The following is a 54,320-nucleotide window of genomic DNA, read 5'->3' as shown; positions in this document are numbered from 1 at the left end:
TGCGCGACCCCCGCCTGGGCAAGGCCCTGGATGCCGCGCCCGACGCCCGGCTGCAGCCGCACGCCCGCACGCGCGAGGCGATCCGCGCCGCCGCGCATGGTGCGGTGCAGCCCGCGTGGCGCCGGTGGTGGACGCGTGCGGCCACGAACCCGCTGCCCTGGACGGCCGCGCTTGCGTCGGTGGTGCTCGCGACCGTCGTCACCGTGACCTGGCAGGGCAAGGAGCCACCCGGCGCGCGGCCAGAGGTGACTGCGTCCGTGCAGCCGGCGCCGGCGCCGTCCACGGCCACCGCGCCCGCACCGGTTCCGGGGGCGCCCGCGACGACTGCGCCCGCTCCCGCCACGCGACCCGCCGCGCCCCCCGCTGCGGTTCCGGGCCGGCCGGCAGCCGACGCGCTCGCGAAGGCCGCGCCCGTGCCCGAGTCCAGTCGCGATCGTGCCGAAGCGCGGGCGCCTAGCGTCGTGGCGCAAGCGCCGTCGGCACCGGCTCCTGCCGCCGCGCCCGCGCCGGGTGTGCCCGTGTCGCCCGCGCCGGGTCCTGCGCCGGCCGCAGCCGCACCACCCGCGATCGCCGTCGCGCCCGCAGCGCCGCCCGTGCCCCAGCCCATCCCGGCCGCGCCGGCAACGCGCGGACTCGACCGGAAAGCGACGGCGTCCTTGCGCGCTGCGCCGCTGGCGCTGCCGTGGACGCAGGTGCGCATCGAGGCGCAAGGCAAGTCGGTGGTGGTGCCGCGGACGCGGGCCGGGGAACTGCCGGCTCTCGTCACCAGCGTGCTGGCCAGCGCGGCGGACGACGCCGGTTCGGCTGCGCCCTTCAGCCTGCGGCTGGAGCTCGCACAAGGCGACGAGGCGCTGGGGACGCTGGACCTCGTCGGCGAAACCTGGCGCTGGACCTCCATGCGCGAGCCGGGCCCGCCCCGGCGGCTGCACGCCGACCCCGATGTGGACGGGGCGCTGCGCGGCGAGGCGCAGCGGCTGCTGGGCCGGTGAGGGCGTCCCGGCCTAGAGCCGGGATCCATGGTGCGCTTGACCCGGCGCCCGTGGATTGCGGCTCGCCGCCGCAACGCCCTACCGGTGCTTGAACGCCGCCTTGCGCTTGTTCACGAACGCGTCCATGCCTTCCTTCTGGTCCTGGGTGGCGAACAGGGCGTGGAACATGCGGCGCTCGAACATGATGCCGTCGGCCAGGCCGCCTTCGAAGGCGCGGTTCACCGACTCCTTGGCGGCCAGCACGGCGATCTGCGAGTAGTCGCAGATCTGCAGCGCGGCGCCGAGCGTCTCTTCCATCAGCTTGTCCAGCGGAACGATCCGGCTCACCAGGCCCGCGCGCTCCGCTTCGGTCGCATCCATCATGCGGCCGGTGAGCGCCAGGTCCATGGCCTTGGCCTTGCCCACCGCGCGCGGCAAGCGCTGCGTGCCGCCCGCCCCGGGGATGATGCCCAGCTTGATCTCGGGCTGGCCGAACTTCGCGTTGTCCGCGGCGATGATGAAGTCGCACATCATCGCGAGCTCGCAGCCGCCGCCGAGCGCGAAACCGCTCACCGCCGCGATCACCGGCTTGCGCACGCTGCGGATCGTCTCCCAGTTGCGCGTGATGTAGTCGCCCTTGTAGACGTCGGCAAACGTGTAGCTGGCCATCGCGCCGATGTCGGCGCCGGCCGCGAACGCCTTCTCGCTGCCGGTGAGGATCATGCAGCCGATGGCTTCGTCCGCGTCGAAGGCCTTCATCGCCTGGCCAAGCTCGTCCATGAGCTGGTTGTTCAGCGCATTGAGCTGCTTGGGCCGGTTGAGGGTGATGACCCCCACCTTGCCTGCTTCGGTACGCACCTCGATCAATTCGTAGGTCATGGCGGGCCTCCTGTGTGCGGGCAACTATAACCAAGGGAAACCATGCTGCGGACGCGCGCGGGCGCGGTGCCAGAATGGCGCGAAAGGAGACCCCATGAGCGAAGCCACCGTCCTGTACGAGGCGCGCGGCAGCGTCGCCCTCGTCACGTTGAACCGGCCGCAGGCCCTCAACAGCTTCACGCGCCGGATGCACCAGGATCTCAGGTCCGTCCTGGACCGCATCAACGGCGACAAGGCGATCCGCGCCGCGGTGCTCACCGGCGCGGGCCGCGGCTTCTGCGCCGGGGCCGACCTGGCGGAGTTCGACTTCGAGCCGGGCCCCGACCTCGTCAAGCGCGCCGACCCCGGCCCGGTGATCGAGCAGGCCTTCAATCCTTCGATCCGCAAGCTGATGGACCTGCGCGTGCCCACGGTCGCTGCCGTGAACGGCGTCGCGGCCGGCGCCGGCGCCTCCTTCGCGATGGCCTGTGACCTCGCGGTGGCGGCGCAGGGCGCGAGCTTCATCCAGGCCTTCAGCAAGATCGGCCTCATCCCCGACGCCGGCGGCTCCTGGTTCCTGATCAAGAAGCTTGGGCTCGCCCGTGCCATGGGCTGCGCCATGCTGGGCGACAAGGTCAGCGCCAAGGACGCCAAGGAGTGGGGGATGATCTGGGACGTCGCGCCCGAGGGCGAGGACTGCATGGCCGCCGCGATGAAGCTCGCGCAGCGCCTGGCCACCATGCCCACGACCGCACTGGTGCAGACGCGCAAGCTGCTGCGCGCCGCCGCCTCCAACGACCTGGACAAGCAGCTGGACCTCGAACGCGACACGCAGTCGGCGCTGGGACGCACGCACGACTACATCGAAGGCGTGATGGCCTTCCGCGAGAAGCGTCCCGCGAACTTCACCGGCGAATGAGCGCGCGTTCGCCTGCACAGCTCGCCGCCGCCGTGGGCGAGGCGATGTACGCCGACGATCCGGCGGTGCGCGACTTCATGCAGATCGAGCTGCTCGCCTGCGAGCCGGGCCGCGCGCTGATGCGCATGAAGGTGCGCGCGCCCATGCTCAACGGGCACAAGATCTGCCACGGCGGCTTGATCTTCACGCTCGCGGATTCGACCTTCGCCTACGCGTGCAACAGCCGCAACAAGGTGACGGTGGCGGCCGGCGCCAGCATCGAGTTCCTCAAGCCCGCGCACCTGGACGACGTGCTCACCTGCGAAGGCGTGGAGCAGGTGCTGCAGGGCCGCCACGGCATCTACGACATGCGGGTCACCAACCAGCGCGGCGAGGTGGTGGCGGTGTTCCGCGGCAAGAGCGCCAGCATCCAGGGCACGGTGATCCCGGAGGAATGATGAAGACGTTTGCGCTGGAACCCATCGAGAAGGCGAGCGTCGACGAACTGCGCGCGCTGCAGCTCAAGCGCCTGCGGCAGACCCTGCGCCACGCCTATTTCAACTCGCCCGTGTACCGGCGCAAGTTCGACGCGGCCGGCGTGCATCCGGACGACTGCCGCAGCCTCGCGGACCTGCCGAAGTTTCCCTTCACGGGCAAATCCGACCTGCGCGACGCCTACCCCTTCGGCATGCTGGCGGTGCCGCGCGAGCAGTGCGTGCGCCTGCATGCTTCCAGCGGCACCACCGGCAAGCCCACGGTGGTGGGCTACACCAAGAACGACATCGAGACCTGGTCGGCGGTGATGGCGCGCAGCATCCGCGCGGCCGGCGCGCGGCCCGGCGACATGGTGCACGTGAGCTACGGCTACGGCCTGTTCACGGGCGGCCTGGGTGCGCACTACGGCGCCGAGAAGCTGGGGCTCACGGTCGTGCCCTTCGGCGGCGGCCAGACCGAGCGCCAGGTGCAGCTGATCGCCGACTTCAAGCCCGACATCATCATGGTCACGCCCAGCTACATGCTGGCCATCGCCGACGAGTTCGAGCGCCAGGGGCTGGACCCGCGCGAAAGCAGCCTGCGCCTGGGCATCTTCGGCGCGGAGCCCTGGACCAACGACATGCGCGCCAAGATCGAGCAGCGCATGGGGATCGATGCGGTGGACATCTATGGCTTGTCGGAAGTGATGGGCCCCGGGGTCGCCAACGAGTGCGTGGAGACCAAGGACGGCCCGACGATCTGGGAAGACCACTTCTATCCCGAGATCATCGACCCCGAGACGGGCCAGCCCGTGCCCGAGGGCGAACTCGGCGAGCTGGTCTTCACCAGCCTCACCAAGGAGGCGCTGCCCATCATCCGCTACCGCACGCGCGACCTCACGCGCCTGCTGCCCGGCACCGCGCGAACCATGCGGCGCATGGAGAAGATCACCGGCCGCAGCGACGACATGATGATCGTGCGCGGCGTGAACGTGTTTCCCACGCAGATCGAGGAGCTGATCCTCAAGCAGGCCGTGCTGGCGCCGCACTACCAGTGCATCCTCACGCGCGAAGGCGCGCTGGACGAACTGGTGGTGGCGGTGGAAGCAGGGCAGGGGCTGGACCCCGAGCAGGAGGACGTGCGCAGCGCCGCGGAGCGCCTGGCGCACGAGATCAAGGCTTACATCGGGACCAGCGCGCGCATCGACCTGCGGCCGGCGGGGGGCGTCGAGCGCAGCCTGGGCAAGGCGAAGCGCGTGGTGGACCAGCGCCGGCTCTGACGGCCCCGCGCGATCCTCAGCGCTGCTCGATGTGGTCGACCATCAGGTCGAGATACGCGTCCTCGCCCATCACGATCCGGATGCGGGCCGGCAGGTACTGCAGGCTGGGTGCGAACCACATCTCCACGTTGATGTTGCCGCGCGGATTGGTGAGCTGGCGCGGCTTGAGGTGGAAGGCTTCCACCGTGCCGAACTTGCCGGTATGCAACTGGTCCTTGCCCACGATCTCGTAGACCCATTCGTCGACGCCGCCCGGCCGCGCGAGCCAGACCTTCACGCTGCGCCCCACCTCCAGCACCTCGCGCCCGCTGGCGAAGCGCTGGCTCAGTTCGACGAACTGGCTGGCGGTGTCCTGGACCCCCGGCGGGCGCGGCACCGTGCGGCCGTTCTCGAGGATCACCACTTCGTCGCCCATCTGCGCGGTGCGCCGCTTGCCCGGGCGCAGCTCCTCGTAGGCGCGCGGGATCAGGCCGTCGGGCGTGACCTCGCCCTGGCTGGTGAGCACCTGCGTGCCGAAGACCTGGATGTTCGCGTCCAGGCGCACCTGGTACTTGCTGCCTTCGCGCTGCCACTGCACGCGCGCGTCGCCGTAGAGCGGTCCGCGGAAGCGGCCGGTGAGCACGTAGTTGAGGCGGGTGTCCACGGGCCACCCGTCCAGGGCCGCGGTGTCACTGGACGTGGACGGCGCGCTGGCCGCGGCGCTTGCCGGCGCTGACGCGGCGCTCGCCGGGGCCGTCGCGGCGGACGCCGCCACCTGCGGCTCGGAAGCCGCCGGCACTGCCGCCTGCGCCAGCTGTTGCTGCCGCGCGCGTTCCTCCGCCTCCACCCGCGCCTGCGCCTCCTCGCGCTCGCGTTCCTCGGCTTCGCGCTGCGCGCGCGCCTGCTCCTGCGCTTCCTTCTTGCGGCGCAGTTCCTCCGCCGAAGATGCAGGAGGCCGGGGCTGGGGCGCCGCGCGCGCCTTGGGCTTGGCAACCGTCGCGGTCGCCACCGGCACCGGCGGCGGCGCGGCGGGCTTGAGCATGCGCGTGTACATGGGCGGCGCCATCAGGGGCAGGCCGGAGATCTGGTCGGCCTGGCGCGAGATCCACTCCAGTCCCAGCACGTGGCCCACCACCACCGCGGCGCTGAGCAGCGCGAGCGTCAGCTTTGCGGGCCGAACCACGTTTGCGCCCTCGCCGGGTCGCGCAGCACCAGCCGCCAGGTGGTGACGGCCGCCGGAACGGCCAGGTCCAGCCGCAGCAGGCGGCGGTCACGCGCCACCATCGCGGTGACCCGGCGGTGCGACCCCGCGTACAGCATCAGGTCGTCCAGCTTGCCCAGGCGCCAGGCGCTGCCCGCGACTTCGACGCCCACCCATTCGTCGTTGGCGGCAAAGCCTGCCTGCTCCGCGGCGCCGCCGCGCAGCACGTTCTTCAGGACCACGCCCGCGTTCTCCGTGACGCGCACGCCCAGGCGCTGCTGCAGCTGCGCGGGCTCCTCCATGACGGAGATGCCGTGCGCCTCCAGCAGGTCCTTGAGCGGCAGCTCCCGCGTGCCGTGCACCCAGGCGGCCAGCTCGCGGGTGTAGGCGCGGCCGCCCAGCTCCTTGAGCACGGAGGCGAAATCGGCTTCGGCCATCGGGCCGGCCTTGCAGCGCTGCCACAGGGCGCGCATCACCTCGTCCAGGCTCGCATGCCCTTCCTGGCGCAGCGTGAGGTCGAAGCACAGGGCCACCAGCGCGCCCTTGGTGTAGTAGCTGACGGTGGCGTTGGCCGTGTTCTCGTCCTGCCGGTAGTACTTCACCCAGGCGTCGAAGCTCGCCTGCGCGACCGACTGCACTTCGCGGCCCGGCGTCTGCAGCACCTGGTTGCAGGTCTTGGTCAGCAGCTTGAGGTAGGTCGCATCGTCGATGAGGCCCGCGCGGCGCAGCAGCAGGTCGTCGTAGTAGCTGGTGAAACCCTCGAAGAACCACAGCAGCTGGGTGTAGTTCTCCTGCTTGTAGTCGTAGTGCGCGAACTCCGCCGGGCGCAGCCGCTTGACGTTCCAGGTGTGGAAGTACTCGTGGCTGATGAGGCCCAGCAGCGTGACGTAGCCCTCGCCCATGCGGGCGTCGCCCACGCGCGGCAGGTCGCGCCGCGAGCAGATCAGCGCGGTCGAATTGCGGTGCTCCAGCCCGCCGTAGCCGTCGTCGATGGCGTTGAGCAGGAACAGGTAGCTCTTGAACGGGGGCTTGCGCCGGTCGTGCCAGAAGCGGATCTGCGCCTCGCAGATCTTCTGCATGTCCGCGATCAGGCGATCCGCGTCGAAGGATTCGGTCGCGCCCGCCACCACCAGCCGGTGCGGCACGCCGCAGGCGCGGAACTCGGCGCTGAAGAAGGGGCCCAGTTCCACCGGGCAGTCGACCAGTTCGTCGTAGTCCTGCGCCAGGTAGGTGCCGAAGCCGCGCTTGCCGGTCTTCAGCGGCTCCAGGCCGGTCGCCGCCTCCCAGTGCGGGTAGGCGCGCGGCGGCACCAGTTCCAGCTCGTGCGGCTCCTGCGCCATGCCGTGCACCCGCAGGCACAGGCTGGTGCCGTTGAAGAAGCCGCGTTGCGAATCGAGCCAGGCCGTGCGCACCGAGTTGTCGAAGGCGTAGACCTCGTAGGAGAGCACCAGCGGGTTGGAGGGCACGCAGTCCACCTGCCAGGTCGACTTGTCCAGCTGCTGGATCGCCACCGGCTTGCCGTCCTGGCGCGCGCTCAGCTTCTGCAGGTGCCGGGCGAACTCGCGCAGCAGGTAGCTGCCCGGGATCCACGCGGGCAGCGACACGCGTTGCCCCGCCTGCGGCTGCGGCACCGTGAGCGTGACGTGGAAGAGGTGGGCGGCGGGATCCGCCGCCTCGACCCGGTAGTGCGGGCCGGCCGGACGCGCGATCACTTCCCGCCGTTCGCCAGCATCTTCTCGACTTCCGCCGCGCCGATGGCGCCGGGGACGCGCGATCCGTCGGCGAAGATCAGGGTCGGCGTGCCGGTGATCTTGTACTTGCGCCCGAACTCCGTGTTGCGCGCGAGCACGCCAACGTCGCAGGAGCCGTCCGCCTTGGCCGGCGCCTCGCTGCGCACCATCCAGTCCAGCCAGGCGCGGCCGCGGTCCTTGGCGCACCACACGGCCTTGCTCTTCTCGACCGAGTCCGGGCCGAGGATCGGGTACAGGTACATGTAGATGGTGACGTTGTCGATCTTCTGCAGGTCGCGCTCGAAGCGCTTGCAGTAGCCGCAGTTCGGGTCCTCGAACACCGCCAGCTTGCGCTTGCCGTTGCCGCGCACGATGGTGAAGGCGTCCTTGACCGGCAGCTGGCTGAAGTCGATCGCCAGCAGCTTGTCCATGCGCTGCTCGGTCAGGTTCACGCGGTTGCGCGTGTCCATCATCTCGCCGCTGAGGATGTAGTTGCCTTCGGCGTCCGTGTAGAACAGCTCGGTGCCGATGCGCACCTCGTAGATGCCGGCCATGGGCGTGCGGTTGATCTCGTCGATGCGCGGGAAGTTGGGCATGCGCTCGGGCAGGTTCCTGCGCAAGGCGCTTTCCACCGCGGGCGGCACCGAGCGTGCCGCATTGGCGGCCGTCGGGGCCATGTCTTTTTCGGCGGCGCCCGCCACCAGCCCGGCTCCCAGCAGCGCCGCAGCCAGCGCGATCCGCATCGCATTCGCGTTCATGTTCTTTCCGTTCTCAAAAGCGAGCGGCCCTGGCCCATTGCCTGCCGCACCACCCAGCGTTTCACCGGCCCGCTGCGGTCGAAGCCGCGCATGCCCCAGTTGCGCAGCCAGGACCAGGGCTCGGCCGACTGCGCGAACAACTGCTGCAGCCCGTCCGTCGTCCAGGCCATGGCCAGCACGTCCATCTTGCGCGCCCGCTCGTAGCGGCGCAGCAGCTTCTCGTCGCCCAGGCTGCGCCAGTACTCGCGGTCGTGCAGCACGCGCGCCAGCGTCTCGGCGTCGCCCAGTCCCAGGTTCAGGCCCTGGCCGGCCAGCGGGTGCACGTTGTGCGCAGCATCGCCCGCGAGCGCCCAGCCCGGGCCGACCCAGCGCTGCGCATTCGCGCGCTGCAGCGGCCAGGCCATGCGTTCGCTGGCCAGCGTCATGCGTCCCAGTTCCGCGCCGGTGCACGCCATCAGCCTGGCTTCGAAGTCGCCCGCCGGCAGGGCCAGCAACTCGTCGGCGCGGGGCTCCTTCACGGACCAGACCAGCGCCACCGAGTTCCCTTGCGCGCCGCCCAGCGGCAGCAGGGCGAGCACGTTGCCTTCCTCGAACCACTGGTGGGCCACGCCGCCATGCGGTTTTTCACACTCCAGCCGCGCCGCGATGGCGCGCTGCGGATAGGACGTGACCTCGAACGGCACGCCGAACTCCGCCCGCGTGCTGCTCGCGCGGCCTTCGCAGACCACGGTCAGCGCGGCGGGCGCGGGCGCGGCCAGCAGCTCGATGCGCGGCTGGAAGCGCACCGCTTCGGCCAGGCGCGCGAGCAGAGGCTGGACGTCGACGATCCAGGCCAGCGCCGGCACCTGTTCGTCCTGGGCCGAGAAGCGGACGTGGCCGCCGTCGTCGCCGCGCACCTGCATGGCGGCCACGGCGGTCGCGTGCTGGTCGTCGGGCCAGGCGCGCAGGCCCAGCAGCAGCTCGCGCGAGGCGGCATTGAGCGCATAGGCGCGCACGTCCCCATGGCCGGAAGCGGGCGCGGGCTGTGCGTCGACCAGGCCGACGCGCAGCCGGTCGCGCGCAAGCAGCAGGGCCAGGGTGCGGCCCACGATGCCGGCGCCGCGGATACACACGTCATAGGGGGCGGCCATGGAGGGATTGTAGGAGCCGGGCACAATCCCTGCCCATGAGCCAAGCCCCCGACGTGACCGCCCGCCTTGCCCGCCTGTTCGTCTATCCGGTCAAGTCCTGCGCCGGGGTGGAAGTGCGCGAGGCCCTGCTGACGGAAACCGGCCTGGACCTGGACCGCGCCTGGATGGTGGTGGACGAAACCGGCGCCGGCGTCACCCAGCGCGAGCTGCCCCGCATGGCGCTGGTGAAACCCCAGCTCAAGGTGCACGAGGTGGTGCTGCGCGCACCGGGCATGCTGGCGCTGCACCTGTCCATGGACACGGTCGAGGAACCCATGCGCGTGCGCCTCTGGGACGACGAGGTGCCGGCGTTCGACATGGGCGACGTGGCCGCCCAGTGGTTCACGGATTTCCTGGGGCGCAAGCTGCGGCTGGTGCGCTTCGACCCCGAGCACCGGCGCCTGTCCAGCCTGCAGTGGACCGGCGGTGCCGAGGCGCTGAACCAGTTCAGCGACGGCTATCCGCTGCTGGTGGCGAGCACGGCCTCGCTGGAGCAGCTCAATGCCAAGCTGGCCGCGGGCGGCCACGCTCCCGTGGGCATCGAGCGCTTCCGGCCCAACCTCTTGCTGGAAGGCGTGGAGGCGCACGACGAGGACAGGCTGGACCTCATCCGCATTGCCACCGAAGGCGGCGAGGTGCAGCTGCGGCCCGTGAAGCCCTGCGCCCGCTGCCCCATCCCCAACATCGACCCGGCCACGGCCGAGAGCGATCCGATCGTCACCGACACGCTGCAGGGCTACCGCCGCAACGCCGCGGTCGGCGGCGGGATCAGCTTCGGCATGAACGCGATCGTCGTGGACGGGCTGGACCAGACCCTGCGGGTGGGCCAGGCCGCCAGCGCGAACTTCAAGTTCGACTAGACGCTGCGCTCACGGCGCGGTCGCGAACTGCGAGTCGCCGGCAGCGGACGCGGCGGCACCGGCCTCGGTGAACAGCGCGGAATCGCCGGGCTCGGACGCTTCGGCCTGCTCCGGCTGGATGAAGCGGATCGGCCGGCGCGTGCGCGGCGACATGCGCGCGAGCTGGCCGGCGAGCGCGCCCTGGATCTCCTCCGCTTCCATGGGCCGCTCGGCCAGGAGCAGGGCGGCGATGTGGAACTGCAGCGTCACGTCCGGCTTGAGGCCGGGCAAGGGCATGAGGCCGGCGGCGATCAGCCGCGTGGCGCGCTCCGTGACCGAGCTGCGCGCGCCGGCGCCTTCCAGGATGACGCCGAAGCGTGCCTCGCCCACCCGGCTGACCGTGTCCACGTCGCGCAGCAGGCGGCGCAGCTTGATCACGCTGCGCAGCAGGCTCTGCTCGGCCACCGCGCTGCCGAAGTACTCGCGGATGCGCGCGTGGTTCACCAGGTCGATGTACATGATCGCCGCGTTCTCCTCGTCGCGGCGGAAGCGGGCGACGACCTGGCGCAGCCGGTCGGTGAAGAGATGCGGCGCGAGCAGGCCGGTGAGCGCGTCGTGCGTGGACAGCGCCTGCTCGCGGACCTCGGCGCCGTGGCGGTCGCGCGAGCGGATGAACAGGGCCACCAGCATCAGCGGCACCTCGGCCGCGATCCCCGCCACCACCACGTACTGCGAGACGAAGGGCACGGCTCCCCATCCCAGCGCGCTCGACACGCTCGCGACGAGCGCGGCCACCAGCGGGAACTGCGCGGCGAGCACCCAGCGCGCGACCCCGTCGCCGCGCCACCAGGCGAGCACGGAAACGAGCAGTGCCGAGACGCTGGCCAGGCACAGGTACACGCCCACCAGCGGGATGTGGATGGACTTGGGGACCAGCACGGGCACGAGGGCCAGCAGCAGGCCGGCGGCACCGAGCACCAGCGTCCACCGGTCCAGCCAGGGCAGGCGCCTGCGCAGGCCCAGGGTCTTGCGCACGAACAGCATGGCCGTGCCGACGGCGGCGCAGGCCAGCATGGTCGTGGGCGCGTCCTGCAGCAGGCCGGACCCGGGCCAGAGGAACTGGCCGGCCATGCCGGTGTACGAGGCCACCGCCAGCGTGGTGAGGGCCGCATAGCCCGCGTACCAGGCAAAGCCGGCGTCGCGGTACGCCCAGGCCAGGGCGAGGCAGCCGGCAATGAGCAGCAGCAGCGCGCCGAAGGCCAGCCCCAGGCCCAGGTACTCCGCCTGCACGCGCTCGGTGTGGTGCGCCTCCGTGGCCAGCTCCAGCGGGAAATTCGCCGGCGTGGCGTGCTGGATGCGCACGAACACGTCGCGCGCCTCGCCGGGCGGCAGCTCGAGCCGGAAGAAGGGGGAGCGGCCGCGCTCGGGCCAGCTGGCGACCGCGAGCGTGTCGCCGGCGCTTTCCGCGCGCCACTGGGCGCCATCGGTCTGGTACACGGTCACCTGGTCCAGCAGCGGCATCGGGAACTTGAGCAGCCAGTCCTGCCGCTCCCTGGCCCCGCGCTGCAGGCGCAGGTGCAGCCACAGCGCGCCCTGCGCGGGCAGGTGGTGGATCGCGCCGGGCTGCCCCGGTGCGAAGCGGGCCGGCGGCGCGTGCAGCACCTGCGCCAGCGTTGCGTCGCCGTCCGCGTCCACCCAGCTGCGGGCCAGGACCTGGGCATCGACGGCACCCATGGCGTCGCGCAGCACGGTCGCCGGCGGGGCCTCCGCCGCGGCGGCGTGCAGGCACCACAGCACCGCGCAGAAAGCCCCCAGCAGCCGGGCCATCCCCCATGGCATACACTTTCGGGCTTCGCTAACGGGTGCTGACATGAGTTTGAAGTGCGGGATCGTGGGCTTGCCGAACGTGGGCAAGTCCACCTTGTTCAACGCCCTGACGAAGGCGGGTATCGCCGCCGAGAATTACCCTTTCTGCACGATCGAACCCAACGTCGGCGTGGTGGAACTGCCCGATCCGCGGCTGGGACAGCTGGCCGCGATCGTCAAGCCCGAGCGCATCGTGCCAGCCATTGTCGAGTTTGTCGATATCGCCGGGCTGGTCGCGGGCGCCAGCAAGGGGGAAGGGCTGGGCAACCAGTTCCTGGCGCACATCCGCGAGACGGATGCGGTGGTCAACGTCGTGCGCTGCTTCGACGACGCCAACGTGATCCACGTCGCGGGCCGCGTCGATCCGGTGTCGGACATCGAAGTGATCCAGACCGAGTTGTGCCTGGCCGACCTGGGCACGGTGGACAAGACGCTGGCGCGCTACACCAAGGCCGCCAAGTCGGGCAACGACAAGGAGGCCGCCAAGATGGTGCAGCTGCTGCCCAGGGTGCAGGCGGCACTGGACCAGGGCCAGCCGGTGCGCACGCTGAAGCTGACCGACGAGGAGAAGGCGCTGCTCAAGCCCCTGTTCCTCATCACCGCCAAGCCGGCGATGTTCGTCGGCAACGTCGACGAGAACGGCTTCGAGAACAATCCCTATCTCGACAAGCTGCGCGAATACGCCGCGACGCAGAACGCGCCGGTGGTGGCCATCTGCGCCAAGATCGAGTCCGAGATCGCCGACATGCCGGACGAGGACAAGAAGATGTTCCTCGCCGAGATCGGCCAGGAGGAGCCCGGCCTGAACCGCCTGATCCGCGCGGCCTTCACGCTGCTGGGCCTGCAGACCTACTTCACCGCCGGCGTGAAGGAAGTGCGCGCCTGGACCGTGCCCATCGGCGCCACCGCGCCCCAGGCCGCGGGCGTGATCCACACCGACTTCGAACGCGGCTTCATCCGCGCGCAGACGATCGCCTTCGAGGACTACGTCGCGCTCAAGGGCGAGCAGGGCGCGAAGGACGCGGGGAAGATGCGCAGCGAAGGCAAGGAATACGTCGTCAAGGATGGCGACGTGATGAACTTCCTGTTCAATGTTTGAGGCCCCGGCGAACGCGTGACCTGCCGCGACGGGCGGCCTTCCTGTCGCCGTCTCGCCACGAAAACTCCTTCCCCTTCTTGCCAGCCGCGTGCGCGGCCCGGTAGATTGCGCCCACCTGCCGCAGAGCAGGAGAAGAACAACAAGCAACGAGGAGGGGTCCCGTGTCCATCCCGAACGCGTGCCGCGCCGCGGCACTGCTCGCGCTTGCGCTGCTCGCCGGCTGCGCGGCCGAGGTGAAGGTGGTGCCAGCGCAGCTGGCACCGCTCACGCACGCCGCGCCGGAGATCGTCGCGGCAAGTGACCTGCCCGTGCGGCTGTCCACCGGCTATACGCGCACGGTGCCCCGACAGAGCCGCTGGAAGGCGGTCGGCTCGCTGGCGCAAGGCACCGTCTACCAGCCGCTGAACACCGTCTTCGCGATCGAGGGCCGGCACATGCACGAGGCCTGGCTGGTGCTGCGCGGCGGTGCCCTGCAAGGTTTCTGGCTCCCGGGGGAGGACCACTACGCCGGCCTGGAGCAACCCATTCCATTCCCGCTCGAAGGAGGAGCATTCCGATGAAACGTCACTTCCTGAAACTCGCCCTGCTGGGCACCGTCGTGGCCCTGGCCGGCTGCGCCGCCAGCGGCGTCAAGCACGACCAGATGGCCGCCAGCATGCCCAGCCTGAAGGCGGGCCAGGGCCGCATCTACTTCTATCGCACGTCCTCCATGGTGGGCGCGGCGATCCAGCCGGACATCCGCCTCAATGGCCAGGTGGTCGGCGCGTCCAAGCCGGGCGGCTTTTTCTACGTCGACCGGCCCGCCGGCAGCTACGTGGCCAGCAGCAGCACGGAAACGGAGAAGACGCTGTCGTTCACGCTGCAGGCCGGCGAGACCAAGTACATCCGCTCGTCGGTCGGCCTGGGCATCGTCGCCGGCCGCGTCGTGCTGGAGCCGGAGAACCGCGCCAAGGCGCTGGACGAACTCAACTCCCTGAGCTACACCGGCTCGGTCGCCGCGCGCTGAAGCCCTTCGCCGCGCGCGCGTGCAGATCTCACTGCAATCGCGCGCGGCCGCTTCCATCATGGGCGGACCGGAGCCGCCCATGACCCCCAGCCACCGCTTCCTTCTGCGCCTGCGCCAGCGGGCGGTGTACTGCTACGAGCTGCTGCTGTATGCGCTGCTGCTCGCGCTGGTGTTCGCCGTCGTGCTGGCGGCTTCGCCGGCGACCGGCGACGACGTTCAGTGCGGGAACATCCAGAGCAGCGCCATCGTCATCACCATGTAGCGCAGGAACTTGCCCACCAGCATGTAGGCCGTGCAGGGCCAGAAGGGCAGCCGCAGCCAGCCGGCCACGGCGCACAGCGGGTCGCCGACGATGGGCAGCCAGGCGAGCAGGCAGGCCTTGGGGCCGAGCTTTTCCAGGAAATCCAGCGCCTTCAGGTGGGTCCTGGAATGGCGGTACTTGTCCACCGCCTGGTGCGTGCCGTAACCCATCCACCAATCGAGCATGCCGCCCAGGGTGTTGCCGATCGTCGCCACGACGATGGCGCTCCAGAACAGGTCGGGGTTGAGCTTCAGCAGGCCGAACAGCGCCGGCTCCGAACCAATGGGCAGCAGCGTCGCCGAGATGAAGGCGGCGACGAAGAGCGTGCTCAGGCCGTATTGCGGCAGCGCGAGCAGCGCGAACAGTGTTTCCATCCAGGCAGGCATTGCGCGCGCATGATATCGGGCCGGCGAGGGCCATTGGCTTGATCTGTCGCAAGGAGCGATTTCAGACACTGAAACGTCCCGGGCCTACAATCGTGCCTCTTTTTTCGGCAGCCCTCCCATCCCTCCCATGCGCATCGGCCCTTACACCCTCGCGAACAACGTGTTCGTGGCGCCGATGGCGGGAGTGACGGACCGGCCCTTCCGCCAGCTGTGCCGCGCCTTCGGCGCCGGCTACGCGGTCAGCGAGATGGTGACCTCGCGCAAGGAGCTCTGGAACAGCCTGAAGACGTCGCGCCGCGCCAACCACGACGGCGAGCCCGGCCCCGTGGCCGTGCAGATCGCCGGCACGGACGCGCAGATGATGGCCGAGGCGGCCGCCTACAACGTCGAGCGCGGCGCCCGGATCATCGACATCAACATGGGCTGCCCGGCCAAGAAGGTGTGCAACAAGTGGGCCGGCTCCGCGCTGATGCAGGACGAGCCGCTCGCCGTGGCGATCGCGCAAGCCGTGGTGGACGCGTGCGCGCCGCATGGGGTGCCGGTCACGCTGAAGATGCGCACGGGCTGGTCGGCGGACCACCGCAATGCGGTGGCGCTCGCGCGCGCCTTCCAGGACTGCGGCGTGCAGATGCTCACGGTGCACGGCCGCACGCGCGAGCAGGGCTACAAGGGCCAGGCGGAGTACGCCACGATCGCGGCCGTGAAGGCGGCAGTGGGCATCCCGGTGGTGGCCAACGGCGACGTCGTGTCGCCACGCAAGGCGCGCGAGGTGCTCGCGGCCACCGGCGCCGACGCGGTGATGGTCGGCCGCGCGGCCCAGGGGCGACCCTGGATCTTCCGCGAGATCGTGCACTTCCTGGCCACGGGTAAGGAGCTCGCGCCGCCGCTGGTGGCCGAGGTGCAGCGCGCGCTCGCCGCCCACCTGCAGGACCATTACGCGCTGTATGGGAAATTCACCGGTGTGCGCAGCGCGCGCAAGCACATCGGGTGGTACGTGCGAGCGCTTCCTGGAGGGGAGGCGTTCCGCGCGGAGATGAACGCGATCGAGGACAGCACGACGCAGCTGTCCGCGGTCGACCGCTTCTTCGAGGGCCTCGCGGCCCGGATGGACCGCATGCCGGTCGCGTCCGCCGCGGGGGTGGAGGAGCTTGCCGAGAACGAAACATGAGCAAGAAGCACATCGAGGAGTGCGTCCGTGCGAGCCTGGAAGGCTATTTCCGCGACCTGCGCGGAACCGAGCCCGACGGCATGTACGAGATGCTGGTGAAGGTGGTGGAGAAGCCGCTGCTGGAGGTGGTCATGGCCAAGGCCGACAACAACCAGTCACGCGCGGCGGAATGGCTGGGCCTGAACCGCAACACGCTGCGGAAAAAGCTGATCGAACACAAGTTATTGAAATGAACGCCCTCATCTCCGTTTCCGACAAGACCGGCATCGCCGAACTGGCGCAGGCCCTGCACGCGCTGGGCGTGCGGCTGATCTCCACCGGCGGCACCGCGAAGCTGCTGGCCGACAAGGGACTGCCCGTCACCGAGGTAGCGGAGCTCACGGGCTTCCCGGAAATGCTCGATGGCCGGGTGAAGACCCTGCATCCCAAGATCCACGGCGGCCTGCTCGCGCGGCGCGACCTGCCCGAACACATGGCGGCGCTGCACCGGCACGCCATCACCACGATCGACATCCTGGTGGTGAACCTCTACCCCTTCGAGCAGACCGTGGCCAAGGCCGGCTGCACGCTGGAAGAGGCGATCGAGAACATCGACATCGGCGGGCCGGCCATGGTGCGCAGCGGCGCCAAGAACTGGAAGGACGTCGCGGTGCTCACCGATGCGTCCCAGTACGAGAAGGTGATCGGCGAGCTGAAGGCCTCCGGTGCCGTGTCGCTGCAGACGAAATTCGCGCTGTCCGTCGCTGCGTTCAACCGCATCAGCAACTACGACGCGGCGATCAGCGACTACCTGTCGTCGTTGCAGCCGGATGGCTCGCGCTCGCTGTTCGCGGCGCAGGCCAACGGCCGCTTCGTCAAGATCCAGGACCTGCGCTACGGCGAGAACCCGCACCAGCAGGCCGCGTTCTACCGCGACCTGTATCCGGCGCCGGGCTCGCTGGCCGTCGCGCAACAGCTGCAGGGCAAGGAGCTTTCGTACAACAACATCGCCGACGCCGATGCGGCCTGGGAATGCGTCAAGAGCTTCGACACGCCCGCCTGCGTGATCGTCAAGCACGCCAATCCCTGCGGCGTGGCCCTCGGCAAGGACCCGCTGGAGGCGTATTCCAAGGCATTCCAGACGGATCCCACCTCTGCCTTCGGCGGCATCATCGCCTTCAACCGGCCGCTCGATGGCGCGGGCGCGCAGGCGGTAGCCAAGCAGTTCGTCGAGGTGCTGATGGCGCCCGAGTTCACGCCCGAGGCGCTGCAGGTCTTCGCCGGCAAGGCCAACGTGCGCCTGCTGAAGATCGCCTTGCCGCCCGGGGGCGACCGGCCCTGGGACAAAGGCCAGAACCTCATGGACATCAAGCGCGTGGGCTCGGGCCTGCTGATGCAGACCGCGGACAACCGCGAGCTGGCGCTGTCGGACCTGAAGGTCGTCACGCGCAAGCAACCCACGCAGCAGGAGCTGCAGGACCTGCTGTTCGCATGGAAGGTCGCCAAGTACGTGAAGTCCAACGCCATCGTCTTCTGCAAGGACGGCATGACCATGGGCGTGGGCGCCGGCCAGATGAGCCGCCTCGACTCCGCGCGCATCGCCAGCATCAAGGCGCAGCACGCGAAGCTGTCGCTGGCGGGCACGGCGGTGGCAAGCGACGCCTTCTTCCCCTTCCGCGACGGCCTGGACGTGGTGGTGGACGCGGGCGCCACCTGCGTGATCCAGCCGGGCGGCTCGATGCGCGACCAGGAGGTCATCGACGCCGCGAACGAGCGCGGCGTGGCGATGGTGTTCAGCGGCGTGCGGCACTTCCGGCACTGAACGGCAGACCGCCGCACGCTTGAAGCTCAGGCCAGGGTCGCGAACACTTCCCTTGCCGCCTGCACCGTCGCCGCGATATCCTCGTCGCTGTGGGCCGAGGACACGAACCCTGCCTCGTACAGCGCCGGGGCGATGTACACGCCGCGATCGAGCAGGCCGTGGAAGAGGCGACCGAATTTCGGCGCATCGCTTTGCATCACCTGCGAATAGTTCTGCGGCAGCTGGGGCAGCAGGAAGAAGCCGAACATCCCGCCTTCGCAGTCGGCGCTGAAGGGCACGCCCGCTGCGGCGGCCGCCGACGTCAGCCCGTCCACCAGCGTCCGCGTCTTCTTCGCCAGCGCCTCGTAGAACCCGGGCCTGGCGATCTCCTGCAGCGTTGCCAGGCCGCAGGCGGTGGCCACCGGGTTGCCCGAGAGCGTGCCGGCCTGGTAAACCGGCCCCAGCGGCGCCAGGTTTTCCATCAGCGCGCGCGGGCCACCGAAGGCCGCCAGCGGCATGCCGCCGCCGATCACCTTGCCCAGCACGGTCATGTCGGGCGCGAAGCCGGGGATCTGCTGCGCGTAGACGCCTTGCGCGCCGCGCAGGCCGACGCGGAAGCCCGTCATCACCTCGTCGAACACCAGCAGGGCGCCGTGCTGCGTGCACAGCTCGCGGCAGCGCTTCATGAACGGGACGCTGGCACGCACGAAGTTCATGTTGCCCGCGATCGCCTCGATCACGATGCAGGCCAGGTCCCGGCCGTGCGTGGCGAAGGCCTCTTCCAGCTGCGCGATGTTGTTGTATTCGAGGACCAGCGTGTGCTGCACCACTTCGGCCGGCACGCCGGCCGACGTCGGATGGCCGAAGGTCGCCAGGCCCGAGCCGGCCTTCACCAGCAGGGCGTCCGCATGCCCGTGGTAGCAGCCTTCGAACTTGATGATGCGGTTGCGGCCGGTGGCCCCGCGCGCGAGGCGGATCGCGCTCATGGCGGCCTCGGTGCCGGAGCTCACGAGCCGCACCATCTCCACCGAGGGCAGGTGCCGGACGATCTCCTCGGCCAGTTCGATCTCGCGCTCGGTCGGCGCGCCGAAGGAAAAGCCGTCCTGCGCGGCGCGCTGCACGGCCTCGAGCACGCGCGGGTGGCCGTGGCCCAGGATCATGGGACCCCAGGAGCCGATGTAGTCGATGCAGCGCGCGCCGTTGGCGTCCCAGAAGTAGGGGCCTTGCGCGCGCTGGACGAAGCGCGGCGTGCCGCCGACGGCGCGGAAGGCGCGCACCGGCGAGTTCACCCCGCCGGGGATCAGCGCGCGGGCGCGCTCGAACAGTTGGACGTTGCGGTCAGTGTTTGATGTCATGGGCGGGGAGGTCGAAAACTGCGGAGGGACTCGCCTCCTCGTCGTCGGCTTCCCCGGCATCGGGCTGCGCCCAGAACAGGCGGTCGGGCACCACGTTGCCCATGCCCGGGCGGAAGCCGCCATCGAGGCAGCGGTCCAGGTAGGAGAGCGCTTCCACGGACGCGGCCGCCAGGTCGGCGCCGCCCGCGACGAGCGCCGCCAGCGCGCCGGACAAGGTGTCGCCGGCGCCGGAAAACACCGCGTCGAAGCGCTCGAACTTCTCGCTGGCCAGCACCGTCTGCGGCGTGGCGAGCACGTTCTCCACGAACTGGTCGGGCAGCGGCACGCCGGTGACCAGCGTGTAGGGAACGCCCATGTCCGCGGCCGCCTTGGCGAGTTCGCGCGGGGTGGGGCTGCGCTCGTTGTTCCACTCCGGCAACAGCCAGCGCCACAGCGTGCTGTGGTTTCCAACCAACACGGTCGTCTGCGGCAACATCAGTTCGCGGAACGCGTCTTCGTACAGGTCCGTCGCGTCTTCTTCCCACCAGGAAAGCGACGGCATGTACGAGATGACGGGCACGTCCGGGTAGTCGGCGGCGATCTCCGCGATGGTGCTCAGCGTCTCCGGACTGCCGACGAAACCGACCTTGATCACCTGCACCGGCACGTCCTCGAGGATCGTGCGCGCCTGCTCTGCGACAGCGTCTTCGTCGAAGGCAAAATGGTCGAAGACTTCACCGGTGTCGCGCACATACGCGCCGGTCACGACCGGCAGTGGATGCGCGCCCACCGATGCGATCGCAGTGACGTCGGCAGACAGGCCGCCGGCGCCGCTCGGGTCGCTTGCGTTGAACACCAGCACGCAGGCCGGGCCCTGCTCTTCGCTCTCTGGCGCGGAGGGCTTGGTCTCGATAGGTGTGGAATTCGTCATGGGCCCGTGATCTTCCCTGCGGCGCCTCACCGTGATGGTAGGCAAAGGGCCTAGATACAATCGTTGCATTCTAGATGAAGGCACTTTAAGCTGTGACTGAGACGACGACCAAGACCTGGATGTGTCTGATCTGCGGGTGGATCTACGACGAAGCCGCCGGTGCACCAGACCACGGACTCGCCCCCGGAACTCCGTGGGAGCAGGTGCCGATGAACTGGACCTGCCCCGAATGCGGGGCCCGCAAGGAAGACTTCGAGATGGTCCAGATCTAACAAGAATTCGATTCGCGGCGTTGGGACGCACCCGGGAGGGAATGCCGCACCTTGGAAGTTAAAAAACGAGGAGAGGCATCAATTGAGCACCACTGGATTGAAGGTGTTGGTGATCGATGACAGCAACACGATCCGGCGCAGTGCGGAGATCTTCCTGAAGCAGGGCGGCCACGAAGTGATGCTGGCCGAGGATGGCTTCGATGCGCTGTCCAAGGTCAACGACTACGAGCCCCACCTGATCTTCTGCGACATCCTGATGCCGCGGCTGGACGGGTACCAGACCTGCGCCATCATCAAGCGCAACCTCAAGTTCTCCGCCGTTCCGGTCGTGATGCTGTCCTCCAAGGACGGCGTGTTCGACAAGGCCCGCGGCCGCATGGTCGGCTCGCAGGACTACCTCACCAAGCCATTCACGAAAGACCAGCTGCTGCAGACCGTGCAGCAGTTCGGCAGTGCGACATAAGAAGGAGAGATGCAATGGCCATCCGCAAAGTGCTCGTTGTGGACGATTCCAAGACCGAGCTGATGTTCATGACCGACCTGCTGCAGAAGAACGGGTTCTCGGTCAAGACCGCCGAGAGTGCCGAGGACGCGTTCCGCCGCCTCGGTGAAGACAAGCCGGACCTGATCCTGATGGACGTGGTGATGCCCGGCCAGAACGGCTTCCAGCTCACGCGCGCCATCACCCGCGATCCGCTGTACGCCGACGTGCCGATCATCATGTGCACGAGCAAGAACCAGGAAACCGACCGGGTCTGGGGCATGCGGCAGGGCGCGCGCGACTACATCACCAAACCGGTGGACGCCGCCGAGCTCATGGCCAAGATCAAGGCCCTGGGCTGAAGCGGCAGCACCGGTAGCACGCTCCCATGGCCAACCGCGAAGCTCTCCGCGAACTGCAGAGCCGGCTGGCCAGCCGGCTGCAGGCCGCCCGCACCGAGGGTGTGCAGGCAGGCTGGCTCGCCGTCGAGGCGGCCGGCAGCAAGTACCTCTTCCCGCTCGCGCAGTCGGGCGAGATCTTTCCGTATTCGCAGACGCAGCAGGTTCCGTACACCCAGGGCTGGTTCCTGGGCGTGGCGAACCTGCGCGGCGGCCTCTACGGTGTCGTCGACCTCGCCAGCTACGTGAGCGGCAAGGCCCCGGTGCAGCGCTCCGACGCGGGCCGCGCCGAGTCGCGCCTGGTGGCGCTGAACGCGCTGCTCGACGTGAACTGCGCGCTGCTGATCGACCGCCTCGCCGGCCTGCGCAACACCGACGCCTTCGTCTCCTCGAACGACGCCCCCGAGGGCTCCCCCGAATACTTCGGCAGCGGTTACACCGATGCCGGCGGCGCGTACTGGCAGGAGATCAACCTGCAGGCGCTGTCACAACAACCGCAATTCCTGAGCATCAGCGCTTAGACCCCTCTCGAAGGCACACCATGTCCGCTGTCTTTTCACTGAAGAACCTGTTCGGCAAGAACCGTCCCGACGACGAGGTCGATCCGTCCGTCACGCAGGAGCTGAGCCTCGGGGGCACGCACGGTCCGACCACCACCACCGCCAGCATCGAGGCGGGCAGCACGCAGAACGACACCACCATCGGCGACGAATCGATCACCGAGGAAGTCGACGAGGCCGAGCTGATCCGCGTCCCGCTGCTGGGTCGCAAGACCGCCGCCACGCACCAGCGCACGCTCTTCACGCTGCTGTCGGTGGCGCTCGTCGCACTGGGCGGCGTGGCCTTCTACGCGGTGAACCAGGCCGACAAGATCGCCCAGCAGGTGGCCGGTACCGGCAACTCGCTGATGCAGTCGCAGCGCCTGGCCAAGTCGGTGTCGCAGGCCCTGATCGGCTCGCCCCAGGCCTTCCCCGACGTGAAGGAGTCCTCGCAGGTGCTGGCGCAGACCGTGCGCGGCCTGAAGGACGGCGACGCCAACCTGCGCCTGGCCGCCGTCGGCCCCGAGCTGCAGACCGAACTCAACGAGAAGGTGCTGCCGCCGGTCACGCGCGCCGAGAAGCACGCGCAGACCGTGCTGGGCCAGCAGAAGATCCTGACGCAGGTGGGCACCGCCCTGCGCACGATCAACCGCCAGTCCTCCGACCTGCTGGAGATCGCCGAGACGGTCTCCTCGCTGAAGCTGCAGCAGAACGCGAACCCGGCGGAAATCTCCGCCGCCGGCCAGCTGGTGATGTTGACGCAGCGGATCGGCAAGTCGGCCAACGAATTCCTGACCATGGAAGGCGTGTCGCCGGAAGCCGTGTTCCTGCTGGGCAAGGACCTGAACTCCTTCAAGGAGATCGCGCAAGGCCTGCTGGATGGCAGCCCCGAGCTGCGCCTGGCCGGCACCAAGGACGAACAGACCCGCGAGCGCCTGCAGGCGCTGCTGCAGCTGTACGAGCAGACCCGCACGCAGGCCGGCGCCATCCTGGGCAACCTGCAGGGCCTGGTCTCCGCGCGTGAGGCGCAGGCTTCGATCATTGCGGACTCCGAGCCGCTGCGCAAAGCGCTGGAAGACCTGCAGGGCAAGCTGTCCACGCAGACCGGTCTCGCCTTCTGGGAACTGGTCTCGCTGATCGGCGCCGGTGCCTTCGCCGTGCTGTGCGCCTTCGGCCTGGCCTTCGTGCAGCTGCAGGACTCGCGCACCCGCCAGGAACGCGCCGAAGCGCAGCGCCACGAGGCCGAGCGCCAGGAGCAGGAAGCCAAGCGCGTGAACGACGCCAACCAGGCGGCCATTCTGCGGCTGATGAACGAACTGCAGTCGGTCGCCGAGGGCGACCTGACCCAGGAAGCGACCGTGACCGAGGACATCACCGGCGCCATCGCCGACTCGGTGAACTACACGGTGGAAGAGCTGCGCCAGCTGGTGGGCAACGTGCAGAACACGGCCACCAAGGTGGCGCAGACGACGGCGCAGGTGGAATCGACCTCCACCGAGCTGCTGGCCGCCTCGACCGAGCAGCTGCGCGAGATCCGCGAAACCGGCCAGTCGGTGCTGGACATGGCGGGCCGCATCAACACGGTGGCCGGCCAGGCGCAGGAATCGGCCCAGGTGGCGCGCCAGTCGCTCAAGGCCGCCGAGTCCGGCCTGCAGGCGGTGCAGAACGCCATCGGCGGCATGAACGCCATCCGCGACCAGATCCAGGACACCTCCAAGCGGATCAAGCGGCTGGGCGAGTCCTCGCAGGAGATCGGCGAAATCACCGAGCTGATTTCCGACATTACCGAACAGACCAACGTGCTGGCCCTGAACGCCGCCATCCAGGCCGCGTCGGCCGGTGAAGCGGGCCGCGGCTTCTCGGTCGTGGCGGAAGAAGTGCAGCGGCTGGCGGAACGTTCCGCCGACGCGACCCGCCAGATCTCGGCGCTGGTGAAGGCCATTCAGACCGACACGCAGGACGCGGTGGCCGCCATGGAGCGCTCCACGCAGGGCGTGGTGGAAGGGGCCAAGCTGTCCGATAACGCCGGTACGGCTCTGACCGAGATCGACCAGGTGTCGCGCCGCCTCGCCGACCTGATCGAACAGATCTCCATGTCCGCCTCCCGCGAAGCCGAATCGGCCAACGTGGTGGCCGGCAACATCCAGCACATCTTCGCGGTGACCGAGCAGACGGGTGAAGGCACCCGTTCGACCGCGCAGCAGGTGCGGGAACTGACCCGCATGGCCGAGGAACTGCGCCAGTCGGTGTCCCGGTTCAAGATCGCCTAACAAGCGCCGGCGGGGCCGCAGAGGAAGGCCCCGCAAGCCAGAGCGCGCAAGACGGAACATCCATGCAAGCAGCAGCCCAAGACATCGATCTGGCGAACAACGACCTGGGCCCCTTGGCCTGGGTGCTGGACGAGCTGCGCAAGTCGCTCGAATCCGCTTCGTCCGCGCTTCGGCGCTTCGTGCGCGAGACCGCGCAGGCGCGCGGCGAGGACATGGCCAGCCTCGACACCGGCCACCTGCGCATCGCGCGCCAGCACATGCACCAGGCGGTGGGTGCGCTGGAGATGGTGGGCCTGGGCGCCCCGGCGCACATCCTGCGCGCCATGGAAGGCGCGGTGCAGAAGTTCATCGAGCGCCCCGAGCTGTGCACGGAAGCGGCCGCCCCCAAGGTGGAGCGTGCCGGCTTCGCGCTGACCGAATACCTGGAAGCGCTGCTGGGCGGCAAGAAGGTGTCGGCGCTGTCCCTGTTCCCGCAGTACAAGGACGTGCAGGACGTGGCGGGGGCGCAGGCGCACCCGACCGACCTGTGGGCGATCGACTGGCGCTGGAACGACATCGCCGCGCCCACGGCGCCGACACTGAACTACGACCCCGCGATCCGCGCCCGCATGGACCAGTCCGTGCTGCGCATCGTGAAGACGGCCGATGCGGCCGCGGGCAAGGACCTCGTCGAGGTCAGCCTGGGGCTGGCCGCGTCGCAGGAAGCCAGGCAGTCCAGGACCTTCTGGCACGTGGCCGCGGGCTACTTCGATGCGATCGCCAACGGCCTGCTGCCCGCCGACGTCTACGTCAAGCGCGCCGCCTCGCGCGTGCTGCTGCAGTACGCATCGCTGGCCAAGGGCGACGCGAGCGTCTCCGACCGTCTCGCACAGGACCTGGTGTTCTTCTGCGCCCAGGCGGTCCCCGCCGATGCGGCGGCTGCGCCCGCGCTCACCGCGGTGCGCCAGTCTTACGGCCTGGAGAAGTCCGGCCCCGTCGATTACGCGAGCAGCCCCTTCGGCCGCTTCGATCCCGTGCTGCTCACGCAGCTGCGCAAGCGCATCGCCAACACCAAGGAGTTGTGGTCGGCGCTGTCCAGCGGCGACGCGCACAAGATCAAGGGCGTCGGCGAGCAGTTCCACTCGCTGTGCGACACGCTGCTCAAGCTCTATCCGCCGGCGCAACCGCTGGCGACCGTGCTGTCCGGCGCCGTCGACGGCGTGGTCAAGAGCGGCAAGGCCCCGGCCGCGGAACTCGCGATGGAAGTCGCCACCGCGGTGCTGTACCTGGAAGCGGCCTTCCAGGACATCGACCCCAGTGACCAGCAGCTGTCGGCGCGCACCGGCCGCCTCGCGGAGCGCCTGAAGAAGGTGTCCCAGGGCGGCGCACCCGAGCCGCTGGAGTCCTGGGTCGAGGACCTGTACCGCCGCGTGAGCGACAAGCAGACGATGGGCAGCGTGGTCGGGGAACTGCGCGGCACCATGGGCGAGCTGGAAAAGCTGCTCGACCAGTTCTTCCGCAACCCGGCCGACAAGGGCCCGCTGCGCGACGCGCCGGGTTTCTTCGCGCAGATGCGCGGCGTGCTCTCGGTCCTGGGCCTGGACCACGCGGCCCACGCGGTGTCGCGCATGCGCGAAACGGTCGAGAACATCCTCTCGACGGACATCGAGGAGGAGCAGGCGCGCGGCGCCGGCACCTTCGACCGGCTGGGCACCAACCTCGGCGCTCTCGGCTTCCTGATCGACATGCTGAACTACCAGCCCACGCTGGCCAAGAAGCTGTTCGTCTGGGACGACGTCCAGGGCGAACTGCGGGCCGTGATGGGCCGCGCCGAAATGCCTGTGGCGCGCAGCGCGCCTGCCGCCGCTGCGCCCGTCGCCGCGCCGGTTGCAGCCAAGCCCGCGCCCGCGCTCGAACTGCCGGCGCTGGAACTGCCTTCGCTCGAACTCACGCCCGCCGCCGCCAAGCCGGTCGAGAGCAAGCCCGTCCCGCCCGCGGCGCCCAAGGTCGCGCCCGTTGCCACCGCCGCGCCGAGCACCGGTGACGACGACGGCGACGAGGAACTTCGCGAGATCTTCCTGGAGGAAGCGCGCGAGGTGGTCGGCAACGGCCTGAGCGCCTTGCAGGTGCTCGCCGAGGAGCCGAAGAACGTCGGCGAGATGACGACGCTGCGCCGCGCCTTCCACACGCTCAAGGGCAGCTCGCGCATGGTGGGGCTCAACGAGTTCGGCGAGGCCGCCTGGGCGCTGGAGCAGGTGCTCAACACCTGGCTGGCCGACCAGAAGCCGGCCAGCGACGATCTGCGCACGCTGTCCACGACGGCGCTGCAAGGCTTCGCCCGCTGGATCGCCGACATCGCGGCCGGCCAGGACCTCGCCTGGAAGGCCGGCGCCTTCCGCGGCCCGGCCGATGCCCTGCGCACGGAGGCGCGCCTGGTGGCGATCGAGCTGCCTGCGGCGACGGATGCCCCGCAGGCGGCGCAGGCCGCAGTGGCTGCGCAAGCTGCGGAAGCTGCGCCGCTCGCCGAGGCACCGCCCCAGGACCTGGCCATCCTCTCCACGCTGCAGGCGCTGGCCACCGAGGTGCCGGAGCTCGCGCAAGCGCCGGTCGTCCCGGCGCTGGAACTGGACGCCCCGGCCTTCACGCTGGAAGTGCCCGCGGCCGCGGCGGCCGAACCGGCCGCCGAGCCGGCAGCGTCCGCTTCGAACGATTTCGATTTCCCGCTCGAGCTCGAGGCCGAGGGGGTCGCGCCCGCGCCCGAGGTGTCGAGCACCGAAGTGGCGGAACTGAGCGCCGACGAGCTGCCGCCGGAGTTCGCGCAGTTCGGGACGACGGCGATCATGCCCATGGGGCAAACGTCGCCCGCGCCTGCCGCGAACGGGCAGGATCTGCCCGAGTTGTCCTCCACGGCGATCCTGCCGCCCATGGATTTCGAGGCGACCGCGCCGGCCGCACTCCCGCAGGCGGGCGACGAGATCGCCGGCATCGATTTCTCCAGCCTCACTGCGGTCGCCGGCCCTGCGGGCGCCGCCGCGATGCCGTCGGCCGACGTGCCCATGTCGCCGCTGGACGATTTCAACTTCGACTTCGGCACGCCCGAAGCCAAGCCCGCGGCCCAGCCGCTGGCGCAGGTCGTGGCCGAAATCGAATTCGAGCCCGAGCCCGAAGTCGCCGACGCCGGCGACACGCGCGACGAGCAGGTCAAGGTGATCGGCAGCCTGCGCATCGGCATCCCGCTCTACAACGTCTACCTCAACGAGGCGGACGAGTGGTCGCGCCGCCTGGCCACCGAGGTCAGCGAGTGGGCGCTGCAGATGGACGAGCGCGTGCCGGACTCCACCGTGGGCTGGGCCCATGCGCTGGCCGGCAGCTCCGCCACCGTGGGCTTCCAGGCGCTGTCCGATATCGCACGCGCGCTCGAAGGCGCGCTGCAGCACACGCAGACCCTCGCCCAGGGCACGCCGCAGCATGCGCGCACCTTCACCGCAGCGGCGGAAGAAGTCCGTCGCCTGCTGCACCAGTTCGCCGCCGGTTTCCTCAAGGAACCCGACGCGCGCCTGCTGCATGAACTGCACGAACTCAAGGTCGCGGAAGGGGAGCCCCGGTCGGAGTTCCTGAGCGAACTGCCGCAACCGGACGACCAGGACCTGGCCTTCGTCGCCCCCAAGGCCACCAAGCCGGTCGCGCCTGTGCAGCAAGCCGCTCCGGCCAAGCCGGTCGCGCACGGCCCGATTGCGCAGCCCGCGGGCCTGACCGCCTCCGTCCACCAGCGCGCGCCGCTGGTCGCGGTCGCGGACGAAGAACTCGACGTCGTCGATGCCATCGACCCGGACCTGTTCCCCATCTTCGAGGAAGAAGCCGCGGAGCTGATGCCGCAGCTCGGTGGCGCCCTGCGCATGTGGTCGCAGCGCCCCGAGCAGCGCGAGCCGCGCGACCAGGTGCTGCGCGCCCTGCACACGCTCAAGGGCAGCGCCCGCCTCGCCGGCGCCCTGCAACTCGGCGAACTGGCCCACCGCATGGAATCCGAGGTGGAATACCTCGGCCACGACAACATCGCCGCCGCCGACATCGAGGCGCTGCTGCAGCGATTCGACGCCATGCAGGCGCGCTTCGACACCTTGCGCGCCACCGGCGGCTTCGCCCCGGCCGACGCGCCGGCTGCCCCGGCTCCTGCCGCCGCGGCGTCCGCGCCCGTGCCGCAGGCCCGGCCGACCGAAGCGCCGCGCGCAGAGCCAGCGCCCCAGCCCGCGGCTGCCGCCCCCAGCGTGCACGTGCCGGCGCCCGCACCTGCATCGCCGGCGCCGACGCGCACGGCGATCGCGATGCCTGCCGCCACCGCGGTCTCGGCGGCCCGCCAGACCGCGAACCAGGCCGTGCGCGTGCGCTCGCACCTGCTGGACCGCCTGGTCACCCAGGCCGGCGAGGTGATGATCACCCGCTCGCGCCTGGAGTCCGAGCTCAAGCAACTGCGCGGCTCGCTGGGCGACCTCACCGGCAACCTGGACCGCCTGCGCAGCCAGCTGCGCGAGATCGAGGTGCAGGCCGAATCGCAGATGCAGTCGCGCATGGCGCAGGCCAAGGACACGGCCGCGGGCTTCGACCCGCTCGAGTTCGACCGCTTCACCCGCGTGCAGGAACTCACCCGCCTGATGGCCGAGTCGGTCAACGACGTGGCCACGGTGCAGCGCAGCATCCACCGCGTGGTGGAGGCGACCGAAGACGACCTGATCGCGCAGGCCCGCCAGACGCGCGAGCTGCAGCGCGACCTGCTGCGCACCCGCATGGTGGAGTTCGAGGGCATCTCGGACCGCCTGTACCGCGTGGTGCGCCTGGCCGCCAAGGAAAGCGGCAAGCAGGTGAAGCTGGACATCCTGGGCGGCTCCATCGAGATGGACCGCGGCGTGCTGGACCGCATGACGCCGGCCTTCGAGCACCTGCTGCGCAACTGCGTGGCGCACGGCATCGAGACGCCGGACGTGCGCGGCGCGGCGGGCAAGGACGCCGCCGGCACGATCGCCATCCACGTGCGCCAGGAAGGCAACGACGTCTCGGTCGAATTCCAGGACGACGGTGCGGGCCTGAATATCGCGCGCATCCGGCAGAAGGCGATCGAGAACGGCCTGATCACCCCGGACCAGCAGCTGACGGACGCCGACGCGGCCAACCTGATCTTCCTGCCCGGCTTCTCCACCGCGCAACAGGTGACGGAACTGGCGGGTCGCGGCATCGGCATGGACGTGGTCCGCGCCGAAGTGAACGCGCTGGGCGGCCGCATCGAGACCGCCACCGCCGCGGGGCGCGGCACGAGCTTCAAGCTGGTGCTGCCGCTGACCACCGCGGTCACGCAGGTGGTGATGGTGCGCTCGGGCAAGCTCGCGATCGGCGTGCCGGCGAACCTGGTGGAACTCGTGCGCCGCGCCAGCCTGAAGGAAGTGCAGGCCGCCTACAACACGGGCAGCTTCGAGTTCGGCGGCGAGTGGCTGCCCTTCTTCTGGTCGGGCGCGCTGCTGCAGTCCTCGCGCCGCAGCGCCGAGCCGCAGGGCAAGACGCTGCCGGTGGTGATCTTCCGCTCCGCCGCGCAGCGCGTCGCGGTGCACGTCGACGAAGTGCTGGGCAACCAGGAAGTGGTGGTGAAGAACCTCGGGCCGCAGATGGCGCGCCTGCCGGGTCTCGCGGGCATGACCGTGCTTGCCTCCGGTGCCGTGGTCCTGATCTACAACCCGGTGGCGCTGGCCCAGGTCTACGGCGAGCAGGCCCGTGCGCTGAGCGCCGACCAGGCCAGCCCCGAGGTGCTGGGCGAAGGCGCGGTGCGCGTCGTCACCCCGAGCACGCCGATCGCCCCGGCCGCCCCCGCGGTGCCGCTGGTGCTGGTGGTGGACGACTCGATCACGGTGCGCCGCGTGACGCAGCGCCTGCTGGTGCGCGAAGGCTACCGCGTGGCGCTTGCCGCCGACGGCCTGCAGGCACTGGAGCGCCTGGCCGAGGAACTTCCTTCGGTGGTGCTGTCGGACATCGAGATGCCGCGCATGGACGGCTTCGACCTGGCCCGCAACATCCGCGGCGACGCGCGCCTGGCGCACCTGCCGATCGTGATGATCACCTCGCGCATCGCCGAGAAGCACCGCGAGCATGCGAAGGAGCTGGGCGTGAACCACTACCTGGGCAAGCCGTACTCGGAAGAAGAGCTGCTCAGCCTGGTGAAGCACTACTGCGCGCAGGCGGTGATGGCGTAAGCCTTCATCACCTTGCATGGGAGGCGCCTTCGGGCGCCTTTTTCATTTGCAAGGATCTTTCGGTGCAACGCGCCGGTGGGGTCCGCTGGCGCTCACCACCACCCTACGTATCCACCTGCCTCACCACGGCGTAGCGGCGCAAGGTCTCTTCGCGCGCCTGCGCGTGATCGACGATTGGCAGCGGATAGTCCTTGCCCAGCGTGAGCCCGGCGGCGGCAAGATCCGCCGCTTTCGCCCCCCACGGCGCGTGCACGAACTTCGCCGGCAAGCCCGCGAGCTGTGGCAGGTAGCGCAGCACGAACTTGCCTTCCGGGTCGAAGCGCTCGCCCTGGCTCACGGGGTTGAAGATGCGGAACCAGGGCTGCGCGTCGCAGCCGGAGGAGCTGGCCCACTGCCAGCCGCCGTTGTTGGAGGCGAGCTCGTAGTCGTTGAGCTTTTCGGCGAAGTAGCGCTCGCCGCGGCGCCAGTCGATGCCCAGGTCCTTGCACAGGAAGCTCGCGCTGACCATGCGCAGGCGGTTGTGCATGTAGCCGGTGGCATTGAGCTGCGCCATCGCCGCGTCCACCAGCGGGTAGCCGGTGCGGCCTTCGCACCAGGCGGCAAAGCGCTGCTCCGCCAGCGTGCCTTCCTCCCAGGCGATGCGGTCGTATTCGGGCCGGAAGCTCTCGCCGCGCGCGACCTGGGGGAAGTTGGCGAGCACCTGGAAGTAGAACTCGCGCCAGACCAGCTCCTTGAGCCAGGTGGCGGCGCCGGCACTGTCATGCGCGCGGGCGGCGCGCACGAGTTCGCGGATGGACACCGTGCCAAAGCGCAGGTGCACGCCCAGGTAGCTGGGGCCTTTCACGGCCGGCAACTCGCGCGCGTGGTCGTAGCGGTCCATCCGCAGCTGGAAGTCCTGCAGCAGTTCGGCGGCACCGGCGCTGCCCGGCGGGATCCGCAGCTCGCGCAGGTTGGTGGGCTCGAATCCCAGTTCGGCCAGTGTGGGCACGGCACCGTCCAGCCCCGCCGGCCGCGCAGCCAGCCGCGCCGCCCAGGGGCCGACCGGGTGCGCGCGCAGGTCCGCCTCGTCCAGCTTGGCCTGCCAGGCCCGGCTGTACGGGGTGAAGACGGAATAGGGCGTGCCGGCCTGCGTCAGCACCTCGCCGCGCTCGAAGACCACGTGGTCCTTGAAGGTATGCAGGGCGATCCCGGCCGCGGCCAGGCGTTCGCGCACCAGGGCGTCCCTCGTCAGCGCCGCCGGCTCGTCGTCGTGGTTGGCGAACACCGCCTGCACGCCCAGCTGGCGCGCCAGGCGCGGCAGGGCGTCGGCCGCGTCCTCGTGCAGCGCGATCAGCCCCGTGCCGGGACCGCCCAGCGCCCGCAGGTCGCCGTCGAGCGCCGCGACGGACTCCCGGATGAATTCCAGCCGGCGGTCCAGCCGGGGCAGGGCGCCCAGGATGGCCCGGTCGAACACGAAGGCGCAATGCAGCGCCTGCGCCGCCTGCAGGGCCCCGGAAAGGGCGGCATTGTCCCGCGCGCGGAGGTCGCGGCGGAACCACATCAGGGCCGAGGCATAGGTCGGGTGCATCCAACTAAAATCTACCCCATGGCGAGCGATGGCACCCCAATGAACCTGACGCACCACTTCCTGATCGCGATGCCGGGACTGCAGGACGCGTCGTTCGCACGCTCCGTCGTGTACCTGTGCGAGCACAGCCCGCGCGGCGCGCTCGGGCTGGTGATCAACAAGCCGACCGACATCAACCTGCGCAACCTGTTCGAGAAGGTCGACCTGCCGCTGGGCCGCGACGAACTGGCGAGGACGCCGGTGCTGCAGGGCGGCCCGGTGCAGACCGAGCGCGGCTTCGTGCTGCACGAGGCGGTGCACGCCGAGGGCGCGGACGCCAGCGAATCCGTGTACGCCTCCACCATGACGATCCCGGGCGGCCTGGAGATGACCACCTCCAAGGACGTGCTGGAGGCGATCGCCACCGGCGCCGGCCCGCGCAAGCTGCTGGTCACGCTGGGCTACTCGGCCTGGGGGGAAGGGCAGCTGGAATCGGAACTGGCGGAAAACAGCTGGCTCACCGTCGACGCGGACGTGTCCGTCATCTTCGACACGCCGATCGAGGAGCGCTACGAGAAGGCGCTGTCCCTGCTGGGGCTGCAGTCCTGGATGCTGTCCCCCGGGGCCGGGCACGCATGACCGCCCCTGGTGCCGACGTCCCCGCGCACTTCCAGACCTTTCTCGCTTTCGACTTCGGCGCCCGCCGCACCGGCGTGGCCGTGGGCAACCGCATGCTGCGCACGGCGACGCCGCAAGCCACCATCCGCGCCGACGCCAGCGATGCCCGCCTGGCCCAGGCCGAGGCGCGGGTCAGGGAATGGCAGCCGGACGCCCTGGTCGTCGGCGTGCCGTTCCACCCCGACGGCGCCAGCCACGACAATACGGCCCGCGCGCGCAAGTTCGCGCGCCAGCTGCGCGCGCGCTGCGGCAAGCCGGTGTACGAGGTGGACGAGCGGTACAGCACCACCGAGGCGCTGGCGGGCGGCGCGGCCGATGCCGATGCGGGCGCTGCCTGCGTCATCCTGGAACAGTTCCTGAGGAGCCTGCCTTGAAGCCCACCCCCGAAGCGCCTTCGGCGCCTCCCCCTCAAGGGGGCGCCACCAGCGGCCCGGCAAAGCCGGTTCCGCGGTGGCACTGGGTTCGGCTGTGTGCTGAAGGGCGCCGCGCCCGGCAAGGAGATCTGGAATGACCATGAGTACATCCACCAACGGCGCGCTGACGCTCGACGCCGAGGCCCTGTACCGCGAGCTGCTGCGCGGCGTGCAGCAACTGCGCCGCCCGGACACGCAGCTGGTGGGCATCACCTCCGGCGGCGCGTGGCTGGCCGAGCGCCTGCACAAGGACCTGGGCCTGCCCGGCGCGGCCAGCGTCATCTCCTCGGCGATGCACCGCGACGACTATGCGCGGCGCGGCCTGGCCGCCACCGCGCAGACCCGGCTGGACTTCGACGTGAACGGCGCGCACGTGCTGCTGCTCGACGACGTGCTCTACACCGGCCGCACCATCCGCGCCGTGCTCAACGAACTGTTCGACTTCGGCCGGCCGGCCTCGGTGGCGCTGGCGGTGCTGGTGGACCGCGGCGGGCGCGAGCTGCCGGTGCAGGCCGACTACGCCGCTGCCCGCGTGAGCCTGCCGCCCGACCGCTCGCTCGCGCTCGCCCACGATGCGGCCGGCCGCTTCACCTTCCAGGTGGAAAGCGCCAGCTGAGACCCGCCATGCTCCACAAGAGAAACCCACAACTGAACCGCAACGGCGAGCTGATCCACCTGCTCTCCATCGAGGGGCTGCCGCGCGACATCGTCACGCACATCCTGGACACCGCGTCGAACTTCGTGAGCGTGAACGACCGCGAGGTGAAGAAGGTGCCCATGCTGCGCGGCAAGAGCGTGTTCAACCTGTTCTTCGAGAACAGCACGCGCACGCGCACCACCTTCGAGATCGCGGCGACCCGGCTGTCGGCCGACGTGATCAACCTGGACATCGCACGCTCCTCCGCCAGCAAGGGCGAGTCGCTGCTGGATACCATCGCCAACCTGTCCGCGATGGCCGCCGACATCTTCGTGGTGCGGCACAGCGAGTCCGGCGCGCCCTACCTGATCGCGCAGCACGTCGCGCCGCACGTGCACGTCGTCAACGCCGGCGACGGCCGCCATGCCCACCCCACGCAAGGGCTCCTGGACATGTACACCATCCGCCACTACAAGAAGGACTTCTCCAACCTGACCGTGGCAATCGTGGGCGACGTGCTGCATTCGCGCGTGGCCCGCAGCGACATCCACGCGCTCACCACGCTCGGTTGCGCCGAAGTGCGCGTGGTCGGTCCCAAGACGCTCGTGCCGAGCGACATGAAGGACATGGGCGTGCGGGTCTTCCACTCGCTGGAAGAGGGCATCAAGGGCTGCGACGTCGTCATCATGCTGCGGCTGCAGAACGAGCGCATGAGCGGCGCCCTGCTGCCGTCCTCGCAGGAGTACTTCAAGCGCTACGGCCTGACGCCGGAGCGGCTGGCGCTGGCGAAGCCGGACGCGATCGTCATGCACCCCGGTCCGATCAATCGCGGCGTCGAGATCGACTCCGCGGTGGTCGACGGCAAGCAGAGCGTGATCCTGCCGCAGGTGACCTTCGGCATCGCCGTGCGCATGGCGGTGATGGGCATCGTCGCCGCCAACACGCGGGAGGCCGCATGAAGCTCCTGATCAAGGGCGGCCGCGTCATCGATCCGGCCCGCAACTTCGACGAGACCTGCGACGTGGCGCTCGCGGCCGGCCGCGTGATCGGCGTGCGCCACATCCCGGAGGGCTTCGCCGCCAACCGGGTGATCGACGCCAGCGGCTGCATCGTCGCGCCCGGCCTGGTGGACCTGGCGGTGCGCCTGCGCGAGCCCGGCCACGAGCACGAGGGCATGCTCGAAAGCGAGATGGCCGCGGCCGTCGCCGGCGGCGTCACCAGCCTGGTCTGCCCGCCCGATACCGACCCGGTGCTGGACGAGCCCGGGCTGGTCGACATGCTGAAGTTCCGGGCCGAGAAGCTGCACCAGGCGCGCGTGTTCCCGCTGGGCGCGCTCACGCGCAACCTCGCCGGCGAAGTGCTGACCGAAATGGCGCAACTCACCGAGTCGGGCTGCGTGGGCTTCAGCCAGGCGGAGGTGCCGCTGGTGAACACGCAGGTGCTGCAGCGCGCGCTGCAATACGCCTCGACCTACGGCTACGCGGTGTGGCTGCGCCCCCAGGACCATTACCTGGGCCAGGGAGTGGCCGCCAGCGGGCCGCTGGCGACCCGCCTGGGCCTGTCCGGGGTGCCCGTCGCCGCCGAGACGATCGCGCTGCACATCATCTTCGAGCTCATGCGCATCACCGGCGCCCGCGTGCACCTGTGCCGCATCAGCAGCGCCAAGGGCGTCGAGCTCGTGCGCGCCGCCAGGCAGGAAGGCCTGAAGGTGACGTGCGACGTCAGCATCAACTCGCTGCACCTGACCGACGTGGACATCGGTTATTTCGACAGCCGCATGCGCCTGTCGCCGCCGCTGCGCCAGCAACGCGACCGCGACGCGCTGCGCGCGGCCCTGGCGGACGGCACCATCGACGCGCTCGTCTCGGACCACACGCCGGTCGACGAGGATGCCAAGACGCTGCCCTTCGCCGAAGCGGAGCCGGGGGCGACCGGGCTGGAGCTGCTGCTCGGCCTGGCGCTGAAATGGTCGCAGCAGGACGGCGTAAGCCTCACCCGCGCGCTCGCCGTGCTGAGCAGCGAGCCGGCCCGCGTGCTCGGCTCCGCGCTGGGCACGCTGCAGGCGAGCGCCGGCCAGCTGGTGGACGGCGGCGTCGCCGACGTCTGCATCTTCGACCCGCAGGCGCACTGGACGGTGACGCCGGAGAGCCTGCGCAGCCAGGGCCGGCACACGCCGTTCGGCGGCCACGAGCTGCCGGGCTCGGTGCGCTACACGATCGTGGGCGGCCAGGTCGCGTACGAAGCCAAGCCAGCGGCGTGAGGACGCTGCGCGCCTTCGCCAAGATCCTGCACGCGCTGCTCCATGCGCTGTCCGGCTGGCTGACGATCACCCTGCTGTTCCCGCGCTGGGACCAGCAGCGGCGCGACGCCACGGTGCAGGCCTGGGCGCAACGCATGTTGCGCGTGCTGGGCGTCCCGCTGCACGTGACCGGCCAGCCCGTGGCGCAGGGCCCGATGCTGCTCGTGTGCAACCACCTGTCCTGGCTGGACATCCTGGTGCTGCATGCGGCGCGGCACTGCCGCTTCGTGTCCAAGGCGGACGTCAGGCACTGGCCCTTGATCGGCACCCTGGCCACCGGGGGCGGCACGCTCTACATCGAGCGCGAGAAGCGGCGCGACGCGATGCGCGTGGTGCACCACATGGCCGAGAGCCTGAAGGCCGGCGACGTCGTGGCCGTGTTCCCGGAAGGCACGACCGGCGATGGGCGCGCGCTGCTGCCCTTCCACGCCAACCTGATCCAGGCCGCGATCTCCGCCCATGCGCCCGTGCAGCCCGTGGCCTTGCGCTTCGTCGACCGGGCGAGCGGCAAGGACAGCGACGGCCCGCTGTACCTGGGCGACGACACGCTGGTGGGCTCGCTGTGGCGCACGCTGGCCGGGAGGCCGTTCGTGGCGCACGTGCGCTTCGGCGAGCCGCAGGAAGCGGACGGGCGCGATCGGCGGCAGTGGGCGGAGGATCTGCGAAAAACGATCGAAGCGCTGCGTACCGAATCCGTGCCGTCCCGGGCTTGACCCGAACCCACACGGCGTCTGACGGGGCGTCCTGGTTCAGGTCGGGAACGAGGCAATCGGCGGCGCCGCCACCCCGCCTTCCCGCTCGAAGGTGACCACGTGGTCCACCTGCGCCCGGATGCCGATCCACTCGCCGATGCGGTGGTCGTGGTGGCTGGGCACGTGGGCCAGCAGGGTCTCGCCGGTGGCCAGGCGCAAGGTGTAGAGGAACTCCGAGCCGCGGAAGGCCTTGCGCACGATCTGCGCCTTCACCGGGGCCTCGTCGTCGTGGACGATGTCGTCGGCGCGCAGCAGCACTTCGCACTGGCCCCAGCCGAAGGCGGCGGGCAGCGGGCATTCGGCGCCGTCCGTGAGCGCGCCCAGGGCCGTGTGCACCACGACCTGGTTGCCCACGCGCTTGAGGGTGGCGGGCGTGAACACGCCGTGGCCGATGAAATCGGCGACGAAGCGCGTCGCGGGCCGGTGGTACAGCGTGTACGCGTCGTCCCACTGGTGCAGGTGGCCCTCGTGCATGACGCCGATCACGTCGCCGATCGCGAACGCTTCCAGCTGGTCGTGCGTGACGAACAAGGCCGTCGCCTGCGCGGCCTTGAGGATGCCGCGCACCTCGTGCGCGAGCCGCTCGCGCAGGTCCACGTCGAGGTTGGAGAAGGGCTCGTCGAGCAGCAGCAGCTGCGGCCTGGGCGCGAGCGCCCGGGCCAGCGCCACGCGTTGCTGCTGGCCGCCGGACAGTTCGTGCGGCATGCGCTTTTCGCTGCCCGACAGGCCGACCAGGCCCAGCACCTCGGCCACGCGCGCCCGCCGCTCGCCCCGCGGGATGCTGCGCGGCAGCCCGAACGCGACATTGCGCTCGACGTCGAGGTGGGGGAACAGCGCGTAGTCCTGGAACACCATGCCGACCTGGCGCCGCTCGGGCGGCACGTCCGCGACCGGCCGGCCGGAGATCAGGATCTCGCCGGCGCTGGCCGGCTCCAGCCCGGCCACCGCGCGCAGCAAGGTCGTCTTGCCGCAGCCCGAGGGCCCGATCAGCACGCCGATGTCGCCCGCGCGCAGGCCCAGCGACACGCCTTCCACCGCCGGCCGCGGCCGGCCGGGGTAGTGGACGCTCAGCTGGCGCAGCTCCAGATGCATGAGCACGATTCTAGATGCATACAATTCTCATTTACGTGATTGCCCTTGCTTGCGCCCCGGCGCCTCCTCCCCCATGCGCCGGCTGAAGGACCTGCCGCTGCTGCTCGTCGCCGGCCTGCTGCTGCTGCCGGTGCTCGCGGTGCTGGGCTCCTGGTTCTCCTGGAACGGCGCCAGTGGCCAGATCCTGGGCGAGATGGCGGCCACGGTGCTGCCCGACTACGCGCTGACCAGCCTGATCCTCTGCGTGGCGGTGGCCGTCGGCGCGGCCGTCGTCGGCACCGCCTGTGCGGCGGCCGTCACCTTGTTCGACTTCCCGGGCCGGCGGCACTTCGAATGGGCCTTGCTGCTCCCGCTGGCCATGCCGGCCTACGTGGTCGCCTATGCCTACACCGATTTCCTGCAGTTCAGCGGGCCGCTGCAGGAGTGGCTGCGCGCGAACCTGGGGCTGGAAGGCCGCGTGTTCCCGGAGGTGCGCAACCTGCCGGGCGCGGTCTTCGTGTTCGTGTTCGCGCTCTACCCTTATGTCTACCTGCTCGTGCGCACGGCGCTGGCGGAGCGCGCCGCGCAGCTGATGGAAGCCGCCCGCCTGCTCGGCGCTCCGCTGGCGCGCCGCGTCCGCACGGTGGCCGTGCCGCTCGCGCGTCCGGCCATCGCCGCCGGCGTCGCGCTCGCCTTGATGGAAACCCTGGCCGACTTCGGCGTGTCCAGCTACTTCGGCATCCAGACCTTCAGCACCGGCATCTACAAGGCCTGGCTGGCGATGGACAACCGCATCGCCGCCGCGCAGCTGGCCACCGTGCTGCTCGTCGTGGTGGCGGCCCTGCTCGGGATGGAGGCGCGCGCCCAGAAGCGCCTGCGCTTTTCGGCCAGCCGCGGGCGGGGGGGAGCCGAGGCCCAGCCGATCGCCTTGCAGGGCGCGCCCCGTTTCGCCGCGTGGTGCACCTGCGCAGTGCCGGTGCTGTGCGGATTCGTGCTGCCCCTGGCCTTCATGCTGCGCCCGCTGGCCGCCGAGTGGGCGGTGTTGCCCTGGGACCGTTTCCTGCACTGGTCCTGGAACAGCCTGCGTCTCGCGGGGCTGAGCGCCGGGCTCGCCGTGCTGCTTGCCTTGCTGCTTGCGTACCGGGTGCGCCGGGCGCCGGGCGGGCTCACGCGCGGCGTGGTGCAGCTGGCGGGCCTGGGCTATGCGGTGCCGGGCACCGTGCTGGTCGTGGGCCTGCTGCTGCCGGTGGGCTGGCTGCAGCAGGCCTGGCCCGAAAGCGGCGTGGGCTACTGGATGACCGCGACGGTGCTGGGCATCGTGTGGGCCTACCTTGTGCGCTTCGTGTCGGTGGCGCTGCAATCCGTGCAGAGCGGCTATGCGCGCATCCCGGCCAGCCTGGACGACTCCGCCCGCATGCTGGGTGCGCACGGCGCCGGCCTGCTCGCGCGCGTGCACTGGCCGCTGCTCAAGCGCTCCGCGGCGGCCGCTGCCTTGCTGGTGTTCGTGGACGTGATGAAGGAACTGCCGGCGACTCTGGTGCTGCGGCCCTTCGACAGCGACACCCTCGCAGTGGTGGCCTACCAGCTGGCGCGCGACGAGCGCCTGGGCGAGGCGGCCCTGCCGTCGCTGGCGCTGGTCCTGGTGGGGCTGGTGCCGGTGATGCTCCTGAGCCGGACGTTGCGGGGGGCGCCGCGCGCCTGATCAGAAATCGTCCGCGGTCGGATGCCGGTCCTGCGGCGGCTTGCGGAACACGACTTCCCCCGTCGGCACGTGCACCACGCGGATCTCGCTGCCGCGCGTGAAGCTCTTGGCAGCGATGCTGACCGCGAGCGCGCGATCCTTCACCGCAAGCTCCGTCGTTCCCGCAACGGGCCAGAAGCGGCCGGCGATCGGTTGCGTGCTTTCGATGCGGTAGTCGGCAGATGTCATCGTGTCTCCTGCGGCGTCTCGTTTTCGAACTTGTGCCCCATGCTAGGAGGCCTTCATGACAATGCGAAGACGGTGGATTGCAAGGGCGAGGGGCAAGTGGTAACCCTTCGCAATGGTGCGTCGCAACAGCACACGCAAGGCTCGCGCCAGCCTGCCGGGAAGAAGGCGCAAGGCCTGTCAGGGAGATGCGTAAGGAGCGCAGCGTGTCGCACGACACGCTGCAAAAGCGCAGGCTTCAGCCGAGCGTGGACGGCCGCGTGAGCAGGCTGGTGGTTGCGAAACGCGAGCGGCCCGGCTTGGTGCTCTTGGCGAAGCGCAGTTCGCGGCTCACGGGTTGCCCGCTGCGCTTGGCGGCCATCAGCACGTCCACTTCGGAGCGCAGGTCCACCACGCGCCGGTGATCGTCGTGCAACTGCGCGATCGCTTCCTCGAGCGCTTCGTCCTTCAGGCGGCGGCCGGCGGCGCTGCGCGTGCGGTTGCAGCACTCGCTGCACCGCCGTCCCAGGGCCAGCGCCTCGCTGGTGCGCGGCAGCTCGTGCAGGTCGACCTCGATGGAACGCGCGACTTCCACGATCTCGGCGGCCAGGCGCTCCACGTGCAGGTGGCGCGCGCTGCGGCGCTGCAGCGCGCGCCCCAGGGCGAAGGCGCCCACCGCGGCCAGCGCCGCGGTCACCAGCCACCAGGTTCGCGAGAACAGATCGTGCACTCCAGGCTCCCAATCGTTGTTTGACCGGATTGTCTCCACGTCCCGGACCGATCGTGCGTGGGGTGCACAGTCGCACTGCGCAATACCTCACGGTTACGGGATGTAACTGCATGCCCCCCGTTGGCTGCGCGTCACGTCCGTGCAACGATCGCTTCCATGCAAGGCAAGAAAAAGAATCCGGTCGCTGCATTCCTCGCCCGGTGGTTCCGGCGCGAGGATGGGAGTCCCGGCAGCGAACACCAGACGGATTACCAGGCGCTCGGACACGCCTCGGGTGGCCTCGAGGCCGAATACCAGCGCCTGGTGGAGCACCACCTCCGGCGCTGGGGCGTGGGCGAGCACTGCGCGCACGTCGAGATCCAGCAGCTGGAGCAGCGCAAGGGACGGCGCGAGGTCTTCGTCGCGACGATCGTGCTCTCCGGCTGGGACCGCAACGCGGTGCTGCGGGTGCTGATCGGACTGCCGATGCTGGACAAGAAGGTGCGCCAGGCCGTGACCGCGCTGTGGCTGGCGGACGTGAGCGAATTCCAGGGCGTGCTGCTGAAGGTGATGCCGGCGCTGCAGGAAGCTCCGGCGACCACGGAGTTGCGCCACCTGCTGGTGAGCCTGACGGGTTCACGCGAGCCGGCGGGCCGCCGGCCGGGAAACGCGGTGCCGCTGGTGCACTGAGCCGCGCGATCGCGTGGCGCCCCCGGCGGGCGCCAACGCATATAAAGACTTCTGAAAAGGCCTGACGCCACGCGCACTTACCTCGGGGCGGCTCCGCGCTTGTCCCGTACAACCTTCTCAGTTGTCCCGCAGTTGGTGCCGTGCCGGGTCAGTTTCCACGCCGCTGTTGAAGGGGGAGGGGTCTGTTCACCGCCGCACCAGCGCTGGAATCCCGTTCCCCTCACGAAAAAAAAAGAGGAGTAGGAGCACCGCTGACTCACTCCTGCATGTGCAGGCTTTGGATGCCTCCGCCAATCGGAGGAGGGCCGAAAGCCGCACCTTAGCTACTTTGGCCTAAGGCCAGCTGAACCAATCCACGTACAGTGAAACTTCGTCCTACCGTGGAGCGCATATGCCGATGTTTGGTGGTTTCTCAAAAGCCATTGCGGTCTTCGCTGTGGTGCTCGCCGGAAGTGCCTCTGCCGCTCCCGTGAATATGGACTTTACCGGTACCTTCTTGGGTCCTGCTCCTGTCACAACTTTCTTAAGCGACGCTCCAGGCGGCAATTATTCATTCAACGAGCTGGCGTTACCCGGCGCACAGGCCCTTGATCTGGTCCTGAACGTCCGCGCGGGAAGCGGCATATTCAATCTGTACGAGGACCTCAACCCTACCGCGTTCGCCTGGGACTTTGGCGCTTTGGTTGGTTCAGCTCCGGCGGGCCCGACACCTCATGAGTACATTTTTGCCTTGTTGCCCGGTCAGAACTATCTCTTGACCTATGGAGCGCTGGCGGATTCCGCCCTCTCTGCCAGCGTTCAGATCCGTCCTTCCGTGGTCCCGCTCCCGGCGGCGATTTGGTTATTCGGCTCCGCAGTGCTTGGAATGCTGGGCTTTTCGCGGGGTCGCAAGCGCGCGGTTTGAACGGTTGGCAGGCCGGGCCCACGATGGGGCCGATCCGCTGCGGACCCGCGAATCAGGATGCAGACGGCCCGGTCTCCTTCACGCACTTCTTCACGTTGCTGTTCTTCGCCGCGCCTGCGAGCTCCTTCTCAGTAGCCGCGACTTCGCACCTCGCCTTCGCGTCGGTCTCGCACTTCTTCACGAACGACTTCTGAGCGGCGCCGGCCAGTTTCTTCTCCTTGGCTGCGGTCATGCACGCGGAATCGGCAGCATGGGCGAATGAGGAAGCAAAGGCGATCAAGATCAGAGCGCGAGCTTGTTCATGTTGGTCTCCACAGCGCTACCGTGCGCGGCCAAATTCTTGCACAGCATGTGCCTGAGCGGGGGCGTCGCCGAACGTGAGCCCAAGCCCTGGGAAAGTGGGCCTACGATGCGCGCATGATCCTGCCCGACCCGATGCTGCTGTCCGAAGGTACGGCCTCACCGCTCGGCAAACCGGGCTGGATCTCCTCATCCGGCACGACGCCCTCTCCATCCAGAATGTGCGGGCCTCCACCCAAGGCCTTGAGCGCCTTCACGACCTCGGGGAAGACGCGGGTGTAGTCGGCTCCGCCGCGCGTGCGGATGTGCACCTGGCCGGCTGCAATGCCGGCAATCAGTCGCCAGCCGTCATACTTCACCTCATAGCGCTCGCTGCCTCACCCAGCACTTGCATATCGTTGAACGACGAGATCACGCGCCGCAACCCAGACCTGACGAGGAAGTGGTCGTCGGCGATTGCTACTGTGATTGTGTTACTACGCATGCTTAGGGCTGATTCTAAGGTCGAGGTGCCTCCACCTCCCGTTGGGTCGGTGGCCTCCTCCACCCTGCGTGCAATTTTTCTCATGACGAGGGGACGCGGCGCTGCGGACCATAGCGCGGGCGCAGACCACCACTCGTGCCTAACGGTCCGGGGCAAAATCACTCCGTCCGGCTTTACCTCCGTTGCCGGGCTGTCGCATGTTTTGGGCTGCTTCACGCGGCCCGCTCTTTTTGTCTGTTTTGGTGCCGCAGTCTTGACCTTGGGTCAGCCTTGAATTTGAAGGGGCGCGAACCATACTTCCGCTCGCAAGGGAAAAGGGGGTTTGCCATGCATACGACGATCGCATCTAAAGCCGGTATCCTCGTCCTGGCTTCGCTTTTTGGCGGCAGCACTTTCGCGCAAAAGCTGGAGCGGACAGAGGCACTTCCTCCGGGGCTATCCTGGGTCAATCAGGTGCAGAACAGTGGCAGCTTCGGGAGCGGAAGCACCGAGGTGGAAAGCCGCATGATTGAGACTATGTGGGAAGGTCAGAGCCTTCGTGGTGTGCAGTCTTCTGAGGGGACACTGGTTCTGCAGCCCGATACCGGTCGATGGGTTGGGCTAAAGGGCAGTGACGGGAAGGTTGCTGTTAGCTGGGACCCGCCCCTGCGATGGGAACTGCCTTTGGAGGTCGGCAAGAGCTTTGTGACCAGCCACCAGTTGAAGATGCATGCGCAGAACCGATCCGTTCCGCTCGAACTGCGCCAGACGGTTGAAGCGTTCGAGGACGTCACGGTTCCAGCGGGCACGTTCAAGGCTTTCCGAATTCGTAGCACAGACAACATGGGAAACCAGAACGTGGACTGGTTCAGTCCGGACCTGCGCGTATTCGTGAAGCGCAGCTTGGAGCGCACCGACCAGCACCCGGCTGGACCAGGACGTCGCGACACGATGCTGAAGTCGCACACCATCCCTGTGCAGAAGTAACTCGCGGAACTGCAGATGCGTGGGGCGCCAAACCTGAAACCGGCAGAACCGAAGAGAGGATCTGCCGCGTTACAGTACGGCTCTGGCTTCGGCCGGCCCTGTCCATTTCCCTGACAGGGGCTGCTTGGGCGAGCGTCTTAGCGGCTTCTAAGCCCGCTACGTGCGGGCTCTTTCTTTCGCTGAAACGCTCCCTGAATGTCAGGCCGCCAGCGCCTCGGGCTTGCGACGCTTGCCCCAGCCGAACATCCCAAGAATTGCGGAACCAAACAGCCAGGCTGCAGCCGGGAGCGGCACTGCGGAGACGTTTGCGACATTCGCTTTGATGCTGTCGATCGCAAGCGCTTGGAATACACCACTCAGAGGAGGCGAAGCTTGGAAAATCGTAGCTGTCATCAACAGCTCATCGAAACCGCCGTCCAGAAAGGAAACGAGAGTCGGCGACCCGACGCTTTGCTTAAAAAAGCCCGAGAGGACGTTCGTCCCGTTGTTGCGCAGAAGGTAGTTGAAGTACACGTCCGGGCCACTTGTCTGCCCTGCGGAGGTCCACCCATTGCCTGTCCGCAAGGACAACGCATCGAAATCCTCGCCTCCGGATGCCGTTATGCGGGTATAGCCGTTGTTACCTGCGTACGAATACCAAGAGCTCGCGCCTTCATGCTGGGCACCGGCCGTATAGCGGAGCCAGGCAGGCCCGCCGAACTCTTGAACAGTGATGCCACCCTCGGAATATGGGCTTGCCAGAAATGTGGCTCCAGGCGCGGTCGCCTCGAAGCCGTTGAATCGCTCATAAGACGAACCAAGCGCATCACCGAGAGCGACTGAAGCAGCCGATGCATTCAGTGCGAAGACGGCAAGTGACAACGCAAGAAGCTTCTTCATTGCGACTCCGAAGGTAGTACTAAACGAGTCTCAAGGTCCAGGATGCGCTGCGCAATGGCACCTTGGAGCTAAGCCGCACGCAGGGTGGCTACGCCCGCTCCCTTTTGCAAGTGCGGACTCGCCGCTGTCCCAGCACAAGGGCTGAATACAAGCGCACGCGAAGCGTCATTGGTCCGAAGGAGCTAAGCGCTATTGCGCACCCTGGCGCTCCTACGTACCGTTCTGAGTTTAAGAGCAAAAGGGGACCTCGCGATGTGCTTTAAGTTCGTGGCTCGCGCTGCCTGCGCGGCGGCGCTGCTATTGGCTCAACTCGCTCCGGCGGGCGCCGCTCCGGTCCAGATCGTGGTGACGGGTCAGATCACCTCCGTTGAACACCCGCAGCCAGATACCTGGACTTCCGATCCGTACGCGAACGTCTCGATTGGTGATCCTGTTACGGCGAGCGTCAGTTATGACTCTGCCTCCCGGGAGGTGTCTTTCATCCAGATTCGCACGACTGGAGCCGGGACCGGAGGCGTGACCGGCAACCTGTCCCTTTTCAATGACAGTGTGAACTTCGCACTTCCGCTGACCAGTCGAATCGCCCCTGAAACCGGCTTCTCCGTGAACCTCAAGCTCAAGCCGTTCTCATTGGATGATTTTCCAGACGTCCCTCTAACCATCTCCGATCTTCTGTACGGGACGATGACGGGCATCTACTCGCGCATTCCAGGGCAATCGATTACCTACACCGCCTCTGTGACCAACATCCTCGGATACTCGGTGTCGCAAGTCCCGCTCCCGGGCGCAGCTTGGCTTTTCATTACGGGCATCCTGTCGCTGCTGGGCGTGAGACGGCTCAAGGGATTCCCTCAGGGCCAAGTGTGCCCGACATGGGCCTAGCATGAACCTGCAAGGGGTCCAAAGTCACTTCTCTCGTGTGGCACGGCGTCTGTTCTTGGGTGGGTTGCTGGTAGGTTCCCTTGCTCGGATTGAGGCGCTTGGTGAAGAGGTAGGAAGTACCTTGCTTCTCGTAGTACGAAGGCTGCTCGGCATGCTTTGTCCCGCGTGTTGTCCCGTGGAACCCCGCATTGTGGGCAAAGCGCCTTGATTCCCAAGGACTTTTTTGTTCTAGCTGGCGCCCCCGGCGGGAATCGAACCCACATCTAGCGCTTAGGAGGCGCTCGTTCTATCCATTGAACTACGGCGGCGGCGTCCGCCATTGTAGGGCGCAGGCGCCGCAGGCTTCAGCCAGCGGCCAGTTCCAGCGCTCGCACAGCCACGAAGGTGCACGTGGCCGCCAGCAGCAGCAGCCACGCGCCGGGCACGGCGTCGCCGCGCGGGAAGAGCACCAAGGGTGTCACGCGGCGGGACAGCTCGCAGTCCCGCCCTTCGCGAGCGAACTCGTGGCGGCCAGCCGGCACGGCGCGTCGGTGCGGAGTGAACGGTGGTTGCATGGTTCGCGTGGAATTCTCTGGTTCAGCCAGAGTAAGCACCAGGAGCGAACTGCCTTGTAGTCCCAAGACTACAGACGGAGTGGGACAGTGGATGGGCGGACGTCAGTCGGGTCGGAAGCGTCGCGCCACCGCAGCACGGCCACGTCGCCGGCTCACTTGCTCAGGAGCCGCATGGCCTCCTCGAGGCCCTTGATCGTCAGCGGGAACATGCGCTGGTTCATCAGTTGCTGGATCACGGCGATGCTCTGGCGGTACTGCCACACGCCCAGCGGTTCCGGGTTGATCCAGGCGAACTTGGGGAAGGCGTTCGTCAGGCGCTGCAGCCACTCGGCGCCGGCTTCCTCGTTGTTGTATTCGACGCTGCCGCCCGGCTGCAGGATCTCGTAAGGGCTCATGGTGGCGTCGCCCACGAACACCAGCTTGTAGTCCTTGTTGTACTTGCGGATGATGTCCCAGGTCGGGAACTTCTCGCTGAAGCGCCGGCGGTTGTTCTTCCACATGAAGTCGTAGACGCAGTTGTGGAAGTAGTAGAACTCCAGGTGCTTGAACTCCGCCTTCGCCGCGGAGAACATCTCCTCGACGCGGTGGATGTGTTCGTCCATGGTGCCGCCCACGTCCATGAGCAACAGCACCTTCACGTTGTTGTGCCGCTCGGGCACCATCTTGATGTCGAGATAGCCCGCGTTTGCGGCCGTCGACTTGATGGTGTCGTCGAGGTCCAGTTCCTCCTCGGCTCCTTGCCGCGCGAACTTGCGCAGGCGGCGCAGCGCCACCTTGATGTTGCGCGTGCCCAGTTCCTGGCTGTCGTCGTAGTCCTTGTAGGCGCGCTGGTCCCAGACCTTCACCGCGCTCTTGTTGCGCGACTTGTCCTGGCCGATGCGGATGCCCTGCGGATTGAAGCCGTAGGCCCCGAAGGGCGAGGTGCCGCCCGTGCCTATCATCTTGCTGCCGCCCTCGTGCCGTTCCTTCTGCTCCTCGAAGCGCTTCCTGAGCGTTTCCATGAGCTCGTCCCAGCCCATCTTCTCGATCTTCGCCTTCTCTTCCGGCGAGAGCTCCAGCTCGAGGTTCTTGCGCAGCCACTCCAGCGGCACGTCCTTGGTGAAGTCGGTCAGCAGCTCCACGCCCTTGAAGTAGGCGGCGAAGGCGCGGTCGAACTTGTCGTAGTGCTTTTCGTCCTTCACCAGCGCGGTGCGGGCGAGGTAGTAGAAGTCGTCGAGGCTGTACTGGCCGTCGCTGTGCGGCCCGACGACGCCTTCCTTGAGCGCCTCCACCAGGGTGAGGTACTCCTTGACCGAGACCGGCAGCTTGGCGCTGCGCAAGGTGTAGAAGAAGTCGATCAGCATGCTCAGGCCTCGCGGGGACGTGTGAGCTGGTAGGTGAGGTGCGCCTTGACTTCCGGCCATTCGCCGGCGGCCAGGCTGTACATGACGGTGTCGCGGATGGTGCCGTCGCGGCGCAGCGCGTGGCCGCGGATGACCCCGTCCTTCTTCGCGCCCAGCCGCTCGATCGCGCGCTGCGAGGCGAAGTTGTAGTTGTCGGTGCGCCAGCCCACCGTCAGCGCGCCCAGGGTATCGAAGGCGTGCTGCATCAGCAGCAGCTTGCAGCTCGTGTTCAGCGCCGTGCGCTGGCGGCTCCTGGCGTACCAGGTGTAGCCGATCTCCAGGCGCTTCACTTCCGGCAGGATGTCGTGGTAGCTGCTGCTGCCCACCACCTGGCCGGTGTGCGCATCGAGCACGGCGAAGGCGACGCGCTTGCCCTCCTCGTACATGCGCAGGGCGTCCTGGATGTACTTGCGCGTCTCTTGCGGCGCCGGGACAGAGGTCACGCGGAGGGTCCAGAGTTCGCCGTCGGCCGCGGCGGCGCGCAGGCCTTCCTCGTGCTCCAGGCCGAGCGGCACCAGCCGCACGCCGCGGCCGGCGAGTTCGATCGGCTGGACCCAGGCCTGCCCCACGCGCGGCTCCTTCAGCGGTTGTGCCGCTGCATGAACACCAGCTTCTCGAACAGCGTCACGTCCTGTTCGTTCTTCAGCAGCGCGCCCACCAGCGGCGGCACGGCGACCTTGTCGTCCTTGCTTTGCAGGGCCTCGACCGGGATGTCCTCGGCCACCAGGAGCTTCAGCCAGTCCAGCAGCTCGGAGGTGCTGGGCTTCTTCTTCAGCCCCGGCAGGTTGCGCACGTCGTAGAAGGTCTTCATCGCCGCCGTCAGCAGATCCTTCTTCAGGCCGGGGAAATGCACGTCCACGATCTGCTTCATCGTGTCGGCGTCGGGGAACTTGATGTAGTGGAAGAAGCAGCGGCGCAGGAAGGCGTCCGGCAGTTCCTTCTCGTTGTTGGAGGTGATGAACACCAGCGGCCGGTGCCTGGCCTTGACCAGTTCGCGCGTCTCGTAGACGTAGAACTCCATGCGGTCCAGCTCGCGCAGCAGGTCGTTGGGGAATTCGATGTCCGCCTTGTCGATCTCGTCGATCAGCAGCGCCACCGGCTGGTCCGCCGTGAACGCCTGCCACAGGACGCCCTTGACGATGTAGTTGTGGATGTCCTTCACGCGCTGGTCGCCCAGTTGCGAGTCGCGCAGGCGGCTCACCGCGTCGTATTCGTACAGGCCCTGCTGCGCCTTGGTGGTGGACTTGATGTGCCACTGCAGCAGCGGCATATCCAGCGCCTGGGCCACTTCCTCGGCCAGCATCGTCTTGCCGGTGCCCGGCTCCCCCTTGACCAGCAGCGGGCGCCTGAGGGTGATGGCCGCGTTGACCGCCAGCATCAGGTCCTGCGTGGCGACGTAGTTCTGGGAGCCTTGGAACTTCATGGATCTGGATGGGGAAAGGCGGCAGGGAAGCGACCCCTATAATCGCCGGTTGATCGAAAGAAACCTGACTGACCTTCGTCAGATTGTGCTCGCAAAATGAACAAGTTGTTGAACACGGTTTTCGCCCTTGCTGTCGCTTGTGCGACGAGCCTCGCGCAGGCGCAGGCGGCCCCGGCCGCGGCACCCGCGCCGGCACCGGCGGCTCCCGCGGCGGCTGCACCGGCGGCTGCCGCCAAGCCGGCGGCCACGCCCGCCAGCCCGAAGTCGCTGGAAGCGAAGGTCGCCATGTGCGTGGGCTGCCACGGCATCGTGGGCTACAAGGCGAGCTTCCCGGAGGTCTACCGGGTGCCCAAGATCGCGGGCCAGAGCGCCAAGTACATTGCCGCGGCGCTGAACGCGTACAAGACGGGCGACCGCAAGCACCCGACGATGCGCGGCATCGCCGAGACGCTGACGGAGCAGGACGTCGCCGACATCTCCGCCTACTACGAGAAGCTCGGCGCCGAAGGCCGCCAGCCGGCGCCGGAGAAACCGAGCCGCGAGCCGGATGCGCAGATCACTGCGCTGATGCAGAAGGCCGCTTGCGTCTCCTGCCACGGCGCCAACCTGTCCAGGCCGATCGACCCCAGCTACCCGAAGATCGCCGGCCAGCACAACGACTACCTGTTCGCGGCGCTCAAGTCGTACAAGACGGACAACAACCCCGCCGTCGGCCGCAACAACGGCGTGATGGGCGCGATCGCCAAGCAGTTCTCCAACGCGGAACTCAAGGCGCTGGCCAACTACGTGAGCTCGCTCGCAGGCGACATGGAGACGGTGCCGGAGTCACGCTGGCACAAGAGCCACTGATCCCCTCAGTCCCGCGCAGGCGGGGCCAGGGCATCGAGAGAAAGCGGCCATCGGCCGCTTTTTCGTTTCTGGAACCGGCTGGCTTCCCGCCCGCGCGGGAGTGACGCGCCGGCTCAGCGCGTCGCGCGCCGCTGCACGCACTCCACGTAAGCGTCGCCATCGGGCGGGCGGCCGGCGCGCTGGCTTTCCCACAGCATCTGGCCCAGGCATTCCATCGCTTCGTGGTGCGCATCGTGCAGCGAGTTGCGCCGCGCGGCCAGCAGTTCCACGGCCTGGCGGATGCCGCGGGGCTGGTCGATCGAGCACTGCTCGCTGATCGACAGGTGCATGGACAGGTGCAGGAAGGGATTGGTGCCGTCGGCGCCGTCGTAGACGCGCGCGACCGCCGCCTCCGCATCCGCCATGTCCGCGTCGTACTCGCGATGCTCCTTGAGCCACTCGTGCGCCAGCGTCTCCAGCGCGTCGAGCATCTGCCCGTCGCGGGCCTTGGCGTGCACGCCGCAAAAGAAGCGGCGCACGTCTTCCTGGGAGGGCGCAAACATCCTTTCAGGTTAGCACGCTACCTCGGCAGCGCCTCTGGGATGCTGGAAAGTCAGTAGGCACGGCAGGGTTCCGCGCCCTCACAATGCCGGGTCCGCACCGCGACGGTGTGCGAATGCTTTCTTCTTCGGAGACAAACCATGAAGTTCCTCAGGACCTTGTTGCTCGGCCTCGCGGCGATGCTCGGCCTCGCGCTGGCCGTTCAGGCCCAGAACATCTCCATCGCCACCGGGGGTACCGGCGGTGTGTACTACCCGATGGGGGGCGGCCTTGCCGCCGTGCTCTCCAAGTACGTGCCGGGGATGCAGGCGACCGCCGAGGTCACCGGCGGCTCGGTCGACAACCTCAAGCTGCTGGCCAGCGGCAAGCCCTACGTCGGCTTCAGCATGAGCGACGCCGCGCAGGACGCCTTCAAGGGCGAGGACAAGTTCAAGGGCAACAAGGTGCAGGTGCGCACGCTGATGGTGCTGTACCCCAACCGCATGCACATCGTGTCGGTCGAAGGCAAGGGCATCGCCAAGTTCGCCGACCTCAAGGGCAAGCGCGTGTCCACCGGCTCGCCCGGCAGCGCCACCGAAGTGATGGCGTTCCGCCTGATCGAGGCCGCCGGCATGGACAAGGACAAGGACCTCAAGCGCGAGCGCCTCGGTGCCGCCGAATCCGTCAACGCCCTGAAGGACGGCAAGATCGACGCGTTCTTCTGGGTTGGAGGCCTGCCGACCGCCGCCGTGTCCGACCTGGCCAACACGCCCGGCAACCACATCAAGATGGTCGACCACGCCGAGCTCGTGCCGGCCATGAACAAGAAGTACGGCAACCTGTACGTGCAGGACGTGATCCCCAAGAGCACCTACAAGGGCATGGACGCGGACAACCACCAGGCCACCGTGCAGAACATCCTGATCGCCCACGAGAGCATGGACGAGAAGACGGCCTACAACATCGTCAAGGCCGCCTTCGACCACAAGGCCGACATCGTCGCCGTGCACAAGGAGGCCGAGAACTTCAAGCTGGAGAACCAGAAGAAGGACGCGAGCCCCATCCCCTGGCACCCGGGCGCGGTCAAGTACTTCGCCGAAAAAGGCATCAAGCTGAACTGACGCGATGACGGATCACCAGGCGGAGAGGGCGCAGCTGAGCGCCGACATCGACGCGGCGGCGCTGCAGAAGGCCGAGGAGTACATCGAGCAGGAAGAGGGTGCGGCCAACAAGCTCAAGGGCGGGCTGGCCTTCTTCATCACGCTCGCGGCCGTCGTCATGTCGGCCTTCCACCTCTACACGGCGTACGCGATCGTGCCCACGCAGACGCTGCGCCCCGTGCACGTGGCCTTCGTGCTCTTCCTCTGCTTCCTGGTGTTCCCGGTCTCGCAGCGCTTCCGCCACCGCATCATGTGGTGGGACTGGATCGCCGCGCTGCTCGCGGTGGCCGTGGTCGTCTATGCCGTGAACGGCGGCGACGACTTCACCGACCGCAACACCTCGCCGCTGCCCTGGGACATCTTCTTCGGCATCGCGCTGATCGTGCTGATCCTGGAGGCCATGCGGCGCACGGCCGGCTGGATCATGCCGGCCATCTGCATCGCCTTCCTCGCGTACGCGCTGTTCGGTCCCTACCTGCCCGCGCCCTGGACGCACAAGGGCTACGAGGTCGGCCGCCTGGTCGGCGTGATGTACATGACGCTGGAGGGCATCTTCGGCAGCGCCATCGACGTCTCGTCCTCGCTGATCATCCTGTTCACCATCTTCGGCGCCTTCCTGCAGTACTCGGGCGCCGGCAAGTTCTACCTGGACTTTTCCTTCTCCGCCATGGGCGGCAAGCCCACCGGCGCCGGGCGCACGGTGGTGCTGGCGTCCTTCCTGCTGGGCGGGCCGTCGGGCTCCGGCGTCGCGACCACCGTCACGCTGGGCTCGGTCGCCTACCCGATGCTGAAGAAAGTCGGCTACGAGAAGAACGCCGCCGGCGGCCTGCTCGCCGCGGGCGGCCTGGGCGCGATCATCTCGCCGCCGGTGCTGGGTGCGGCGGCCTTCCTGATCGCGGAGTTCCTCAAGATCTCCTACCTCGACGTGCTGCTGATGGCGGTCATCCCGACCATCCTGTTCTACTTCGCGCTCTTCCTCATGGTGGAGATCGACGCGCGCAAGTACGGCATGCACGAGACCGTGATCGAGAAGGTGGACTCGGTGTGGCGGCTGACCAGCCGCTACTGGTTCCACTTCCTGTCGCTGGTCTCCATCATCTTCTTCATGCTGTGGGGCTTCTCCCCCGTGCTGTCGGTGTTCTGGGCGACGGTGGTGTCCTTCTTCACCAGCTTCCTGCGGCGCGACACCGCGCTGATCCCCTACGAGACCTTCCGCGGCCGCGGCTTCTTCAAGAAGCTGTGGACTTCGCCTTTCGTGAAGGCCATGGAAGGCGGCTCCATCGGCGTGCTCAACGTCGCGGCAACCTGCGCGGGCGCCGGCCTGATCGTCGGCGTGGTCACGCTCACCGGGCTGGGGCTGAAGTTCAGCTCCATCGTCATCGACTACGCCAACGGCAACCTGGTGCTCACCGCGATCTTCACGGCCCTGGTGGTGTGGGTGATCGGCCTGGCGGTGCCGGTGACCGCTTCGTACATCATCTGCGCCGTGATCGCGGCGCCGGCGCTGATCAAGCTGGGCGTGCCAGAGTTCGCCGCGCACATGTTCATCTTCTACTACGCCGTGCTGTCGGAGGTCTCGCCACCCACCGCGCTGTCGCCGTTCGCCGCGGCGGCGATCACCGGCGGCGATCCGTACAAGACGACCTTGCAGTGCTGGAAGTACACGGTGCCGGCCTTCCTGCTGCCCTTCATGTTCGTGCTGGACCCGAGCGGCCAGGGGCTGCTGCTCATGGGCTCGACCAAGGCGCTGGCGAACGCGAACTGGTGGTCGATCGCGGAAGTGACCGTCACCGCGGCCATCGGCATCGCCGCGCTGGCGGCCGGCTTCCAGGGCTGGGCCTTGCGCCGCACGACGCGCATCGAGCGCACGCTGCTGATCATCGCGGGCTTCGCGCTGGCCTATCCCACCTGGACCGCCGACATCGTCGGCATCGCGCTGGTGGTGGGCGTGCTCGCGGTACAGTACCTGCGCCCGGCCGCCGGTGGCCTGGCACGCAAGGAAGTACAGCAGTGAAGCAACTCGACGCGTCCGCCAAGGGCGTCTACCTCATCACCGTCACCCCGTTCACGGACAGCGGCGCGCTGGACCTCGCCAGCACCGACCGCATGGTGGACTTCTGCCTGGAGCAGGGCGTCACCGGCCTCACGGTGCTGGGCATCATGGGCGAAGCGACCAAGCTCACCATGGAGGAGTCGCGCAGCTACGTGAAGCAGGTGCTCGCGCGCGTGAACGGCAAGGTCCCCGTGGTGGTCGGGGCTTCGGCGGCCGGCTTCGCGCCCATGAAGGAGCTCACCGATTCGGTGATGGACCTGGGCGCCTCGGGCGTGATGGTGGCCCCGCCTTCCACGCTGCGCACCGACGACCAGATCGTTTCCTATTTCCAGATGGTCGACCAGACCCTGGGCGCGAACGTGCCCTGGGTGCTGCAGGACCACCCCGTGTCCACGGGCGTGCAGATGACCGCCCCGGTCATCCTGCGCATCCTGAAGAACTCGCCCACCTGCGTGATGCTCAAGCACGAGGACTGGCCGGGCCTGGCCAAGCTCACCGCCTACCGGGCGGCCAGCGACAAGGGCGAGGTCAAGCGCTTCTCCATCCTCTGCGGCAACGGCGGCGGCCTGTTCCTGCCGGAGGAACTCACGCGCGGGGCGGACGGCGCCATGACCGGCTTCGCCTATCCCGAGATGATGGTGGACGTGGTGGCCGCGCACGCGCGCGGCGAGCGTGAGCGCGCGCACGACCTCTTCGACGCGTATCTGCCGCTGGCCAAGTACGAGCAGCAGGCGGGTGCGGGCCTGGCGGTGCGCAAGTTCCTGTTCCAGGAGCGCGGCGTCATCGCCTCGGACTTCGTGCGCAAGCCGGGGCCCAAGCTGTCGGCGCAGGACGTGGACGACATCCGCTTCCTGGTCAGGCGCCAGGAAAAGCGGCTGCGCGAGTTGGGGTGAGCGCTGGCCGGTGGGGTTTCTCGCCGCTCCACCGCCACCCTGCGAGGCGCACCCTGTAGATACTGTCTCGCAAGTCAAGCGTGAAGTGCGGGATTGAACGGCTTTCCGGACTTCAGTACACCGTAGGCAATCGCCAGGATCTTGCGCATCAGGGCACCGAGGACGAGTTTCTTTG

The 54,320-nt window shown here is 68.6% G+C and carries 54 protein-coding genes and 1 tRNA gene (1 of these 55 running past the window's edge); 33 read left to right on the top strand and 22 right to left on the bottom strand.

What is annotated here, in order from left to right; all coding sequences use genetic code 11:
* On the top strand, positions 1-989 hold the 3' portion of the coding sequence (locus tag AC3EGR_RS20650; RefSeq protein ID WP_488548402.1) for a hypothetical protein. Its footprint begins 10 nt before the window's first position; only the last 989 of its 999 coding nucleotides appear in the window; its start codon lies off the left edge, out of view; it ends in the stop codon at positions 987-989.
* A gap of 78 nt (positions 990-1,067) precedes the next feature.
* Here AC3EGR_RS20650 and AC3EGR_RS20645 read toward each other — a convergent pair whose 3' ends face one another.
* Positions 1,068-1,847, bottom strand: a complete 780-nt coding sequence (locus AC3EGR_RS20645) for an enoyl-CoA hydratase (RefSeq protein ID WP_488548401.1) — start codon at positions 1,845-1,847, stop codon at positions 1,068-1,070.
* A gap of 94 nt (positions 1,848-1,941) precedes the next feature.
* Between AC3EGR_RS20645 and AC3EGR_RS20640 the strand changes: the two genes are divergently transcribed.
* The 3 genes from AC3EGR_RS20640 to paaK are packed head-to-tail and all read left to right on the top strand — an operon-like array spanning position 1,942 to position 4,477.
* Positions 1,942-2,745, top strand: a complete 804-nt coding sequence (locus AC3EGR_RS20640) for an enoyl-CoA hydratase-related protein (RefSeq protein ID WP_488548400.1) — start codon at positions 1,942-1,944, stop codon at positions 2,743-2,745.
* Positions 2,742-3,182 (top strand): hydroxyphenylacetyl-CoA thioesterase PaaI, encoded by a 441-nt coding sequence (gene paaI, locus AC3EGR_RS20635; protein ID WP_488548399.1) that lies wholly within the window; start codon positions 2,742-2,744, stop codon positions 3,180-3,182. The genes AC3EGR_RS20640 and paaI overlap by 4 nt, the downstream gene beginning before the upstream one ends.
* Positions 3,179-4,477 (top strand): phenylacetate--CoA ligase PaaK, encoded by a 1,299-nt coding sequence (gene paaK, locus AC3EGR_RS20630; protein ID WP_488548398.1) that lies wholly within the window; start codon positions 3,179-3,181, stop codon positions 4,475-4,477. The genes paaI and paaK overlap by 4 nt, the downstream gene beginning before the upstream one ends.
* A 16-nt stretch (positions 4,478-4,493) precedes the next feature.
* On the opposite strand, the gene AC3EGR_RS20625 is transcribed toward paaK, so the two are convergent.
* From AC3EGR_RS20625 to AC3EGR_RS20610, 4 genes are all read right to left on the bottom strand, one after another.
* A complete protein-coding gene (locus AC3EGR_RS20625; protein WP_488548397.1) occupies positions 4,494-5,639 on the bottom strand; it encodes a DUF3108 domain-containing protein in 1,146 nt (381 codons plus the stop codon).
* Positions 5,618-7,369 (bottom strand): M61 family metallopeptidase, encoded by a 1,752-nt coding sequence (locus AC3EGR_RS20620; protein ID WP_488548396.1) that lies wholly within the window; start codon positions 7,367-7,369, stop codon positions 5,618-5,620. The genes AC3EGR_RS20625 and AC3EGR_RS20620 overlap by 22 nt, the downstream gene beginning before the upstream one ends.
* Positions 7,366-8,064 (bottom strand): DsbC family protein, encoded by a 699-nt coding sequence (locus tag AC3EGR_RS20615; protein WP_488548449.1) that lies wholly within the window; start codon positions 8,062-8,064, stop codon positions 7,366-7,368. The genes AC3EGR_RS20620 and AC3EGR_RS20615 overlap by 4 nt, the downstream gene beginning before the upstream one ends.
* A 77-nt stretch (positions 8,065-8,141) precedes the next feature.
* Positions 8,142-9,275 carry an FAD-dependent monooxygenase gene (locus AC3EGR_RS20610; protein ID WP_488548395.1) on the bottom strand — a complete coding sequence of 378 codons (1,134 nt, stop codon included), beginning with the start codon at positions 9,273-9,275 and terminating at the stop codon, positions 8,142-8,144.
* A 35-nt stretch (positions 9,276-9,310) separates the two neighbouring features.
* Here AC3EGR_RS20610 and AC3EGR_RS20605 point away from each other — a divergent pair, with 35 nt between their 5' ends.
* A complete protein-coding gene (locus AC3EGR_RS20605) occupies positions 9,311-10,174 on the top strand; it encodes an MOSC domain-containing protein (RefSeq protein WP_488548394.1) in 864 nt (287 codons plus the stop codon).
* A gap of 9 nt (positions 10,175-10,183) precedes the next feature.
* Here the strand turns inward: AC3EGR_RS20605 and AC3EGR_RS20600 are convergent, their stop codons facing one another.
* Positions 10,184-11,980 (bottom strand): sensor domain-containing diguanylate cyclase, encoded by a 1,797-nt coding sequence (locus AC3EGR_RS20600; protein ID WP_488548393.1) that lies wholly within the window; start codon positions 11,978-11,980, stop codon positions 10,184-10,186.
* Between the two features lie 43 nt (positions 11,981-12,023).
* Here AC3EGR_RS20600 and ychF point away from each other — a divergent pair, with 43 nt between their 5' ends.
* From ychF to AC3EGR_RS20580, 4 genes are all read left to right on the top strand, one after another.
* Positions 12,024-13,118, top strand: coding sequence for a redox-regulated ATPase YchF (gene ychF / locus AC3EGR_RS20595; protein ID WP_488548392.1), 1,095 nt, complete (start codon positions 12,024-12,026; stop codon positions 13,116-13,118).
* Positions 13,119-13,279: 161 nt separating this feature from the next.
* A complete protein-coding gene (locus AC3EGR_RS20590; RefSeq protein ID WP_488548391.1) occupies positions 13,280-13,678 on the top strand; it encodes a hypothetical protein in 399 nt (132 codons plus the stop codon).
* Entirely contained in the window at positions 13,675-14,124 is a 450-nt protein-coding gene (locus tag AC3EGR_RS20585; protein ID WP_488548390.1) for a DUF2846 domain-containing protein, read from the top strand. Before AC3EGR_RS20590 ends, AC3EGR_RS20585 begins: the two co-directional genes overlap by 4 nt.
* Before the next feature lie 79 nt (positions 14,125-14,203).
* Positions 14,204-14,386, top strand: coding sequence for a hypothetical protein (locus tag AC3EGR_RS20580; protein ID WP_488548389.1), 183 nt, complete (start codon positions 14,204-14,206; stop codon positions 14,384-14,386).
* Here the strand turns inward: AC3EGR_RS20580 and AC3EGR_RS20575 are convergent.
* Positions 14,341-14,811: a YqaA family protein gene (locus AC3EGR_RS20575; RefSeq protein WP_488548388.1), complete on the bottom strand. Its 471-nt coding sequence runs from the start codon at positions 14,809-14,811 to the stop codon at positions 14,341-14,343. The two genes, AC3EGR_RS20580 and AC3EGR_RS20575, sit on opposite strands and share 46 nt — an antisense overlap.
* Before the next feature lie 127 nt (positions 14,812-14,938).
* Here AC3EGR_RS20575 and dusB point away from each other — a divergent pair, with 127 nt between their 5' ends.
* Genes dusB through purH form a run of 3 tightly spaced genes read left to right on the top strand, consistent with a single transcriptional unit; the run spans position 14,939 to position 17,780 of the window.
* A complete protein-coding gene (gene dusB, locus AC3EGR_RS20570) occupies positions 14,939-15,979 on the top strand; it encodes a tRNA dihydrouridine synthase DusB (RefSeq protein ID WP_488548387.1) in 1,041 nt (346 codons plus the stop codon).
* Entirely contained in the window at positions 15,976-16,212 is a 237-nt protein-coding gene (locus AC3EGR_RS20565) for a Fis family transcriptional regulator (RefSeq protein WP_187077929.1), read from the top strand. The genes dusB and AC3EGR_RS20565 overlap by 4 nt, the downstream gene beginning before the upstream one ends.
* Complete coding sequence (purH, locus tag AC3EGR_RS20560; protein ID WP_488548448.1) at positions 16,203-17,780, top strand: bifunctional phosphoribosylaminoimidazolecarboxamide formyltransferase/IMP cyclohydrolase; 1,578 nt, start codon at positions 16,203-16,205, stop codon at positions 17,778-17,780. Before AC3EGR_RS20565 ends, purH begins: the two co-directional genes overlap by 10 nt.
* A 26-nt stretch (positions 17,781-17,806) precedes the next feature.
* On the opposite strand, the gene hemL is transcribed toward purH, so the two are convergent.
* Complete coding sequence (gene hemL / locus AC3EGR_RS20555; protein ID WP_488548386.1) at positions 17,807-19,114, bottom strand: glutamate-1-semialdehyde 2,1-aminomutase; 1,308 nt, start codon at positions 19,112-19,114, stop codon at positions 17,807-17,809.
* Positions 19,098-20,024 (bottom strand): bifunctional hydroxymethylpyrimidine kinase/phosphomethylpyrimidine kinase, encoded by a 927-nt coding sequence (thiD, locus tag AC3EGR_RS20550; protein ID WP_488548385.1) that lies wholly within the window; start codon positions 20,022-20,024, stop codon positions 19,098-19,100. The genes hemL and thiD overlap by 17 nt, the downstream gene beginning before the upstream one ends.
* Positions 20,025-20,143: 119 nt before the next feature.
* On the opposite strand from thiD, the gene AC3EGR_RS20545 reads away from it, so the two are divergent.
* The 6 genes from AC3EGR_RS20545 (at position 20,144) to AC3EGR_RS20520 (ending at position 30,196) form a co-directional block, all read left to right on the top strand.
* Complete coding sequence (locus tag AC3EGR_RS20545) at positions 20,144-20,296, top strand: rubredoxin (RefSeq protein ID WP_488548384.1); 153 nt, start codon at positions 20,144-20,146, stop codon at positions 20,294-20,296.
* An 82-nt stretch (positions 20,297-20,378) separates the two neighbouring features.
* Positions 20,379-20,759 carry a response regulator gene (locus tag AC3EGR_RS20540; protein WP_488548383.1) on the top strand — a complete coding sequence of 127 codons (381 nt, stop codon included), beginning with the start codon at positions 20,379-20,381 and terminating at the stop codon, positions 20,757-20,759.
* A 14-nt stretch (positions 20,760-20,773) separates the two neighbouring features.
* Positions 20,774-21,139 (top strand): response regulator transcription factor, encoded by a 366-nt coding sequence (locus tag AC3EGR_RS20535; protein WP_171561237.1) that lies wholly within the window; start codon positions 20,774-20,776, stop codon positions 21,137-21,139.
* Positions 21,140-21,165: 26 nt separating this feature from the next.
* Positions 21,166-21,696 (top strand): chemotaxis protein CheW, encoded by a 531-nt coding sequence (locus AC3EGR_RS20530; protein WP_488548382.1) that lies wholly within the window; start codon positions 21,166-21,168, stop codon positions 21,694-21,696.
* Between the two features lie 20 nt (positions 21,697-21,716).
* Entirely contained in the window at positions 21,717-23,984 is a 2,268-nt protein-coding gene (locus tag AC3EGR_RS20525; RefSeq protein ID WP_488548381.1) for a methyl-accepting chemotaxis protein, read from the top strand.
* Between the two features lie 62 nt (positions 23,985-24,046).
* The gene (locus tag AC3EGR_RS20520; protein WP_488548380.1) at positions 24,047-30,196 is read left to right on the top strand and encodes a FimL-related protein; all 6,150 of its coding nucleotides are present in this window, start codon (positions 24,047-24,049) and stop codon (positions 30,194-30,196) included.
* A gap of 103 nt (positions 30,197-30,299) precedes the next feature.
* Here AC3EGR_RS20520 and AC3EGR_RS20515 read toward each other — a convergent pair whose 3' ends face one another.
* Positions 30,300-31,763: a cryptochrome/photolyase family protein gene (locus tag AC3EGR_RS20515; RefSeq protein WP_488548379.1), complete on the bottom strand. Its 1,464-nt coding sequence runs from the start codon at positions 31,761-31,763 to the stop codon at positions 30,300-30,302.
* 18 nt (positions 31,764-31,781) lie between these two features.
* Between AC3EGR_RS20515 and AC3EGR_RS20510 the strand changes: the two genes are divergently transcribed.
* The 6 genes from AC3EGR_RS20510 (at position 31,782) to AC3EGR_RS20485 (ending at position 36,482) form a co-directional block, all read left to right on the top strand.
* The gene (locus AC3EGR_RS20510; protein WP_488548378.1) at positions 31,782-32,381 is read left to right on the top strand and encodes a YqgE/AlgH family protein; all 600 of its coding nucleotides are present in this window, start codon (positions 31,782-31,784) and stop codon (positions 32,379-32,381) included.
* Positions 32,378-32,794, top strand: coding sequence for a Holliday junction resolvase RuvX (gene ruvX / locus AC3EGR_RS20505; protein WP_488548377.1), 417 nt, complete (start codon positions 32,378-32,380; stop codon positions 32,792-32,794). Before AC3EGR_RS20510 ends, ruvX begins: the two co-directional genes overlap by 4 nt.
* A gap of 139 nt (positions 32,795-32,933) precedes the next feature.
* Entirely contained in the window at positions 32,934-33,449 is a 516-nt protein-coding gene (gene pyrR / locus AC3EGR_RS20500; RefSeq protein ID WP_488548376.1) for a bifunctional pyr operon transcriptional regulator/uracil phosphoribosyltransferase PyrR, read from the top strand.
* Positions 33,450-33,457: 8 nt separating this feature from the next.
* Positions 33,458-34,429 (top strand): aspartate carbamoyltransferase catalytic subunit, encoded by a 972-nt coding sequence (locus tag AC3EGR_RS20495; protein WP_488548375.1) that lies wholly within the window; start codon positions 33,458-33,460, stop codon positions 34,427-34,429.
* Positions 34,426-35,730 carry a dihydroorotase gene (locus AC3EGR_RS20490; protein ID WP_488548374.1) on the top strand — a complete coding sequence of 435 codons (1,305 nt, stop codon included), beginning with the start codon at positions 34,426-34,428 and terminating at the stop codon, positions 35,728-35,730. The genes AC3EGR_RS20495 and AC3EGR_RS20490 overlap by 4 nt, the downstream gene beginning before the upstream one ends.
* The gene (locus tag AC3EGR_RS20485; protein WP_488548373.1) at positions 35,727-36,482 is read left to right on the top strand and encodes a lysophospholipid acyltransferase family protein; all 756 of its coding nucleotides are present in this window, start codon (positions 35,727-35,729) and stop codon (positions 36,480-36,482) included. The genes AC3EGR_RS20490 and AC3EGR_RS20485 overlap by 4 nt, the downstream gene beginning before the upstream one ends.
* A 36-nt stretch (positions 36,483-36,518) precedes the next feature.
* Here AC3EGR_RS20485 and AC3EGR_RS20480 read toward each other — a convergent pair whose 3' ends face one another.
* A complete protein-coding gene (locus tag AC3EGR_RS20480; protein WP_488548372.1) occupies positions 36,519-37,613 on the bottom strand; it encodes an ABC transporter ATP-binding protein in 1,095 nt (364 codons plus the stop codon).
* A 73-nt stretch (positions 37,614-37,686) separates the two neighbouring features.
* Between AC3EGR_RS20480 and AC3EGR_RS20475 the strand changes: the two genes are divergently transcribed.
* Positions 37,687-39,294, top strand: coding sequence for an ABC transporter permease (locus AC3EGR_RS20475; RefSeq protein WP_488548371.1), 1,608 nt, complete (start codon positions 37,687-37,689; stop codon positions 39,292-39,294).
* Here AC3EGR_RS20475 and AC3EGR_RS20470 read toward each other — a convergent pair whose 3' ends face one another.
* Together AC3EGR_RS20470 and AC3EGR_RS20465 are read right to left on the bottom strand one after the other, a co-directional pair.
* On the bottom strand, positions 39,295-39,522 hold the full coding sequence (locus AC3EGR_RS20470) for a hypothetical protein (protein ID WP_488548370.1): 228 nt from the start codon (positions 39,520-39,522) through the stop codon (positions 39,295-39,297).
* A 235-nt stretch (positions 39,523-39,757) separates the two neighbouring features.
* On the bottom strand, positions 39,758-40,228 hold the full coding sequence (locus AC3EGR_RS20465; RefSeq protein ID WP_488548369.1) for a hypothetical protein: 471 nt from the start codon (positions 40,226-40,228) through the stop codon (positions 39,758-39,760).
* Between the two features lie 156 nt (positions 40,229-40,384).
* Between AC3EGR_RS20465 and AC3EGR_RS20460 the strand changes: the two genes are divergently transcribed.
* Positions 40,385-40,897: a hypothetical protein gene (locus AC3EGR_RS20460; protein ID WP_488548368.1), complete on the top strand. Its 513-nt coding sequence runs from the start codon at positions 40,385-40,387 to the stop codon at positions 40,895-40,897.
* A gap of 391 nt (positions 40,898-41,288) precedes the next feature.
* Positions 41,289-41,801 carry a hypothetical protein gene (locus AC3EGR_RS20455; RefSeq protein WP_488548367.1) on the top strand — a complete coding sequence of 171 codons (513 nt, stop codon included), beginning with the start codon at positions 41,289-41,291 and terminating at the stop codon, positions 41,799-41,801.
* A gap of 52 nt (positions 41,802-41,853) precedes the next feature.
* Here AC3EGR_RS20455 and AC3EGR_RS20450 read toward each other — a convergent pair whose 3' ends face one another.
* Positions 41,854-42,033: a hypothetical protein gene (locus AC3EGR_RS20450; protein WP_488548366.1), complete on the bottom strand. Its 180-nt coding sequence runs from the start codon at positions 42,031-42,033 to the stop codon at positions 41,854-41,856.
* 172 nt (positions 42,034-42,205) lie between these two features.
* A complete protein-coding gene (locus AC3EGR_RS20445) occupies positions 42,206-42,460 on the bottom strand; it encodes an ATP-dependent DNA ligase (RefSeq protein ID WP_488548365.1) in 255 nt (84 codons plus the stop codon).
* 452 nt (positions 42,461-42,912) lie between these two features.
* On the opposite strand from AC3EGR_RS20445, the gene AC3EGR_RS20440 reads away from it, so the two are divergent.
* Complete coding sequence (locus AC3EGR_RS20440) at positions 42,913-43,551, top strand: hypothetical protein (protein ID WP_488548364.1); 639 nt, start codon at positions 42,913-42,915, stop codon at positions 43,549-43,551.
* A gap of 198 nt (positions 43,552-43,749) precedes the next feature.
* Here AC3EGR_RS20440 and AC3EGR_RS20435 read toward each other — a convergent pair whose 3' ends face one another.
* Entirely contained in the window at positions 43,750-44,430 is a 681-nt protein-coding gene (locus tag AC3EGR_RS20435) for a hypothetical protein (RefSeq protein ID WP_488548363.1), read from the bottom strand.
* Positions 44,431-44,682: 252 nt separating this feature from the next.
* On the opposite strand from AC3EGR_RS20435, the gene AC3EGR_RS20430 reads away from it, so the two are divergent.
* Positions 44,683-45,312, top strand: a complete 630-nt coding sequence (locus AC3EGR_RS20430) for a VPLPA-CTERM sorting domain-containing protein (RefSeq protein ID WP_488548362.1) — start codon at positions 44,683-44,685, stop codon at positions 45,310-45,312.
* A 233-nt stretch (positions 45,313-45,545) separates the two neighbouring features.
* Here the strand turns inward: AC3EGR_RS20430 and AC3EGR_RS20425 are convergent.
* The 5 genes from AC3EGR_RS20425 to AC3EGR_RS20405 all read right to left on the bottom strand — a co-directional run bounded on the left by AC3EGR_RS20425 (position 45,546) and on the right by AC3EGR_RS20405 (position 48,671).
* Positions 45,546-45,620 (bottom strand) — tRNA-Arg (locus tag AC3EGR_RS20425).
* Positions 45,621-45,656: 36 nt separating this feature from the next.
* Positions 45,657-45,866, bottom strand: coding sequence for a hypothetical protein (locus tag AC3EGR_RS20420; protein ID WP_488548361.1), 210 nt, complete (start codon positions 45,864-45,866; stop codon positions 45,657-45,659).
* Positions 45,867-46,018: 152 nt separating this feature from the next.
* On the bottom strand, positions 46,019-47,209 hold the full coding sequence (locus tag AC3EGR_RS20415) for a vWA domain-containing protein (RefSeq protein ID WP_488548360.1): 1,191 nt from the start codon (positions 47,207-47,209) through the stop codon (positions 46,019-46,021).
* A gap of 2 nt (positions 47,210-47,211) precedes the next feature.
* Positions 47,212-47,817, bottom strand: a complete 606-nt coding sequence (locus AC3EGR_RS20410; protein WP_488548359.1) for a GNAT family N-acetyltransferase — start codon at positions 47,815-47,817, stop codon at positions 47,212-47,214.
* Positions 47,818-47,828: 11 nt separating this feature from the next.
* Complete coding sequence (locus AC3EGR_RS20405) at positions 47,829-48,671, bottom strand: AAA family ATPase (RefSeq protein WP_488548358.1); 843 nt, start codon at positions 48,669-48,671, stop codon at positions 47,829-47,831.
* A gap of 96 nt (positions 48,672-48,767) precedes the next feature.
* On the opposite strand from AC3EGR_RS20405, the gene AC3EGR_RS20400 reads away from it, so the two are divergent.
* On the top strand, positions 48,768-49,520 hold the full coding sequence (locus AC3EGR_RS20400; protein ID WP_488548357.1) for a c-type cytochrome: 753 nt from the start codon (positions 48,768-48,770) through the stop codon (positions 49,518-49,520).
* Positions 49,521-49,633: 113 nt separating this feature from the next.
* Here AC3EGR_RS20400 and AC3EGR_RS20395 read toward each other — a convergent pair whose 3' ends face one another.
* Positions 49,634-50,062 (bottom strand): DUF1841 family protein, encoded by a 429-nt coding sequence (locus AC3EGR_RS20395; protein ID WP_488548356.1) that lies wholly within the window; start codon positions 50,060-50,062, stop codon positions 49,634-49,636.
* Between the two features lie 138 nt (positions 50,063-50,200).
* Between AC3EGR_RS20395 and AC3EGR_RS20390 the strand changes: the two genes are divergently transcribed.
* From AC3EGR_RS20390 to AC3EGR_RS20380, 3 genes are read left to right on the top strand one after another with little or no spacing between them, the layout of a single operon-like run.
* The gene (locus AC3EGR_RS20390; RefSeq protein WP_488548355.1) at positions 50,201-51,160 is read left to right on the top strand and encodes a TAXI family TRAP transporter solute-binding subunit; all 960 of its coding nucleotides are present in this window, start codon (positions 50,201-50,203) and stop codon (positions 51,158-51,160) included.
* Between the two features lie 4 nt (positions 51,161-51,164).
* On the top strand, positions 51,165-53,213 hold the full coding sequence (locus AC3EGR_RS20385) for a TRAP transporter permease (protein WP_488548354.1): 2,049 nt from the start codon (positions 51,165-51,167) through the stop codon (positions 53,211-53,213).
* On the top strand, positions 53,210-54,145 hold the full coding sequence (locus AC3EGR_RS20380; RefSeq protein ID WP_488548353.1) for a dihydrodipicolinate synthase family protein: 936 nt from the start codon (positions 53,210-53,212) through the stop codon (positions 54,143-54,145). The genes AC3EGR_RS20385 and AC3EGR_RS20380 overlap by 4 nt, the downstream gene beginning before the upstream one ends.
* Positions 54,146-54,320 lie beyond the last annotated feature (175 nt).

This window comes from Ramlibacter sp. G4-7 (genome assembly GCF_057784995.1).
This window is presented reverse-complemented; position numbering and strand designations above follow the sequence as displayed.

What these genes read in the sequence shown, in the direction of transcription:
- AC3EGR_RS20645 (WP_488548401.1), bottom strand. Translation starts at nt 1,847, where the DNA reads ATGACCTACGAATTGATCGAGGTGCGTACCGAAGCAGGCAAGGTGGGG.
- dusB (WP_488548387.1), top strand. Translation starts at nt 14,939, where the DNA reads ATGCGCATCGGCCCTTACACCCTCGCGAACAACGTGTTCGTGGCGCCG.
- ychF (WP_488548392.1), top strand. Translation starts at nt 12,024, where the DNA reads ATGAGTTTGAAGTGCGGGATCGTGGGCTTGCCGAACGTGGGCAAGTCC.
- AC3EGR_RS20565 (WP_187077929.1), top strand. Translation starts at nt 15,976, where the DNA reads ATGAGCAAGAAGCACATCGAGGAGTGCGTCCGTGCGAGCCTGGAAGGC.
- AC3EGR_RS20395 (WP_488548356.1), bottom strand. Translation starts at nt 50,062, where the DNA reads ATGTTTGCGCCCTCCCAGGAAGACGTGCGCCGCTTCTTTTGCGGCGTG.
- AC3EGR_RS20390 (WP_488548355.1), top strand. Translation starts at nt 50,201, where the DNA reads ATGAAGTTCCTCAGGACCTTGTTGCTCGGCCTCGCGGCGATGCTCGGC.
- AC3EGR_RS20640 (WP_488548400.1), top strand. Translation starts at nt 1,942, where the DNA reads ATGAGCGAAGCCACCGTCCTGTACGAGGCGCGCGGCAGCGTCGCCCTC.
- AC3EGR_RS20450 (WP_488548366.1), bottom strand. Translation starts at nt 42,033, where the DNA reads ATGACCGCAGCCAAGGAGAAGAAACTGGCCGGCGCCGCTCAGAAGTCG.
- AC3EGR_RS20545 (WP_488548384.1), top strand. Translation starts at nt 20,144, where the DNA reads ATGTGTCTGATCTGCGGGTGGATCTACGACGAAGCCGCCGGTGCACCA.
- AC3EGR_RS20385 (WP_488548354.1), top strand. Translation starts at nt 51,165, where the DNA reads ATGACGGATCACCAGGCGGAGAGGGCGCAGCTGAGCGCCGACATCGAC.
- AC3EGR_RS20415 (WP_488548360.1), bottom strand. Translation starts at nt 47,209, where the DNA reads ATGCTGATCGACTTCTTCTACACCTTGCGCAGCGCCAAGCTGCCGGTC.
- paaK (WP_488548398.1), top strand. Translation starts at nt 3,179, where the DNA reads ATGATGAAGACGTTTGCGCTGGAACCCATCGAGAAGGCGAGCGTCGAC.
- AC3EGR_RS20535 (WP_171561237.1), top strand. Translation starts at nt 20,774, where the DNA reads ATGGCCATCCGCAAAGTGCTCGTTGTGGACGATTCCAAGACCGAGCTG.
- AC3EGR_RS20405 (WP_488548358.1), bottom strand. Translation starts at nt 48,671, where the DNA reads ATGAAGTTCCAAGGCTCCCAGAACTACGTCGCCACGCAGGACCTGATG.
- AC3EGR_RS20585 (WP_488548390.1), top strand. Translation starts at nt 13,675, where the DNA reads ATGAAACGTCACTTCCTGAAACTCGCCCTGCTGGGCACCGTCGTGGCC.
- AC3EGR_RS20525 (WP_488548381.1), top strand. Translation starts at nt 21,717, where the DNA reads ATGTCCGCTGTCTTTTCACTGAAGAACCTGTTCGGCAAGAACCGTCCC.
- AC3EGR_RS20515 (WP_488548379.1), bottom strand. Translation starts at nt 31,763, where the DNA reads ATGCACCCGACCTATGCCTCGGCCCTGATGTGGTTCCGCCGCGACCTC.
- AC3EGR_RS20615 (WP_488548449.1), bottom strand. Translation starts at nt 8,064, where the DNA reads ATGGCCCCGACGGCCGCCAATGCGGCACGCTCGGTGCCGCCCGCGGTG.
- AC3EGR_RS20420 (WP_488548361.1), bottom strand. Translation starts at nt 45,866, where the DNA reads ATGCAACCACCGTTCACTCCGCACCGACGCGCCGTGCCGGCTGGCCGC.
- AC3EGR_RS20510 (WP_488548378.1), top strand. Translation starts at nt 31,782, where the DNA reads ATGGCGAGCGATGGCACCCCAATGAACCTGACGCACCACTTCCTGATC.
- AC3EGR_RS20605 (WP_488548394.1), top strand. Translation starts at nt 9,311, where the DNA reads ATGAGCCAAGCCCCCGACGTGACCGCCCGCCTTGCCCGCCTGTTCGTC.
- ruvX (WP_488548377.1), top strand. Translation starts at nt 32,378, where the DNA reads ATGACCGCCCCTGGTGCCGACGTCCCCGCGCACTTCCAGACCTTTCTC.
- AC3EGR_RS20440 (WP_488548364.1), top strand. Translation starts at nt 42,913, where the DNA reads ATGCATACGACGATCGCATCTAAAGCCGGTATCCTCGTCCTGGCTTCG.
- paaI (WP_488548399.1), top strand. Translation starts at nt 2,742, where the DNA reads ATGAGCGCGCGTTCGCCTGCACAGCTCGCCGCCGCCGTGGGCGAGGCG.
- hemL (WP_488548386.1), bottom strand. Translation starts at nt 19,114, where the DNA reads ATGACATCAAACACTGACCGCAACGTCCAACTGTTCGAGCGCGCCCGC.
- AC3EGR_RS20400 (WP_488548357.1), top strand. Translation starts at nt 48,768, where the DNA reads ATGAACAAGTTGTTGAACACGGTTTTCGCCCTTGCTGTCGCTTGTGCG.
- pyrR (WP_488548376.1), top strand. Translation starts at nt 32,934, where the DNA reads ATGAGTACATCCACCAACGGCGCGCTGACGCTCGACGCCGAGGCCCTG.
- AC3EGR_RS20475 (WP_488548371.1), top strand. Translation starts at nt 37,687, where the DNA reads ATGCGCCGGCTGAAGGACCTGCCGCTGCTGCTCGTCGCCGGCCTGCTG.
- thiD (WP_488548385.1), bottom strand. Translation starts at nt 20,024, where the DNA reads ATGACGAATTCCACACCTATCGAGACCAAGCCCTCCGCGCCAGAGAGC.
- AC3EGR_RS20600 (WP_488548393.1), bottom strand. Translation starts at nt 11,980, where the DNA reads ATGGCCCGGCTGCTGGGGGCTTTCTGCGCGGTGCTGTGGTGCCTGCAC.
- AC3EGR_RS20470 (WP_488548370.1), bottom strand. Translation starts at nt 39,522, where the DNA reads ATGACATCTGCCGACTACCGCATCGAAAGCACGCAACCGATCGCCGGC.
- AC3EGR_RS20520 (WP_488548380.1), top strand. Translation starts at nt 24,047, where the DNA reads ATGCAAGCAGCAGCCCAAGACATCGATCTGGCGAACAACGACCTGGGC.
- AC3EGR_RS20530 (WP_488548382.1), top strand. Translation starts at nt 21,166, where the DNA reads ATGGCCAACCGCGAAGCTCTCCGCGAACTGCAGAGCCGGCTGGCCAGC.
- AC3EGR_RS20480 (WP_488548372.1), bottom strand. Translation starts at nt 37,613, where the DNA reads ATGCATCTGGAGCTGCGCCAGCTGAGCGTCCACTACCCCGGCCGGCCG.
- AC3EGR_RS20580 (WP_488548389.1), top strand. Translation starts at nt 14,204, where the DNA reads ATGACCCCCAGCCACCGCTTCCTTCTGCGCCTGCGCCAGCGGGCGGTG.
- AC3EGR_RS20460 (WP_488548368.1), top strand. Translation starts at nt 40,385, where the DNA reads ATGCAAGGCAAGAAAAAGAATCCGGTCGCTGCATTCCTCGCCCGGTGG.
- AC3EGR_RS20495 (WP_488548375.1), top strand. Translation starts at nt 33,458, where the DNA reads ATGCTCCACAAGAGAAACCCACAACTGAACCGCAACGGCGAGCTGATC.
- AC3EGR_RS20490 (WP_488548374.1), top strand. Translation starts at nt 34,426, where the DNA reads ATGAAGCTCCTGATCAAGGGCGGCCGCGTCATCGATCCGGCCCGCAAC.
- AC3EGR_RS20575 (WP_488548388.1), bottom strand. Translation starts at nt 14,811, where the DNA reads ATGCCTGCCTGGATGGAAACACTGTTCGCGCTGCTCGCGCTGCCGCAA.
- AC3EGR_RS20610 (WP_488548395.1), bottom strand. Translation starts at nt 9,275, where the DNA reads ATGGCCGCCCCCTATGACGTGTGTATCCGCGGCGCCGGCATCGTGGGC.
- AC3EGR_RS20435 (WP_488548363.1), bottom strand. Translation starts at nt 44,430, where the DNA reads ATGAAGAAGCTTCTTGCGTTGTCACTTGCCGTCTTCGCACTGAATGCA.
- AC3EGR_RS20430 (WP_488548362.1), top strand. Translation starts at nt 44,683, where the DNA reads ATGTGCTTTAAGTTCGTGGCTCGCGCTGCCTGCGCGGCGGCGCTGCTA.
- AC3EGR_RS20455 (WP_488548367.1), top strand. Translation starts at nt 41,289, where the DNA reads ATGCCGATGTTTGGTGGTTTCTCAAAAGCCATTGCGGTCTTCGCTGTG.